This window comes from Pseudomonas defluvii (assembly GCF_001695625.1).
GTDB lineage: Bacteria > Pseudomonadota > Gammaproteobacteria > Pseudomonadales > Pseudomonadaceae > Aquipseudomonas > Aquipseudomonas defluvii.
The window spans coordinates 1-54,729 of sequence record NZ_MBPN01000026.1 but is presented as its reverse complement, the minus strand read 5'-3'; the positions used below and the strand labels follow the sequence as shown (position 1 = coordinate 54,729).

Annotated in this window: 67 protein-coding genes and 1 tRNA gene (1 of these 68 only partly in view); 56 read left to right on the top strand and 12 right to left on the bottom strand. The window is 59.6% G+C overall.

Translation table 11 applies throughout. The annotated features are described in order from the left end of the window. The 28 genes from rplD to bfr all read left to right on the top strand — a co-directional run. On the top strand, positions 1-449 hold the 3' portion of the coding sequence (gene rplD, locus EKA13_RS09880; protein WP_065759207.1) for a 50S ribosomal protein L4. Its footprint begins 154 nt before the window's first position; 449 of the gene's 603 nt are visible here — the last part of the coding sequence; the start codon falls outside the window, past its left edge; it ends in the stop codon at positions 447-449. Beyond that, on the top strand, positions 446-745 hold the full coding sequence (rplW, locus tag EKA13_RS09875; protein ID WP_065759206.1) for a 50S ribosomal protein L23: 300 nt from the start codon (positions 446-448) through the stop codon (positions 743-745). Before rplD ends, rplW begins: the two co-directional genes overlap by 4 nt. 14 nt (positions 746-759) lie before the next feature. Beyond that, on the top strand, positions 760-1,584 hold the full coding sequence (gene rplB / locus EKA13_RS09870; protein WP_065759205.1) for a 50S ribosomal protein L2: 825 nt from the start codon (positions 760-762) through the stop codon (positions 1,582-1,584). A 16-nt stretch (positions 1,585-1,600) separates the two neighbouring features. Continuing rightward, entirely contained in the window at positions 1,601-1,876 is a 276-nt protein-coding gene (gene rpsS / locus EKA13_RS09865; protein WP_002555486.1) for a 30S ribosomal protein S19, read from the top strand. Between the two features lie 11 nt (positions 1,877-1,887). After that, entirely contained in the window at positions 1,888-2,220 is a 333-nt protein-coding gene (rplV, locus tag EKA13_RS09860) for a 50S ribosomal protein L22 (protein WP_003103908.1), read from the top strand. Positions 2,221-2,233: 13 nt separating this feature from the next. Next, positions 2,234-2,920 (top strand): 30S ribosomal protein S3, encoded by a 687-nt coding sequence (rpsC, locus tag EKA13_RS09855; RefSeq protein WP_010220308.1) that lies wholly within the window; start codon positions 2,234-2,236, stop codon positions 2,918-2,920. A gap of 12 nt (positions 2,921-2,932) precedes the next feature. Then, a complete protein-coding gene (gene rplP, locus EKA13_RS09850) occupies positions 2,933-3,346 on the top strand; it encodes a 50S ribosomal protein L16 (RefSeq protein ID WP_003255479.1) in 414 nt (137 codons plus the stop codon). Then, on the top strand, positions 3,346-3,537 hold the full coding sequence (gene rpmC, locus EKA13_RS09845) for a 50S ribosomal protein L29 (RefSeq protein WP_065759204.1): 192 nt from the start codon (positions 3,346-3,348) through the stop codon (positions 3,535-3,537). Before rplP ends, rpmC begins: the two co-directional genes overlap by 1 nt. Positions 3,538-3,539: 2 nt before the next feature. Further along, complete coding sequence (gene rpsQ, locus EKA13_RS09840) at positions 3,540-3,806, top strand: 30S ribosomal protein S17 (RefSeq protein ID WP_008374160.1); 267 nt, start codon at positions 3,540-3,542, stop codon at positions 3,804-3,806. A gap of 23 nt (positions 3,807-3,829) precedes the next feature. After that, a complete protein-coding gene (rplN, locus tag EKA13_RS09835) occupies positions 3,830-4,198 on the top strand; it encodes a 50S ribosomal protein L14 (RefSeq protein WP_002555479.1) in 369 nt (122 codons plus the stop codon). 11 nt (positions 4,199-4,209) lie between these two features. Next, positions 4,210-4,524, top strand: coding sequence for a 50S ribosomal protein L24 (gene rplX, locus EKA13_RS09830; RefSeq protein ID WP_008374158.1), 315 nt, complete (start codon positions 4,210-4,212; stop codon positions 4,522-4,524). A gap of 20 nt (positions 4,525-4,544) precedes the next feature. Beyond that, positions 4,545-5,084, top strand: a complete 540-nt coding sequence (gene rplE / locus EKA13_RS09825; protein ID WP_009397500.1) for a 50S ribosomal protein L5 — start codon at positions 4,545-4,547, stop codon at positions 5,082-5,084. Positions 5,085-5,097: 13 nt separating this feature from the next. Next, a complete protein-coding gene (gene rpsN, locus EKA13_RS09820) occupies positions 5,098-5,403 on the top strand; it encodes a 30S ribosomal protein S14 (RefSeq protein WP_065759203.1) in 306 nt (101 codons plus the stop codon). Between the two features lie 206 nt (positions 5,404-5,609). Continuing rightward, on the top strand, positions 5,610-6,002 hold the full coding sequence (gene rpsH / locus EKA13_RS09815; protein ID WP_010220313.1) for a 30S ribosomal protein S8: 393 nt from the start codon (positions 5,610-5,612) through the stop codon (positions 6,000-6,002). A gap of 12 nt (positions 6,003-6,014) precedes the next feature. Next, positions 6,015-6,548, top strand: coding sequence for a 50S ribosomal protein L6 (gene rplF / locus EKA13_RS09810; RefSeq protein WP_065759202.1), 534 nt, complete (start codon positions 6,015-6,017; stop codon positions 6,546-6,548). 10 nt (positions 6,549-6,558) lie between these two features. Further along, entirely contained in the window at positions 6,559-6,909 is a 351-nt protein-coding gene (rplR, locus tag EKA13_RS09805) for a 50S ribosomal protein L18 (RefSeq protein ID WP_011531893.1), read from the top strand. Positions 6,910-6,912: 3 nt separating this feature from the next. After that, the gene (gene rpsE / locus EKA13_RS09800) at positions 6,913-7,413 is read left to right on the top strand and encodes a 30S ribosomal protein S5 (protein WP_065759201.1); all 501 of its coding nucleotides are present in this window, start codon (positions 6,913-6,915) and stop codon (positions 7,411-7,413) included. Between the two features lie 2 nt (positions 7,414-7,415). Then, entirely contained in the window at positions 7,416-7,592 is a 177-nt protein-coding gene (rpmD, locus tag EKA13_RS09795; protein ID WP_010220317.1) for a 50S ribosomal protein L30, read from the top strand. Between the two features lie 3 nt (positions 7,593-7,595). Next, a complete protein-coding gene (rplO, locus tag EKA13_RS09790; RefSeq protein WP_065759200.1) occupies positions 7,596-8,030 on the top strand; it encodes a 50S ribosomal protein L15 in 435 nt (144 codons plus the stop codon). Then, positions 8,031-9,362: a preprotein translocase subunit SecY gene (gene secY / locus EKA13_RS09785; protein WP_065759199.1), complete on the top strand. Its 1,332-nt coding sequence runs from the start codon at positions 8,031-8,033 to the stop codon at positions 9,360-9,362. 28 nt (positions 9,363-9,390) lie between these two features. Further along, positions 9,391-9,507 carry a 50S ribosomal protein L36 gene (gene rpmJ, locus EKA13_RS09780; RefSeq protein ID WP_002555468.1) on the top strand — a complete coding sequence of 39 codons (117 nt, stop codon included), beginning with the start codon at positions 9,391-9,393 and terminating at the stop codon, positions 9,505-9,507. 131 nt (positions 9,508-9,638) lie between these two features. Next, complete coding sequence (gene rpsM, locus EKA13_RS09775; protein WP_065759198.1) at positions 9,639-9,995, top strand: 30S ribosomal protein S13; 357 nt, start codon at positions 9,639-9,641, stop codon at positions 9,993-9,995. A gap of 30 nt (positions 9,996-10,025) precedes the next feature. Further along, the gene (gene rpsK, locus EKA13_RS09770; RefSeq protein WP_065759197.1) at positions 10,026-10,415 is read left to right on the top strand and encodes a 30S ribosomal protein S11; all 390 of its coding nucleotides are present in this window, start codon (positions 10,026-10,028) and stop codon (positions 10,413-10,415) included. A 15-nt stretch (positions 10,416-10,430) separates the two neighbouring features. Continuing rightward, a complete protein-coding gene (gene rpsD / locus EKA13_RS09765; protein WP_065759196.1) occupies positions 10,431-11,051 on the top strand; it encodes a 30S ribosomal protein S4 in 621 nt (206 codons plus the stop codon). Between the two features lie 22 nt (positions 11,052-11,073). Continuing rightward, positions 11,074-12,075 (top strand): DNA-directed RNA polymerase subunit alpha, encoded by a 1,002-nt coding sequence (locus tag EKA13_RS09760; RefSeq protein ID WP_017901544.1) that lies wholly within the window; start codon positions 11,074-11,076, stop codon positions 12,073-12,075. Positions 12,076-12,116: 41 nt separating this feature from the next. Continuing rightward, a complete protein-coding gene (rplQ, locus tag EKA13_RS09755; protein ID WP_065759195.1) occupies positions 12,117-12,503 on the top strand; it encodes a 50S ribosomal protein L17 in 387 nt (128 codons plus the stop codon). Positions 12,504-12,675: 172 nt separating this feature from the next. Beyond that, on the top strand, positions 12,676-14,124 hold the full coding sequence (locus EKA13_RS09750; RefSeq protein ID WP_065759194.1) for a catalase: 1,449 nt from the start codon (positions 12,676-12,678) through the stop codon (positions 14,122-14,124). 155 nt (positions 14,125-14,279) lie between these two features. After that, the gene (bfr, locus tag EKA13_RS09745) at positions 14,280-14,744 is read left to right on the top strand and encodes a bacterioferritin (RefSeq protein WP_065759193.1); all 465 of its coding nucleotides are present in this window, start codon (positions 14,280-14,282) and stop codon (positions 14,742-14,744) included. A gap of 58 nt (positions 14,745-14,802) precedes the next feature. Here bfr and uvrA read toward each other — a convergent pair whose 3' ends face one another. Continuing rightward, positions 14,803-17,637, bottom strand: a complete 2,835-nt coding sequence (gene uvrA / locus EKA13_RS09740; protein WP_065759192.1) for an excinuclease ABC subunit UvrA — start codon at positions 17,635-17,637, stop codon at positions 14,803-14,805. A gap of 129 nt (positions 17,638-17,766) precedes the next feature. On the opposite strand from uvrA, the gene EKA13_RS09735 reads away from it, so the two are divergent. From EKA13_RS09735 to EKA13_RS09680, 11 genes are all read left to right on the top strand, one after another. Continuing rightward, complete coding sequence (locus EKA13_RS09735; protein WP_065759191.1) at positions 17,767-19,161, top strand: MFS transporter; 1,395 nt, start codon at positions 17,767-17,769, stop codon at positions 19,159-19,161. 9 nt (positions 19,162-19,170) lie between these two features. Continuing rightward, entirely contained in the window at positions 19,171-19,680 is a 510-nt protein-coding gene (locus EKA13_RS09730; RefSeq protein ID WP_065759190.1) for a single-stranded DNA-binding protein, read from the top strand. Between the two features lie 383 nt (positions 19,681-20,063). After that, complete coding sequence (gene fdnG / locus EKA13_RS09720; RefSeq protein WP_141685663.1) at positions 20,064-23,129, top strand: formate dehydrogenase-N subunit alpha; 3,066 nt, start codon at positions 20,064-20,066, stop codon at positions 23,127-23,129. Further along, entirely contained in the window at positions 23,129-24,079 is a 951-nt protein-coding gene (fdxH, locus tag EKA13_RS09715) for a formate dehydrogenase subunit beta (RefSeq protein WP_065759187.1), read from the top strand. Before fdnG ends, fdxH begins: the two co-directional genes overlap by 1 nt. Further along, entirely contained in the window at positions 24,076-24,729 is a 654-nt protein-coding gene (locus tag EKA13_RS09710) for a formate dehydrogenase subunit gamma (RefSeq protein WP_065759186.1), read from the top strand. Before fdxH ends, EKA13_RS09710 begins: the two co-directional genes overlap by 4 nt. 4 nt (positions 24,730-24,733) lie before the next feature. Beyond that, positions 24,734-25,657, top strand: a complete 924-nt coding sequence (fdhE, locus tag EKA13_RS09705; protein ID WP_065759185.1) for a formate dehydrogenase accessory protein FdhE — start codon at positions 24,734-24,736, stop codon at positions 25,655-25,657. Between the two features lie 92 nt (positions 25,658-25,749). Continuing rightward, on the top strand, positions 25,750-27,180 hold the full coding sequence (gene selA, locus EKA13_RS09700) for an L-seryl-tRNA(Sec) selenium transferase (RefSeq protein WP_065759184.1): 1,431 nt from the start codon (positions 25,750-25,752) through the stop codon (positions 27,178-27,180). Continuing rightward, positions 27,177-29,099, top strand: a complete 1,923-nt coding sequence (gene selB / locus EKA13_RS09695) for a selenocysteine-specific translation elongation factor (RefSeq protein WP_065759183.1) — start codon at positions 27,177-27,179, stop codon at positions 29,097-29,099. Before selA ends, selB begins: the two co-directional genes overlap by 4 nt. 3 nt (positions 29,100-29,102) lie before the next feature. Continuing rightward, positions 29,103-29,198: transfer RNA gene (locus EKA13_RS09690), tRNA-Sec, on the top strand. 78 nt (positions 29,199-29,276) lie between these two features. Further along, positions 29,277-30,161 (top strand): sugar nucleotide-binding protein, encoded by an 885-nt coding sequence (locus EKA13_RS09685; RefSeq protein WP_065759182.1) that lies wholly within the window; start codon positions 29,277-29,279, stop codon positions 30,159-30,161. Continuing rightward, positions 30,154-31,083 (top strand): NAD-dependent epimerase/dehydratase family protein, encoded by a 930-nt coding sequence (locus tag EKA13_RS09680; RefSeq protein ID WP_065759181.1) that lies wholly within the window; start codon positions 30,154-30,156, stop codon positions 31,081-31,083. The genes EKA13_RS09685 and EKA13_RS09680 overlap by 8 nt, the downstream gene beginning before the upstream one ends. A gap of 48 nt (positions 31,084-31,131) precedes the next feature. Here EKA13_RS09680 and EKA13_RS09675 read toward each other — a convergent pair whose 3' ends face one another. The 5 genes from EKA13_RS09675 to EKA13_RS09655 all read right to left on the bottom strand — a co-directional run bounded on the left by EKA13_RS09675 (position 31,132) and on the right by EKA13_RS09655 (position 35,003). Next, entirely contained in the window at positions 31,132-31,809 is a 678-nt protein-coding gene (locus tag EKA13_RS09675; RefSeq protein WP_065759180.1) for an OmpW/AlkL family protein, read from the bottom strand. Between the two features lie 109 nt (positions 31,810-31,918). Next, a complete protein-coding gene (locus EKA13_RS09670; RefSeq protein ID WP_065759179.1) occupies positions 31,919-32,431 on the bottom strand; it encodes a DUF3299 domain-containing protein in 513 nt (170 codons plus the stop codon). A gap of 11 nt (positions 32,432-32,442) precedes the next feature. After that, complete coding sequence (locus EKA13_RS09665; RefSeq protein ID WP_065759178.1) at positions 32,443-33,708, bottom strand: ABC transporter permease; 1,266 nt, start codon at positions 33,706-33,708, stop codon at positions 32,443-32,445. Beyond that, positions 33,708-34,427 (bottom strand): ABC transporter ATP-binding protein, encoded by a 720-nt coding sequence (locus EKA13_RS09660; protein ID WP_065759177.1) that lies wholly within the window; start codon positions 34,425-34,427, stop codon positions 33,708-33,710. The genes EKA13_RS09665 and EKA13_RS09660 overlap by 1 nt, the downstream gene beginning before the upstream one ends. Then, on the bottom strand, positions 34,428-35,003 hold the full coding sequence (locus EKA13_RS09655) for a DUF2796 domain-containing protein (protein WP_065759176.1): 576 nt from the start codon (positions 35,001-35,003) through the stop codon (positions 34,428-34,430). 130 nt (positions 35,004-35,133) lie between these two features. Between EKA13_RS09655 and EKA13_RS09650 the strand changes: the two genes are divergently transcribed. Further along, positions 35,134-35,478: a hypothetical protein gene (locus EKA13_RS09650; protein WP_065759175.1), complete on the top strand. Its 345-nt coding sequence runs from the start codon at positions 35,134-35,136 to the stop codon at positions 35,476-35,478. 44 nt (positions 35,479-35,522) lie between these two features. On the opposite strand, the gene trxA is transcribed toward EKA13_RS09650, so the two are convergent. The 3 genes from trxA to EKA13_RS09635 are packed head-to-tail and all read right to left on the bottom strand — an operon-like array spanning position 35,523 to position 37,532. Then, positions 35,523-36,392 carry a thioredoxin gene (gene trxA, locus EKA13_RS09645; RefSeq protein ID WP_065759174.1) on the bottom strand — a complete coding sequence of 290 codons (870 nt, stop codon included), beginning with the start codon at positions 36,390-36,392 and terminating at the stop codon, positions 35,523-35,525. A gap of 31 nt (positions 36,393-36,423) precedes the next feature. Beyond that, complete coding sequence (locus EKA13_RS09640; protein ID WP_065759173.1) at positions 36,424-37,089, bottom strand: class I SAM-dependent methyltransferase; 666 nt, start codon at positions 37,087-37,089, stop codon at positions 36,424-36,426. Further along, on the bottom strand, positions 37,086-37,532 hold the full coding sequence (locus EKA13_RS09635; RefSeq protein WP_065759172.1) for a YbaY family lipoprotein: 447 nt from the start codon (positions 37,530-37,532) through the stop codon (positions 37,086-37,088). Before EKA13_RS09635 ends, EKA13_RS09640 begins: the two co-directional genes overlap by 4 nt. Before the next feature lie 106 nt (positions 37,533-37,638). Here EKA13_RS09635 and nrdR point away from each other — a divergent pair, with 106 nt between their 5' ends. The 11 genes from nrdR (at position 37,639) to EKA13_RS09580 (ending at position 45,513) form a co-directional block, all read left to right on the top strand. Further along, a complete protein-coding gene (gene nrdR, locus EKA13_RS09630; RefSeq protein ID WP_065759210.1) occupies positions 37,639-38,103 on the top strand; it encodes a transcriptional regulator NrdR in 465 nt (154 codons plus the stop codon). A 2-nt stretch (positions 38,104-38,105) separates the two neighbouring features. Further along, positions 38,106-39,236: a bifunctional diaminohydroxyphosphoribosylaminopyrimidine deaminase/5-amino-6-(5-phosphoribosylamino)uracil reductase RibD gene (gene ribD, locus EKA13_RS09625; protein ID WP_065759171.1), complete on the top strand. Its 1,131-nt coding sequence runs from the start codon at positions 38,106-38,108 to the stop codon at positions 39,234-39,236. Between the two features lie 43 nt (positions 39,237-39,279). Continuing rightward, the gene (locus EKA13_RS09620; protein ID WP_065759170.1) at positions 39,280-39,945 is read left to right on the top strand and encodes a riboflavin synthase; all 666 of its coding nucleotides are present in this window, start codon (positions 39,280-39,282) and stop codon (positions 39,943-39,945) included. A gap of 18 nt (positions 39,946-39,963) precedes the next feature. After that, the gene (gene ribBA, locus EKA13_RS09615; RefSeq protein WP_065759169.1) at positions 39,964-41,055 is read left to right on the top strand and encodes a bifunctional 3,4-dihydroxy-2-butanone-4-phosphate synthase/GTP cyclohydrolase II; all 1,092 of its coding nucleotides are present in this window, start codon (positions 39,964-39,966) and stop codon (positions 41,053-41,055) included. Between the two features lie 89 nt (positions 41,056-41,144). Then, positions 41,145-41,621: a 6,7-dimethyl-8-ribityllumazine synthase gene (gene ribH, locus EKA13_RS09610; protein WP_065759168.1), complete on the top strand. Its 477-nt coding sequence runs from the start codon at positions 41,145-41,147 to the stop codon at positions 41,619-41,621. Then, a complete protein-coding gene (gene nusB / locus EKA13_RS09605) occupies positions 41,618-42,118 on the top strand; it encodes a transcription antitermination factor NusB (protein WP_065759167.1) in 501 nt (166 codons plus the stop codon). The genes ribH and nusB overlap by 4 nt, the downstream gene beginning before the upstream one ends. Before the next feature lie 18 nt (positions 42,119-42,136). Further along, positions 42,137-43,096, top strand: coding sequence for a thiamine-phosphate kinase (gene thiL, locus EKA13_RS09600; RefSeq protein ID WP_065759166.1), 960 nt, complete (start codon positions 42,137-42,139; stop codon positions 43,094-43,096). Between the two features lie 9 nt (positions 43,097-43,105). Then, positions 43,106-43,603 (top strand): phosphatidylglycerophosphatase A family protein, encoded by a 498-nt coding sequence (locus EKA13_RS09595; protein WP_065759165.1) that lies wholly within the window; start codon positions 43,106-43,108, stop codon positions 43,601-43,603. Positions 43,604-43,615: 12 nt separating this feature from the next. Further along, entirely contained in the window at positions 43,616-44,347 is a 732-nt protein-coding gene (locus tag EKA13_RS09590) for a substrate-binding periplasmic protein (protein ID WP_065759164.1), read from the top strand. A gap of 132 nt (positions 44,348-44,479) precedes the next feature. Continuing rightward, on the top strand, positions 44,480-45,097 hold the full coding sequence (ribA, locus tag EKA13_RS09585; protein WP_065759163.1) for a GTP cyclohydrolase II: 618 nt from the start codon (positions 44,480-44,482) through the stop codon (positions 45,095-45,097). Continuing rightward, positions 45,094-45,513, top strand: coding sequence for an MFS transporter (locus tag EKA13_RS09580; RefSeq protein WP_065759162.1), 420 nt, complete (start codon positions 45,094-45,096; stop codon positions 45,511-45,513). The genes ribA and EKA13_RS09580 overlap by 4 nt, the downstream gene beginning before the upstream one ends. Before the next feature lie 63 nt (positions 45,514-45,576). Here EKA13_RS09580 and dxs read toward each other — a convergent pair whose 3' ends face one another. The 3 genes from dxs to EKA13_RS09565 all read right to left on the bottom strand — a co-directional run bounded on the left by dxs (position 45,577) and on the right by EKA13_RS09565 (position 48,768). Continuing rightward, complete coding sequence (gene dxs, locus EKA13_RS09575) at positions 45,577-47,475, bottom strand: 1-deoxy-D-xylulose-5-phosphate synthase (RefSeq protein ID WP_065759161.1); 1,899 nt, start codon at positions 47,473-47,475, stop codon at positions 45,577-45,579. Between the two features lie 166 nt (positions 47,476-47,641). Further along, positions 47,642-48,529 (bottom strand): (2E,6E)-farnesyl diphosphate synthase, encoded by an 888-nt coding sequence (ispA, locus tag EKA13_RS09570; protein ID WP_065759160.1) that lies wholly within the window; start codon positions 48,527-48,529, stop codon positions 47,642-47,644. Beyond that, a complete protein-coding gene (locus EKA13_RS09565; protein ID WP_065759159.1) occupies positions 48,526-48,768 on the bottom strand; it encodes an exodeoxyribonuclease VII small subunit in 243 nt (80 codons plus the stop codon). The genes ispA and EKA13_RS09565 overlap by 4 nt, the downstream gene beginning before the upstream one ends. 242 nt (positions 48,769-49,010) lie before the next feature. Here EKA13_RS09565 and EKA13_RS09560 point away from each other — a divergent pair, with 242 nt between their 5' ends. From EKA13_RS09560 to EKA13_RS09540, 5 genes are all read left to right on the top strand, one after another. Then, complete coding sequence (locus EKA13_RS09560; protein WP_065759209.1) at positions 49,011-50,414, top strand: MBOAT family O-acyltransferase; 1,404 nt, start codon at positions 49,011-49,013, stop codon at positions 50,412-50,414. Beyond that, positions 50,401-51,513, top strand: coding sequence for an SGNH/GDSL hydrolase family protein (locus EKA13_RS09555; RefSeq protein WP_065759158.1), 1,113 nt, complete (start codon positions 50,401-50,403; stop codon positions 51,511-51,513). The genes EKA13_RS09560 and EKA13_RS09555 overlap by 14 nt, the downstream gene beginning before the upstream one ends. 1 nt (position 51,514) lies before the next feature. Continuing rightward, entirely contained in the window at positions 51,515-52,723 is a 1,209-nt protein-coding gene (locus EKA13_RS09550; protein ID WP_065759157.1) for an SGNH/GDSL hydrolase family protein, read from the top strand. A 100-nt stretch (positions 52,724-52,823) separates the two neighbouring features. Next, entirely contained in the window at positions 52,824-54,038 is a 1,215-nt protein-coding gene (locus EKA13_RS09545) for an RtcB family protein (RefSeq protein WP_100250130.1), read from the top strand. 61 nt (positions 54,039-54,099) lie between these two features. Continuing rightward, positions 54,100-54,567, top strand: coding sequence for an FAD/FMN-containing dehydrogenase (locus tag EKA13_RS09540; RefSeq protein ID WP_065759156.1), 468 nt, complete (start codon positions 54,100-54,102; stop codon positions 54,565-54,567). Positions 54,568-54,729 lie beyond the last annotated feature (162 nt).

The following is a 54,729-nucleotide window of genomic DNA, read 5'->3' as shown; positions in this document are numbered from 1 at the left end:
CTGGTGGCGGTAAGCGCCCATGGCGTCAGAAAGGTACTGGCCGTGCTCGTGCCGGTACTATCCGTAGCCCAATCTGGCGTGGCGGCGGTACCACTTTCGCAGCTCGTCCTCAGGATCACTCGCAGAAGCTCAACAAGAAGATGTACCGCGCAGCACTGCGCTCCATCCTCGCTGAGCTGGTGCGTACCGACCGTCTGGTCGTGGTTCAGGACTTCGCTGTTGAAGCACCGAAAACCAAAGACCTGCTGAACAAGCTGAACGGTATGGGTCTGACCGACGTACTGATCGTTTCTGAGGCTGTTGATCAGAATCTGTACCTGGCTGCTCGCAACCTGCCGCACGTCGATGTACGTGACGTACAAGGTTCCGATCCGGTCAGTCTGATCGCATACGACAAAGTGTTGATCACTGTGTCGGCCGTGAAGAAATTCGAGGAGCTGCTGGGATGAACCAGGAACGCGTATTTAAAGTTCTACTTGGCCCGCACGTTTCCGAGAAGGCCACGGTTCTGGCTGAGAAGAAAGGCCAGTTCGTATTCAAGGTTGCTACTGATGCAACCAAGCTGGAAATCAAGAAGGCTGTCGAAGGTCTGTTCGGTGTCAAGGTCGAGAACGTCACTACCGTGAACGTTCTGGGTAAGACCAAGCGCACCGCTCGTGGTCTGGGCAAGCGCAATGACTGGAAGAAGGCGATCGTATCCCTTCAGCCAGGCCAAGATCTCGATTTCAGCAGCAGTGCTGAGTAAGGAAGGGGTGCATCATGGCAATCGTTAAATGCAAACCGACTTCCCCTGGCCGCCGTTTCGTGGTCAAGGTGGTCAACCAGGAGCTGCATAAAGGCGCTCCTCACGCACCGCTGCTCGAGAAGAAATCGAAGACTGGTGGTCGTAACAACAATGGCCGCATCACTACTCGTCACGTAGGTGGTGGTCATAAGCAGCATTACCGTATGGTCGACTTCCGTCGCAACGACAAGGACGGCATCGCCGCCACTGTCGAGCGTATTGAATACGATCCAAACCGTACTGCTCACATCGCACTGCTGTGCTATGCAGACGGCGAGCGCCGCTACATCATCGCCCCTAAAGGCGTGAGTGCTGGCGACCAGCTGATCGCAGGTGCTCTGGCTCCAATCAAGCCAGGCAACTCCCTGCAGCTGCGTAACATCCCAGTGGGTAGCACCATTCACGGCATCGAACTGAAGCCGGGCAAAGGTGCACAAATCGCTCGTTCCGCTGGTGCTTCGGCTCAGCTGATCGCTCGCGAAGGTGTCTACGTGACCCTGCGTCTGCGCTCTGGTGAAATGCGTAAAGTCCTGGCTGAATGCCGTGCGACCCTGGGTGAAGTCTCGAACTCCGAGCACAGCCTGCGTTCGCTGGGTAAAGCTGGTGCTAAACGCTGGCGTGGCGTTCGCCCAACCGTTCGTGGTGTTGCCATGAACCCGGTTGACCACCCGCACGGTGGTGGTGAAGGTCGTACCTCCGGTGGTCGTCATCCGGTATCGCCATGGGGCTTCCCGACTAAGGGTGCTAAGACTCGTGGTAATAAGCGTACCGACAATATGATCGTCCGTCGTCGCAAGTAAATAGAGGGATACGACAGTGCCACGTTCTCTGAAAAAAGGTCCTTTTATTGATCTTCACCTACTGAAGAAGATCGAAGTGGCGGCGGAAAAGAACGATCGCAAACCAGTTAAAACCTGGTCGCGCCGTTCCATGATCCTGCCACAAATGGTCGGTTTGACCATCGCGGTACACAACGGTCGCCAACACGTCCCAGTTCTCGTGAACGAAGACATGGTCGGCCATAAACTGGGCGAGTTCGCCGGTACCCGCACCTACCGCGGGCACGTGGCTGACAAGAAAGCCAAGCGTTAAGGGGTAAGGAAATGGAAGTAGCCGCTAAGTTGTCGGGCGCTCGCATCTCCGCCCAGAAAGCCCGCTTGGTCGCCGACCAGATCCGCGGGAAGAAGGTGGGCGAAGCGCTCAACCTGTTGGCCTTCAGCAGCAAGAAAGCCGCTGAAATCATGAAGAAAGTCCTCGAGTCGGCCGTAGCCAACGCCGAGCATAACGAAGGCGCAGACGTTGATGACCTGAAGGTCTCCACCGTTTTCGTCAACGAAGGGCGTTCGCTGAAGCGTATCATGCCGCGTGCCAAAGGCCGCGCTGATCGCATCGTCAAGCGGTCTTGCCATATCACTGTCAAGGTTGCGGACAAGTAACGGAGTCGATCAGATGGGTCAGAAAGTACATCCCACTGGCATTCGCCTGGGAATCGTCAAGGAGCACACCTCCGTCTGGTATGCAGACGGTCGGACTTATGCGGACTATTTGCTCGCAGATCTGAACGTGCGTGAGTATCTCCAAGACAAACTAAAAAGCGCGTCCGTTAGCCGTATCGATATCCATCGTCCGGCCCAAACTGCACGCATCACCATCCACACCGCTCGTCCAGGTATCGTTATCGGGAAGAAAGGTGAGGATGTTGAAAAACTGCGTCAGGACCTGACCAAGCAAATGGGTGTGCCTGTGCACATCAATATCGAAGAGATCCGCAAGCCGGAACTCGACGGTATGCTGGTTGCTCAGAGCGTAGCTCAGCAGCTGGAGCGTCGTGTGATGTTCCGTCGCGCCATGAAGCGCGCTGTACAGAACGCCATGCGTATTGGTGCCAAAGGCATCAAAATCCAAGTGAGCGGTCGTCTCGGCGGTGCTGAAATCGCACGTACTGAATGGTATCGCGAAGGTCGTGTGCCACTGCACACCCTGCGTGCCGATATCGACTATGCCACCTACGAAGCTCACACCACTTATGGTGTGATCGGTGTCAAGGTTTGGATCTTCAAAGGCGAAGTTATCGGTGGTCGCCAAGAAGAACTGAAACCACAAGCACCAGCGCCTCGTAAAAAAGCTGCTAAGTAAGGGGTACGCCAAATGTTGCAACCAAAGCGTACAAAATTCCGCAAGCAGATGACCGGCCACAACCGTGGTCTGGCACTGCGCGGTAGCAAAGTCAGCTTCGGCGAATTTGCTCTGAAAGCTGTTGCTCGCGGTCGTCTCACCGCTCGCCAGATCGAGTCGGCACGTCGTGCTCTGACTCGTCACGTAAAACGTGGCGGCAAGATCTGGATCCGTGTATTCCCGGACAAGCCGATCTCCAAGAAGCCTCTCGAAGTGCGGATGGGTAAAGGTAAGGGTTCCGTGGAGTACTGGGTTGCCCAGATCCAGCCAGGCAAAGTCCTGTACGAGATCGAGGGTGTTTCTGAAGAGCTGGCGCGTGAGGCATTCGCCTTGGCGGCTGCAAAGCTGCCTCTCGCCACCTCCTTTGTTAAGCGGACGGTGATGTGATGAAAGCGAATGAACTTCGTGACAAATCAGCACAGCAACTGAACGAGCAACTGCTCGGCTTGCTGCGCGACCAGTTCAATCTGCGCATGCAGAAAGCAACTGGCCAGTTGGGGCAGTCGCACCTGCTCTCGCAAGTTAAGCGTGACATCGCTCGCGTGAAAACTGTGCTCAACCAGCAGGCAGGTAAGTGATCATGGCTGAAGCTGAAAAAACCGTCCGTACGCTGACTGGCCGTGTCGTCAGCGACAAAATGGACAAGACCATCACCGTACTGATCGAGCGTCGCGTTAAGCACCCGATCTACGGTAAATACGTTAAGCGTTCGACTAAGCTGCACGCGCACGACGAAACCAATCAGTGCCACATCGGCGACAAGGTCTCCATTCGCGAGACCCGTCCGCTGGCCAAGACCAAGTCCTGGGCACTGGTTGAAGTTCTCGAACGCGCTGTTGAAGTCTAAGGGCTAAGGGTCGGAGAAATTTTATGATTCAGACTCAATCCATGCTCGATGTGGCCGATAACAGCGGCGCTCGTCGCGTCATGTGCATCAAGGTGCTCGGCGGTTCCCACCGTCGTTACGCCGGTATCGGTGACATCATCAAAGTAACCGTCAAGGAAGCAATTCCTCGCGGTAAAGTGAAAAAGGGCCAGGTGATGACTGCTGTTGTAGTCCGCACCCGTCACGGCGTTCGCCGTGCCGATGGTTCGATTATCCGCTTTGATGGCAACGCTGCTGTTCTGTTGAACAACAAGCAAGAGCCAATCGGCACCCGTATCTTTGGGCCAGTGACCCGTGAACTTCGTACTGAGAAGTTCATGAAGATCGTCTCGCTCGCCCCAGAAGTGCTGTAAGGAGATCCGACATGCAAAAGATTCGTCGTGACGACGAGATCATCGTGATCGCCGGCAAAGACAAAGGTAAGCGCGGTAAGGTGCTGAAGGTGCTCGCTGACGACCGTCTGGTCGTTGGTGGGATCAACCTGGTGAAGCGTCATACCAAGCCTAACCCTATGTCGGGCGTACAAGGCGGTATCGTCGAGAAAGAAGCGCCACTGCACGCTTCCAACGTCGCCATTTTCAACGGCGAAACCAACAAGGCTGACCGCGTTGGTTTCAAAGTAGAAGAAGGCAAAAAAATTCGTGTCTTCAAGTCGACCCAAAAAGCGGTTGATGCTTGAACACTGCTAGGTAGAAGACCATGGCACGACTGAAAGAGATTTATCGGAAGGAAATCGCTCCCAAGCTTAAGGAAGAACTTAAGCTGGCGAACGTGATGGAAGTTCCGCGCGTTACCAAAATCACCCTGAACATGGGTCTGGGCGAAGCGATCGGCGACAAAAAAGTCATCGAGCACGCTGTTGCTGACCTGGAAAAGATCACCGGTCAAAAAGCCGTTGTGACTTTCGCACGGAAATCCATCGCGGGCTTCAAAGTCCGTGAGGGCTGGCCGATTGGCGTTAAAGTTACTCTGCGCCGCGATCGTATGTACGAATTCCTGGACCGCCTGCTGGCGATCTCCCTGCCTCGGGTTCGCGACTTCCGCGGCCTGAATGCCAAGTCCTTCGATGGTCGTGGCAACTACAGCATGGGCGTGAAAGAGCAGATCATCTTCCCGGAAATCGATTACGACAAGATCGATGCTCTCCGCGGTCTGGACATTACCCTGACCACTACTGCTCGTACGGATGACGAAGGTCGCGCCCTGCTGCGTGCTTTCAAATTCCCGTTCCGCAACTGATTGGAGTAGGAAAATGGCCAAGAAGAGCATGAAAAACCGCGAGCTGAAGCGTCAGCTCACGGTTGCTAAATACGCCAAGAAGCGTGCTGAGCTCAAAGCTACCATCGTTAATCTGAATGCAACTCCAGAAGAGCGTTGGGCAGCAGCTGTAGCTCTGCAGAAGCAGCCACGTGACGCAAGCGCCTCGCGCATGCGTAACCGCTGCCGCATCACCGGCCGTCCACACGGCGTTTACCGCAAGTTCGGCCTGGGCCGTAACAAGCTGCGTGAAGCAGCAATGCGCGGTGACGTCCCAGGTCTGGTTAAAGCCAGCTGGTAAGACGTGCCGACAGTGTCCTGGCGGAGGAGGAGCAATCTTCCGACCGCCGGTGACCTGGCAACGAAACAAGCCCCTTATGGGGCTTGTTTCGTTTCTGGGATGTGTCTAGAATGACCGGCTCACCTGAGCCCGGGTTTTTCCTGGGTCGTTCGGGTGTCTGTAGTAGCCGAAAGGCTAATTATTCTTGTATCAGGAGCGTCTAGCCCATGAGTATGCAGGACCCGTTAGCGGACATGCTAACTCGAATCCGTAATGCCCAGATGGCTGAAAAGTCCGTCGTAAGCATGCCTTCTTCTACCCTGAAGGTGGCTGTAGCCAAAGTTCTGAAAGACGAAGGTTACATCGCGGGTTACCAGGTCAGCAGCGAAGTTAAACCGTCGCTGTCCATCGAGCTGAAATACTTCGAAGGCCGTCCAGTCATCGAAGAAGTCAAGCGCGTAAGTCGTCCAGGCCTGCGTCAGTACAAGTCCGTCGAAGAACTGCCGAAAGTACGTGGCGGTCTGGGCGTGTCTATCGTCTCCACCAACAAAGGTGTGATGACTGATCGTGCTGCGCGCGCTGCCGGTGTCGGCGGCGAAGTTCTCTGCACTGTGTTCTAAGGGGGGATAAGCATGTCTCGCGTCGCTAAGAACCCCGTAAAGCTGCCAGCAGGCGTCGAAGTTAAGTTCGCCGGCCAACAGCTTTCGGTGAAGGGTGCCAAGGGCACTCTCGAACTGAATGTTCACTCGTCCGTAGAAGTCGTCGAAGAAGCCGGTGAGCTGCGTTTCGCTGCTCGCAATGGCGATCAACAGACTCGCGCCATGGCCGGTACTACCCGTGCTCTGGTTAACAACATGGTCCAGGGCGTAAGCCAAGGCTTCGAGCGTAAGCTCCAGCTGGTCGGTGTTGGTTACAAGGCTCAGGCCAAAGGCGAAGTGCTGTCCCTGGCTCTCGGTTTCTCCCACCCGGTTGATTATCAGCTGCCGCAAGGCGTCACTGCTGAGACCCCAAGCCAGACCGATATCCTGATCAAGGGCATCGATAAGCAACTGGTTGGTCAAGTGGCCGCTGAAATTCGCGATTTCCGTCCGCCAGAGCCTTACAAAGGTAAGGGTGTGCGTTACGCGGATGAAGTCGTCCGTCGTAAAGAAGCCAAGAAGAAGTAGGGCCTAGCAAATGACCGACAAAAAAGTTACTCGACTGCGTCGCGCTCGCAAAGCACGTCTGAAAATGCACGAGCTCGAAGCCGTGCGTCTCTGCGTGTTCCGCTCTTCGCAGCACATCTACGCCCAGGTCATTTCGGCCGACGGCAGCAAAGTCCTGGCCAGCGCCTCGACTTTGGACAAAGAACTGCGTGATGGCGCCACTGGCAACATCGACGCGGCCACTAAGGTTGGCAAGCTGGTTGCCGAGCGTGCGAAAGCCGCTGGCGTTTCTCAAGTTGCTTTCGACCGTTCTGGCTTCAAGTACCACGGCCGTGTCAAGGCACTGGCTGATGCTGCTCGTGAAGGCGGGCTGGAGTTCTAAGTTATGTCAAATAACGACCAAAAGCGCGACGAAGGCTACATCGAGAAGCTGGTTCAAGTTAACCGCGTAGCTAAAACCGTAAAAGGCGGCCGTATCTTCACTTTCACCGCGTTGACCGTGGTTGGTGATGGTAAAGGTCGTGTTGGCTTCGGCCGTGGCAAGTCGCGTGAAGTGCCTGCTGCGATCCAGAAGGCAATGGAAGCTGCTCGTCGCAACATGATTCAAGTGGACCTGAACGGCACCACTCTGCAGTACGCTACCAAGGCCGCCCACGGCGCCTCGAAGGTTTACATGCAGCCTGCCTCTAACGGTACCGGTATCATCGCTGGCGGCGCAATGCGTGCTGTCCTGGAAGTTGCTGGTGTTCAGAACGTTCTGGCCAAGTGCTACGGTTCGACCAACCCAGTGAACGTGGTTCATGCCACTTTCAAGGGTCTGAAAGCCATGCAATCTCCTGAGTCCATTGCCGCCAAGCGTGGCAAGAGTGTTGAGGAGATCATCTGATCATGGCTACCGTTAAAGTAACGTTGATCAAAAGTACCGCTGGCCGTCTGCCTAACCACAAACTGTGTGTTAAAGGCCTGGGTCTGCGTCGCATCGGTCACACTGTAGAAGTCCTGGATACTCCCGAGAACCGCGGGATGATCAACAAGGCTTACTACATGCTGCGCGTCGAGGGTTAATCGATGAAACTCAATGATCTGAGTCCAGCGCCGGGTTCCCGTCGCGAGAAGCATCGTCCGGGTCGTGGTATCGGTAGCGGTTTGGGTAAGACTGGTGGCCGTGGCCACAAAGGTCAGACCTCCCGTTCCGGTGGCACCATCGCTCCAGGCTTTGAAGGCGGTCAACAGCCGCTGCATCGTCGTCTGCCGAAGTTCGGCTTCGTTTCGCTGAAAGCCATGGACCGCGCAGAAGTGCGTCTGTCCGAGCTGGCTAAAGTGGAAGGCGACGTCGTCACCGTGCAATCCCTGAAGGATGCCAACGTGATTAACCAAAACGTACAGCGCGTGAAAATCATGCTGTCCGGTGAAGTTACTCGCGCAGTCACCATCAAGGGCGTCGCTGCCACCAAAGGTGCGCGTGCGGCTATCGAAGCAGCTGGCGGCAAGTTCGAGGAATAAATGGCTAAGCAAGGTGCTCTCTCTTCGCTCGGCAAGGGCGGGATGTCTGAACTCTGGGCTCGTCTGCGTTTTCTGTTCCTGGCGATTATCGTCTATCGGATCGGCGCACACATCCCTGTTCCAGGTATCAATCCGGACCGGCTGGCGGAACTGTTTCGACAGAATGAGGGGACCATTCTTAGCTTGTTCAACATGTTTTCCGGCGGCGCGCTGGAGCGGATGAGCATCTTTGCATTGGGGATCATGCCGTACATTTCGGCATCGATCATCATGCAGCTGATGACCACCGTCAGCCCGCAGCTGGAGCAGTTGAAGAAGGAAGGTGAATCTGGCCGTCGCAAGATTAGCCAGTACACCCGCTACGGCACCGTCGTTCTGGCGCTGGTTCAAGCTATTGGCATGTCTATTGGCTTGGCCGGTCAGGGCGTAGCGTTTTCTGCTGATTTTGGCTTCCATTTCGTTGCGGTCTCCACTTTTGTGGCGGGCGCGATGTTCATGATGTGGCTGGGTGAGCAGATCACGGAGCGCGGTGTCGGCAACGGTATCTCGATGTTGATCTTCGCGGGTATCGTTGCCGGTCTTCCGAGAGCAATCGGGCAGTCTTTCGAGTCTGCGCGTACGGGTGATATCAACATTATCGCCCTGATCGTTATCGGTCTTCTGGCAGTAGCGATCATCGGTTTTGTGGTGTTCATTGAGCGTGGTCAGCGTCGTATCGCCGTTCATTACGCCAAGCGTCAGCAGGGCCGTAAGGTCTTTGCTGCGCAGACCAGCCACCTGCCGTTGAAGGTGAACATGGCCGGGGTTATCCCAGCCATTTTCGCGAGCAGCATCTTGCTGTTCCCGGCTTCGCTGGGTGCCTGGTTCGGTCAGTCCGAAGGTATGGGCTGGCTGCAGGACATCTCGGAGTCGATCGCTCCTGGTCATCCATTGAATATTCTGCTGTTTAGTGCAGGGATCATTTTCTTCTGCTTCTTCTATACGGCGTTGATGTTCAATCCGAAAGACGTAGCGGAAAACCTGAAGAAGTCCGGTGCCTTTATTCCGGGCATCCGTCCAGGCGAGCAGTCGGCGCGCTACATTGATGGCGTTCTGACCCGTTTGACCATGTTCGGTGCTCTTTATATGACGGCCGTCTGCCTTCTGCCCCAGTTCCTGGTGGTGGCTGCAAACGTTCCGTTCTACCTTGGCGGGACCTCGTTGCTGATTGTGGTAGTGGTTGTGATGGACTTCATGTCCCAAGTACAATCGCACCTCGTTTCGCACCAGTACGAATCCCTGATGAAGAAAGCCAACCTGAAAGGCTACGGTGGCAGCGGTCTGCTGCGTTGATAGTCCCTTAAGGTTCGAGGAGTTGGTGATGAAAGTTCGTGCATCGGTGAAAAAGCTGTGCCGTAACTGCAAAATTATTCGCCGCGAAGGTGTCGTTCGAGTAATTTGCAGCGCGGAACCACGTCACAAACAGCGCCAAGGCTGAGTGTGATCTGTGCTTCAAGCCCAGCAGCTAGTGCGCTGCTGGGTTGATTATTTGTTTCTACAGCGATATTATCTCGCGCCCTATTTCTTGGCTTCCGGGGCGTAGGTAGCTGTCAATTGGAGTCCCACTGAATGGCCCGTATTGCAGGCGTCAACATTCCAGATAACAAGCACACTGTTATCTCGCTGACCTACATCTATGGTGTTGGTCGCACTACTGCACAGAAAATCTGTGCAGAGACTGGGGTCAACCCAGCCGCAAAGATCAAAGATCTGAGCGACGAGCAGATTGAACAGCTGCGTAGCGAAGTTGCGAAGTTCACCACCGAAGGTGATCTGCGTCGCGACATCAACATGAAAATCAAGCGGTTGATGGACCTGGGCTGCTACCGCGGTCTGCGTCATCGTCGGGGTCTGCCAGTACGCGGTCAGCGTACCAAGACCAACGCGCGTACCCGTAAAGGTCCGCGTAAGCCGATCCGCAAGTAATCGCACCAGCGAATCGACAGGAAAATAGACATGGCAAAACCTGCTGCTCGTCCTCGTAAAAAAGTCAAAAAGACAGTGGTTGATGGGATCGCCCACATCCACGCGTCTTTCAACAACACCATCGTGACCATCACCGATCGTCAAGGTAACGCACTGTCGTGGGCTACCTCCGGCGGTTCGGGTTTCCGTGGTTCGCGCAAATCCACCCCGTTCGCGGCCCAAGTTGCTGCAGAGCGTGCTGGTCAAGCTGCGCTGGAGTACGGTCTGAAAAACCTCGACGTTAACGTCAAGGGTCCAGGTCCAGGTCGTGAGTCCGCTGTTCGTGCTTTGAACAGCTGTGGCTATAAGATCGCCAGCATCACCGACGTGACGCCAATCCCGCACAACGGGTGCCGTCCGCCGAAGAAGCGCCGCGTGTAATCAGGAGACAGATAAATGGCACGTTACATTGGTCCAAAATGCAAACTGTCTCGTCGTGAAGGCACTGATCTGTTCCTGAAGAGCGGCGTTCGCGCTCTGGAATCGAAGTGCAACATCGAAGCAGCCCCAGGTATTCACGGTCAGCGTCGTGGTCGTCAGTCCGACTACGGCACCCAGCTGCGTGAGAAGCAAAAAGTCCGTCGTATCTACGGCGTTCTCGAGCGTCAGTTCAGCGGTTACTACAAGGAAGCAGCCTCCAAGAAGGGTGCTACCGGCGAGAACCTGCTGCAACTGCTCGAGTGCCGTCTGGACAACGTCGTTTATCGTATGGGCTTTGGCGCTACTCGTGCCGAATCCCGTCAGCTGGTTTCGCATAAAGCGATCAGCATCAACGGCAAGACTGTAAACGTTCCGTCCTACCAAGTTCGTCCGGGTGACGTGGTCGCAGTTCGCGAGAAATCGTTGAACCAGCTGCGCATTGTTCAAGCCCTTGAACTGTGCGCCCAGCGTGGCCGCGTTGAGTGGGTAGAAGTAGATGCTGCTAAAAAATCCGGTGTTTTCAAGAACGTCCCGGCTCGCAGCGACCTGTCTGCCGACATCAACGAAAACCTGATTGTCGAGCTCTACTCCAAGTAAGGGCTAGAAAATAGGTGCATCCATGCAGATTTCGGTAAATGAGTTTCTGACGCCCCGCCACATTGATGTGCAGGTCGTCAGTCCAACCCGCGCCAAGATCACGCTCGAGCCTCTCGAGCGTGGCTTCGGCCATACCCTGGGCAACGCGCTGCGTCGCATCCTGTTGTCCTCTATGCCTGGCTGTGCAGTAGTCGAGGCCGAAATTGACGGCGTACTCCATGAGTACTCGGCAATTGAAGGTGTACAGGAAGATGTTATTGAGATCCTGTTGAACCTGAAAGGCCTGGCTATCAAACTGCATGGTCGTGACGAAGTTACGCTGACCTTGTCGAAAAAGGGTTCGGGGGTGGTTACCGCTGCCGATATTCAGCTGGATCATGATGTCGAGATCGTTAACCCCGATCACGTAATCGCTAACCTGGCGTCTAACGGCGCTTTGAACATGAAGCTCACCGTAGCTCGTGGTCGTGGTTATGAGCCGGCCGATTCGCGTCAGAGCGATGAAGACGAGAGCCGCAGCATTGGTCGCTTGCAGCTTGACGCTTCGTTCAGCCCGGTTCGCCGTATCGCCTACGTGGTGGAAAACGCCCGTGTCGAGCAGCGTACCAACCTGGATAAGCTGGTTATCGATCTGGAAACCAACGGTACTCTGGATCCTGAAGAGGCAATCCGTCGTGCAGCAACCATTCTGCAACAGCAGTTGGCTGCGTTCGTCGACCTCAAAGGTGACAGTGAGCCTGTGGTAGTGGAGCAGGAAGACGAGATCGATCCGATCCTGCTTCGCCCGGTTGACGATCTGGAATTGACCGTACGTTCGGCCAACTGCCTGAAGGCGGAGAACATCTACTACATCGGTGATCTGATTCAGCGCACCGAAGTAGAGCTGTTGAAAACTCCGAACTTGGGTAAGAAGTCCCTGACTGAAATCAAGGACGTTCTGGCTTCCCGTGGTCTGTCCCTCGGCATGCGCCTCGACAACTGGCCGCCTGCAAGTCTTAAGAAAGACGACAAGGCGACTGCCTGATCGTCGTAATCACCGAACGTAAGTTTGGTAAGGAATGAACCATGCGTCATCGTAAAAGTGGTCGTCACCTGAGCCGCACCAGCGCGCACCGCAAAGCCATGTTCCAAAACATGGCGGTGTCGCTGTTCGAGCACGAGCTGATCAAAACTACCCTGCCTAAAGCCAAGGAACTGCGCCGCGTTGCCGAGCCGCTGATCACCCTGGCCAAGGAAGACAGCGTAGCTAACCGTCGTCTGGCCTTCGACCGTACTCGTTCGAAAGCCATCGTTGGTAAGCTGTTCAACGATCTGGGCAAGCGCTATGCCACCCGTCAGGGCGGCTACCTGCGTATCCTCAAGTGCGGTTTCCGCGCTGGCGATAACGCACCTATGGCGTACGTCGAGCTGGTTGATCGTCCTGTCGGTGGCGTAGTAGAAGCTGCTGAGTAAGACGAACAGTCTGAAACAAGGAACCGGGCCTAGTGCCCGGTTTTTTGTTTTCATTGTGATTGAAATAAGCTATTGATCTTGATCAATTAATGAATTTGATCGTGTCGTCTTCATGCTCAATACTCCCTCTCAGCCGACTAGCCGGCAGCATTATTCTGAAAAGGGAGAGAGCATGAGCCAGAACAAGACACTGACCACCGCCAGCGGTGCTCCGGTTGCCGATAACCAGAACTCGCGTTCTGCCGGCCCACGTGGTCCGCTGCTGCTGGAAGATTTTCACCTGATTGAAAAGCTCGCGCACTTCAACCGTGAGAACATTCCGGAGCGTCGTGTACATGCTAAAGGCTCGGGCGCTTATGGCACCTTCACCGTCACCCGGGATATCAGCCAATACACCAGTGCCAAACTGTTCGAGGCAGTAGGCAAGCAGACGCCAACGTTCCTGCGATTCTCTACGGTGGGCGGCGAGCGGGGCTCTGCCGATACCGAGCGCGATCCTCGTGGGTTTGCCGTGAAGTTCTACACCGAGGAAGGTAACTGGGACATTGTGGGCAACAACACGCCGGTTTTCTTCATTCGGGACCCGCTGAAGTTCCCCGACTTCATCCATACCCAGAAGCGCTTGCCACAAAGTAACCTGAAGAGCCCGCAGGCGATGTGGGACTTCTGGTCGCATTCGCCAGAGGCATTGCACCAGGTCACCATCCTGTTCTCTGATCGGGGCATTCCGGATGGCTACCGTCATATGCACGGCTTTGGTAGCCATACCTTCAGCCTGATCAACGCGGCTGGTGTGCGTCATTGGGTCAAGTGGCACTTCAAGACCAAGCAAGGTATCAAGAACCTGGCGCCGGCCGAGGCGACTCGCCTTGCTGGCACCGATCCGGATTACGCCCAGCGGGATCTGTTCGAGGCGATTGAACGAGGCGACTTCCCTAGATGGAGTGTCTGTATCCAGGTCATGACCGAGGATCAGGCCGCTGCGCACAGCGATAACCCATTCGATGTCACCAAGACCTGGTCGCAGAAGGCGTTCCCGCTGATTGAAGTGGGTGAGCTTGAGCTCAATCGTAACCCGCTGAACTACTTTGCCGAGGTTGAGCAGGCGGCTTTCGCGCCGAGCAATCAGGTGCCGGGTGTTGGCCTATCGCCAGACCGTATGCTGCAGGGGCGTGTGTTCGCTTATGCCGATGCTCACCGCTACCGTGTAGGGACCAACCATCAGCAGTTGCCTGTTAACGCTCCGAAGAGCCCTGTGAACAGTTACCAGCGTGATGGTGCGATGGCCCTGGGCAGTAATGGCGGAGCAGCACCGAACTATGAGCCAAACAGCTACAGCAATGCCCCCAAGCAGGCGCCTCAGTACGCCGAACCAGCGCTTGTACTCAATGGCGCTGCGGACCGTTACGATCATCGTGAGGATGGTGACTACTACAGCTATGCCGGTGCCCTGTTCCGTTTGATGAACAGTGAACAGAAAGCGCTGCTGATCAGTAATATCGCGGGCGCGATGAAGGGTGTGTCGCAGGATGTTGTTCAACGTCAGTTGCAGCACTTCCTCAAGGCTGATGCGGCCTACGGTGAAGGTGTTGCCAAGGCGTTGGGGGTCAAACTGGCATAAGTCGAAGTGATAAGCAGAACCGCCCGCATTAGGGCGGTTTTTCAATGCAATTGACTACTGTTTGCGCCCCTTTTTACCTGATTTTACGTTAATCGCAGTGACCTCTCCGTCATCCTGGTTCACACTGTCACTTTCACTTAGGGAGAAGCAGGGCGATGCAAGGTCACCCGGACGTAATCGACTACCTCAACACGTTGCTGACGGGAGAACTGGCGGCACGTGATCAGTATTTCATCCACTCGCGCATGTATGAAGACTGGGGCTTGAGCAAGCTCTACGAGCGTATCAACCATGAGATGGAAGAAGAGGCACAACACGCTGACGCCCTGATTCGCCGTATTCTCATGCTTGAAGGCACACCGCGTATGCGTCCTGACGATCTGGACATCGGTGCTACCGTGCCGGATATGTTCGCTGCCGATTTGCGCCTCGAGTACAAAGTCCGTGCAGCACTGTGCAAAGGCATCGAGTTGTGCGAGTTGCACAAGGACTACATCAGCCGCGATATCTTGCGTGCGCAACTGGCTGACACCGAGGAAGATCACACCTACTGGCTGGAGAAGCAGTTGGGCCTGATCAAGTCCATCGGCCTGGAAAACTACCTGCAATCGCAGATGTAGTTCGCGATGCTGCAAAAAAGCCCCTGCCGTTTGCGCGGCAGGGGCTTTTTCATGGGCGTCAGGCCCTGTCGCGCAGTAACAACGGTTTTAGGTAATGACCTGTGTGCGACTGCTCCATCTCCGAGACCTCTTCAGGTGTCCCGCAGGCGATGATCTGGCCTCCTCGGGAGCCACCCTCCGGGCCGAGATCGACCAGCCAGTCGGCCGTCTTAATCACATCCAGGTTGTGTTCGATCACTACCACGGTGTTGCCGTGGTCACGAAGCCTGTGCAGCACATCGAGCAACTGCTGAATATCGGCGAAGTGCAAACCGGTAGTCGGCTCATCGAGGATGTACAGCGTCTTGCCAGTATCGCGCTTGGACAGTTCGCGCGACAGCTTCACCCGCTGAGCCTCACCACCGGACAAGGTGGTCGCAGATTGCCCCAGCTTGATGTAGGAGAGCCCCACGTCCATCAGCGTCTGCAGCTTGCGCGCCAGCGCCGGTACTGCATCGAAGAACTCCCGCGCTTCCTCGATGGTCATCTCAAGAACTTCGTGGATGTTCTTGCCCTTGTATTTGATCTCCAGGGTTTCGCGGTTGTAGCGTTTGCTCTTGCAGACATCGCACGGCACATAGATGTCAGGTAGAAAGTGCATCTCGACTTTGATCAGGCCATCGCCCTGGCACGCTTCACAGCGTCCGCCCTTGACGTTGAAGGAGAAGCGTCCCGGGCCATAGCCGCGTGAGCGCGACTCCGGCACGCCGGAGAACAGTTCGCGAATCGGTGTGAACAGGCCGGTATAGGTGGCCGGGTTGGAGCGCGGCGTGCGACCGATCGGGCTTTGGTCGATGTCTACGACCTTGTCCAGGTGTTGCAGGCCATCACAGCTGCTATGCGGTGCCGCTTCAAGGCTGGTCGCACCATTAAGGGCGGTCGCGGCCAGGGGGAACAGCGTGTTGTTGATCAGGGTTGACTTGCCTGAGCCGGAAACGCCGGTCACGCAGGTCAGCAGGCCAATCGGAATCTCCAGGTCAACGTTCTGCAGGTTGTTGCCACGCGCGCCCTTGAGCTTCAATGAGCGCTTCTTGTCACGCGGCGTGCGGGTGGCCGGTACGGCAATTTTGACCCGGCCCGAGAGGTATTTACCGGTCAGCGAGTCAGGGTGTGCCATTACCTCGGCAGGCGTGCCTTCGGCGACGATTTGTCCACCGTGTACGCCAGCGCCAGGACCAATATCCACTACATAGTCAGCCAGACGAATGGCGTCCTCGTCATGCTCCACCACGATCACGGTGTTGCCGATATCGCGCAGATGGTTGAGGGTCGCCAGGAGGCGGTCATTGTCCCGTTGATGCAGGCCGATGGACGGCTCGTCGAGGATATACATCACCCCGACCAACCCGGCACCGATCTGGCTGGCTAGCCGAATACGCTGTGCTTCGCCGCCCGACAGGGTGTCGGCACTACGGTCTAGCGTCAGGTAATCCAGGCCCACGTTCACCAGGAACTGCAGGCGCTCACAGATTTCCTTGAGGATCTTGTCGGCGATTTCACCGCGTCGCCCGGTCAGTTTCAGGCCGCCGAAGTACTCGCTGGCATCGCCGATTGGCAGGCTGGTAACGGCTGGCAGGGTTTTCTCGCCAACCCATACGTGCCGTGCTTCGCGTCGCAACCGTGTGCCGCGGCAGTCAGGGCAGGGCTGAGTGCTGAGGAACTTGGCCAACTCTTCGCGGACGGTGGCCGATTCGGTTTCCCGGTAGCGACGCTCCAGGTTCGGCACGATGCCTTCGAAGGGGTGTGACCGCTTGACGATATCGCCGCGGTCGTTGAGGTACTTGAAGTCGACATTCTGGTTGCCGCTGCCGTGCAGAATGACCTTCTGCTGGTCGGCTGGCAGCTCGCCGAATGGCACCTCGAGACTGAACCCATAGTGCGCGGCCAAGGAGCCAAGCATCTGGAAGTAATAGACGTTACGTCGGTCCCAGCCGCGTATCGCGCCCTCTGCCAAGGTCAGTTCATTGTTGACCAGGCGTTTGACATCGAAGAACTGTTTCACGCCGAGGCCGTCGCAGGTTGGACACGCGCCGGCGGGGTTGTTGAAGGAAAACAGCTTAGGTTCCAGTTCGCTGATGGCATGGCCGCAGATCGGGCAGGCGAAGCGGGCGGAGAAGATCAGCTCTTCGCCTGGCTCTTCATCCATTGGCGCAACCAGGGCGATGCCATCGGCCAGCTTTAGAGCCGTTTCGAAGGACTCCGCCAGGCGTTGCTGCAGGTCCTCACGCACCTTGAAGCGATCGACCACCACTTCGATGGTGTGCTTCTTCTGTTTGTCCAGCTTGGGCAGTTCGTCGAGCTCGAACAGCTTGCCGTTGACCCGGGCGCGGACAAAGCCCTGAGCGCGCAACTCCTCGAAGATCGCCAGGTGTTCGCCCTTGCGCTCTCGAATCACCGGCGCCAGCAGCATCAGCTTGCTGCCTTCAGGCTGCGCCAACACCAGGTCGACCATCTGGCTGACGGTCTGTGCTTCCAGCGGAATGTCGTGGTCCGGGCAGCGTGGCGTACCAACACGTGCGTAAAGCAGGCGCAGGTAGTCGTAGATTTCGGTGATGGTGCCGACAGTCGAGCGTGGGTTGTGCGAGGTCGACTTCTGCTCGATGGAAATCGCTGGCGACAGGCCTTCAATGGTGTCGACGTCAGGCTTTTCCATCATCGAGAGGAACTGCCGGGCATAGGCCGACAGCGATTCGACATAACGGCGCTGGCCTTCGGCATAGAGGGTGTCGAACGCCAACGACGACTTTCCGGAGCCAGACAGGCCGGTGATGACGATCAGTTTGTCCCGGGGCAGGGTCAGGTCGATGTTCTTAAGGTTGTGGGTTCGTGCCCCACGAATCAGGATCTTGTCCACTGCGGCCTCGCTTGGCGGGCATAAACCGGTGAGTATAAGGCTGCATGCCAGCACGCGGCAAAGCGTCACGTATATGCTGACAATCGATCGGGCTGGTAGAATCGCCGCCGGTTCACACGAGGTTTATCCATGCACGATCCCCACAGCGAACGCATGAGTGGTAGCGAGACTCGCGCCGCAAGCGGCCTGGCACTGGTGTTCGCATTCCGTATGCTAGGCATGTTCATGGTGTTGCCGGTTCTGGCGACCTATGGCATGGACCTGGCCGGCGCCACGCCGGCACTGATTGGCCTGGCCATTGGTGCCTATGGCCTGACCCAGGCATTCCTGCAGATCCCGTTCGGGATCATTTCCGATCGGATTGGTCGGCGTCCGGTTATTTATCTGGGCCTGGTCATCTTTGCCCTGGGGAGTGTGTTGGCGGCCAACGCCGACAGCATTTGGGGCGTGATTGCCGGGCGCGTACTGCAAGGCGCCGGTGCTATTTCGGCGGCAGTCATGGCGCTGCTGTCGGATTTGACCCGCGAGCAACATCGAACCAAGGCCATGGCCATGATTGGCATGAGTATCGGTTTGTCCTTTGCGGTGGCCATGGTGGTAGGGCCCCTGCTGACGCGGGCCTTTGGCTTGTCGGGGTTGTTTCTGGCCACAGCGGCGATGGCGCTTGTCGGCATCGCGCTGATCGCGTTCGTCGTTCCAGCCTCCCACGGCGCCTTGCAGCACCGTGAGTCGGGTGTGGCGAAACAGGCCCTTGGCCCGACCTTGCGGCACCCTGATCTGTTGCGTCTGGATGTCGGTATCTTTGTTCTGCACGCCATCCTGATGGCCAGTTTCGTGGCCTTGCCATTGGCGCTCGTCGAGCGTGGCGGCTTGCCGAAGGAGGAGCACTGGTGGGTGTACCTGACGGCCCTGCTCATTTCATTCTTCGCAATGATTCCGTTCATCATCTACGGCGAAAAAAAGCGCAAGATGAAGCGTGTGTTGCTCGGGGCTGTGAGTGTATTGATGCTCACTGAACTATTCTTCTGGGTATCGGCAGACAACTTGCAAGAACTGGTGATCGGCACCGTGATATTCTTCACCGCCTTCAACCTGTTGGAGGCGTCGTTGCCTTCGCTGGTAAGCAAGGTGTCGCCTGCCGGTGGCAAGGGAACTGCAATGGGGGTTTACTCCACCAGTCAGTTCCTGGGTGCCGCGCTAGGGGGAATTATCGGTGGCTGGTTGTTCCAGCACGGTGGCTTGAGCATGGTCTTCCTCGGATGTGCGTTGCTCTGTGCCCTGTGGTGGGTGGTTGCGGTAGGCATGCGTGAGCCGCCGTACGTGACCAGCCTGCGCATGCCGCTGTCGGCCGAGGCCGTCCGTGAAGCGGGGCTGACCGAGCGGCTTATGGCCGTCCCGGGTGTGACCGACGCAGTGGTGGTGGCAGATGAAGCCGCCATCTATATCAAACTGGATACGAAAATTTTGGATCGTTCGACCCTGGAGCGCCTGGTCAATCCGGCATCCGCGGCGTGCGAAGCCTAGGAGAACGTTATGGCCCGTGGGGTTAACAAAGTCATATTGGTCGGTACTTGCGGCCAGGATCCCGAAGTCCGCTACCTGCCCAACGGTAACGCCGTGACCAACCTGAGCCTGGCGACCAGCGAGCAGTGGACCGACAAGCAAACCGGTCAGAAGGTCGAGCGCACCGAGTGGCACCGCGTATCGATGTTCGGCAAGGTTGCCGAGATCGCTGGCGAATACCTGCGTAAGGGTTCCCAGGTCTACATCGAGGGCAAGCTGCAAACCCGCGAGTGGGAAAAAGACGGCATCAAGCGTTACACCACCGAGATCATCGTCGACATGCAGGGCACCATGCAGCTGCTCGGCGGTCGTCCGCAGAACCAGGACGGTGCTCCGCAGGGTGGTGGTAACAACTACAACCAGGCCCCGCGTCAGCAGGCGCCACGCCCACAGCAGGCACCACAGCGTCCAGCTCCGCAGCAGCCAGCACCACAGCCGGCTCCGGACTTCGACAGCTTTGATGATGATATTCCGTTCTAATGGATAGACGTTGAATGCAATGGCTTCACAAGGCGTGGTGTGGTCCGGCGCCTTATAGGCCAAGCAGTACGTTTTAAAATGGAAAAGCCCTGATCTTCATGAGGAGATCAGGGCTTTTTTGTCTGTGAAGGCGAGCAATGCGCTTTACACGAAGGACGGCTTTTTCAAAAAGCACAGGGATGTTCAATGGTTCGCCAAAGAACTGAGAGATGCTCATTCGGGCGTTCGTCTGCTTAGGATCGGCACCGACGATCCGGTTTCACTACGCTGTGGGCAATCTTGACTAAAGTATCAACTGGCGATGGCCATAACGTCGCCACTGTGATCGCTCAAGAGATGCCTGGCATTTCTCCAGGCGTCCCAAACCTGATCAGGAGTGCACGATGGACCTCAACCGTCGTCAGTTCTTCAAGGTCGCCGCTATTGGCCTTGGAGGCTCAAGCCTGGCTGCGCTGGGAATGGCCCCGACCCCGGCCTTCGCCGAGCAGGTGCGCCACTTCAAGCTGGCCCACGCCCACGAGACCCGCAACACTTGCCCTTACTGTTCTGTCGGCTGCGGCCTGATCATGTACAGCCAGGGCGATGCAGCCAAGAATGTCGCGCAGAACATCATCCATATCGAAGGCGACGCCGATCACCCGGTCAATCGCGGCACGTTGTGCCCCAAAGGCGCGGGCTTGCTCGACTTTATCCACAGCCCTAGCCGGTTGCAGTACCCACAGGTGCGCAAGCCGGGCAGCAGTGAGTGGACGCGAATCTCCTGGGATGATGCACTGGATCGCATTACCGACCTGATGAAGGCCGACCGTGACGCCAACTTTGTGCAGAAGAATGCGCAGGGGCAGACGGTCAACCGCTGGCTGACGGTGGGTTTCCTCGCCGCGTCCGCTTCGTCCAACGAAGCCGGTTACATGACCCATAAGGTCGTTCGCAGTTTCGGCATGCTGGGGTTCGATAACCAGGCACGTGTCTGACATGGCCCGACGGTGGCAAGTCTTGCCCCGACGTATGGCCGTGGAGCCATGACCAACCACTGGACCGATATCGCCAACGCGAATCTGATTCTGGTGATGGGCGGTAATACTGCTGAAGCCCACCCTTGTGGCTTCAAGTGGGTGACCGAAGCCAAGGCGCACAACCAGGCTCGTTTGATCGTGGTCGATCCACGGTTCACCCGTACTGCCTCAGTAGCGGATTACTATGCTCCAATTCGCACGGGCAGTGATATTGCCTTCATGGGCGGGTTGATCAATTACCTGTTGACTGAGGACAAGATTCAGCACGAGTACGTGCGTAACTACACCGATGTTTCGTTCATCGTAAAAGCCGGCTTCGCTTTCGAGGACGGGCTGTTTTCAGGTTACGACGCAGCCAAACGCACTTATACCGACAAGTCCGGCTGGGGCTATGAGATCGGTGAGGATGGCTTTGCCAAGGTCGACCCAACGCTGCAGAACCCACGTTGTGTCTACCAATTGATGAAGCAGCACTACAGCCGTTATACCCCGGCCTTGGCTAGCCAGATTTGCGGCATGCCGGAAGACAGCATGCGCAAGATCTGGGAAGAGATCGCCACCTGCTCGCAGCCGGGCAAAACCATGACGATCCTCTATGCCCTGGGCTGGACACAGCACTCGATTGGCTCGCAGATCATTCGCAGTGCGGCCATGGTGCAGTTGCTGTTGGGTAACGTCGGCATGCCTGGCGGCGGTGTCAACGCCTTGCGTGGGCATTCCAATATCCAGGGGCTGACAGACCTGGGCCTGTTGTCCAATCTGTTGCCCGGCTACCTGACCCTGCCGTCCGATGCCGAGCAGGATTACGACGCCTACATCGCCAAGCGAGCGCTCAAGCCTTTGCGTCCCGGGCAGATGTCTTATTGGCAGAACTACGGCAAGTTCCATGTCAGCTTGATGAAAGCTTGGTACGGAGCCAATGCGACAGCGGAAAACCACTGGGGTTATGACTGGCTGCCCAAGCTGGATGTTCCCGGCTACGACGTACTGAAGATGTTCGACATGATGGCCAAGGGGCAGGTCAATGGCTATTTCTGCCAGGGCTTCAACCCGATTGCTGCGCTGCCGGACAAGAACCGTGTAATGGCGTCGCTGGCCAAGCTCAAATGGCTGGTGGTAATGGACCCGTTGGCCACCGAGACATCTGAGTTCTGGCGCAATGTGGGGCCGTACAACGACGTTGAAACCGCCAATATCCAGACCGAGGTCATCCGCCTGCCGACCACCTGCTTTGCCGAGGAGGACGGCTCGTTGGTCAACAGCAGCCGCTGGCTGCAATGGCACTGGAAGGGGGCCGAAGGCCCGGGTCAGTCACGCACCGACGTGAAGATCATGAGCGAACTGTTCCTGCGTTTGCGCGAGCGCTACCAGCGCGAGGGCGGAGCCTGGGCAGAGCCGATACTCAAGCTCAACTGGCCTTACAAGGTAGCGGATGAGCCGTCGCCGGAAGAAATCGCCAAGGAGGTCAACGGCTATGTCACCGCCGACTTCACCGACGCCAGTGGTATGACGTTCAAGGCGGGGCAACAACTGTCTGGGTTCTCCCAGCTCAGGGACGACGGTAGCACCGCCTCGGGCTGCTGGATCTTCTGCGGCAGCTGGACCGAGCAAGGCAACCAGATGGCCCGGCGTGACAATAGCGATCCCTATGGCATGAAGCAGAACCTGGGGTGGGCATGGGCCTGGCCGATGAACCGAAGGATTCTGTACAACCGCGCCTCGGCTGATCTGCAAGGCAAGCCCTGGGCACCGAACAAGCGACTGGTCTGGTGGAACGGCAAGACCTGGGGCGGTACCGACGTGCCGGACTACAAAGCGGATGTCGCTCCAGAGGCGGGGATGAACCCGTTCATCATGAACCCCGAAGGGGTAGCGCGCTTCTTCGCGCTGGACAAGATGGCCGAAGGCCCGTTCCCCGAGCACTACGAACCGTTCGAGACGCCAATTGGCATCAACCCGCTGCACCCGGGCAACAAGCAGGCGACCAGCAACCCGGCCGGACGCGTGTTCGATTCGGTCTGGGACTCGCTGGGGCAGGCCAAGGACTTCCCCTATGCCGCCACCAGCTACCGATTGACCGAGCACTTCCATTTCTGGACCAAACATTGCCCGATCAACGCCGTGACGCAGCCAGAGCAGTTCGTTGAAATTGGCGAAGCACTGGCCAAGGAGAAGGGCATTGTCGCAGGGGATCGGGTTCGGGTGACCTGCAAGCGAGGGCATATCGAGGCGGTGGCCGTAGTGACCAAGCGGATCCGTCCACTGCAGGTCAACAACCAGACCGTGCATCAAATCGGCATTCCCTTGCACTGGGGCTTCACCGGCGCCACCCGTCACGGCTACCTGACCAATACCTTGGTGCCGTACCTAGGTGACGGTAATACCCAGACCCCGGAATCCAAGTCGTTCCTGGTCAACCTGGAGAAAATCTGATGGCCAGCCAAGACATTATTGCCCGTTCAGCCACCACCACCTTACCGCCTTCGGTGCGCCAGCAAGAGGAGGTGGCGAAGCTGATCGACACGTCCAAGTGCATCGGCTGCAAGGCTTGCCAGGTGGCGTGCTCGGAATGGAACGAGTTGCGTGACGACGTTGGGCATAGCCTCGGCACCTATGACAATCCTCAGGACCTGAGCGCCGAAACCTGGACCCTGATGCGTTTCACGGAACATGAGAATACGGTGGGTAACCTGGAGTGGTTGATTCGCAAGGACGGTTGCATGCACTGCGCCGATCCGGGTTGCCTGAAGGCCTGTCCTAGCCCGGGGGCGATCATCCAGCACGCCAATGGCATCGTCGACTTCAATCAGGATCACTGTATCGGCTGTGGTTACTGCATCACGGGCTGCCCGTTCAATATTCCGCGGATCTCACAGAAGGACCACAAGGCCTACAAGTGCACCCTGTGTTCGGATCGGGTCGCCGTCGGGCTGGAGCCGGCTTGCGTCAAAACCTGCCCAACCGGTGCGATTGTCTTTGGTAGCAAGGCGGACATGAAGGAGCATGCTGCCGAACGCATCGTCGATCTCAAGTCGCGCGGTTTCGAACAGGCTGGCTTGTACGATCCGGACGGTGTTGGTGGTACTCATGTGATGTACGTGCTGCACCATGCCGATCAGCCTCAGCTCTACGCTGGCCTGCCGAATCAACCGGTGATCAGCCCCTTGGTTGGCTTGTGGAAGGGCATCAGCAAGCCGTTGGCGTTGCTGGCCATGGGCGCGGCAGTGTTGGCGGGGTTCTTCCACTATGTGCGTATTGGCCCGCAGCGGATCGAGGACGATGAGCATCCGGCTGGCAAGGACCCCAGCGTGCATGAGGTTGACCCGGCAGTGCATGTCTTCGACCCGAACAAGCCCGGGGCACAAGGGGAGGATCGGCCATGAAAGACAAACCGATCCTGCGTTACACCGCGAATGAGCGCAGCAACCACTGGGCGGTGGCCATTCTGTTCTTCATGGCGGCGTTGTCCGGGCTGGCGCTGTTTCATCCTGCATTGTTCTGGCTCAGCCATCTGTTTGGTGGCGGGCCCTGGACGCGGATATTGCACCCTTTTATGGGGGTGCTGATGTTTGTGTTGTTCCTGGGTCTGGTAATACGTTTCTGGCGGGCGAACATGCTCACGGCGAATGATCGACTCTGGCTCCGGCGGGTCGACCGGGTGATGCGCAATGAAGAGCAGGGCGTGCCGCCTGTGGGTAAGTACAACGCCGGGCAGAAGCTACTGTTCTGGACGTTGCTGCTTTGCATGCTGGTGTTGCTGCTCAGCGGTGTGGTGATTTGGCGCGCCTACTTCAGCCAGTATTTCGGCATTGGCAGTATTCGTCTGGCGACACTGCTGCATGCATTGGCTGCATTCGTGCTGGTATTGAGCATCATCGTGCATATCTATGCCGGTATCTGGATCAAGGGCTCGAACGGTGCCATGGTGCATGGTTGGGTGAGCCGTGCCTGGGCGAAAAAGCACCATGGGCTATGGTTTCGGGACGTGACCGGTGAAGATCGGTCGGACAGCCACATCGGCAAGAAGGGGTGACGGCTTGAGCAGGATACTTGAACCGGGCCATATCGAGGCGGCAGCGAGTGCCCCGCCGTTCATCCATTTGCCTCCTGCGAACCTGTTTGACCTGCGCCGTGTGCGTCTTGAGCACATGGCTGCAGGGCATCCTCTGGCTGATTATCTGCGCTTTGCTGCCAGCCTTTGTCAGCTCCAGCAAGGCTTGCTGGATCAGCCTCCGGGCATCTGCGCGCCAGACCCTGAGCGCATCCGCCTGTGTCTTGAGCACGGTCTACCACCTCTAGCCGCAGACAGCCTGGTGCGCGAAGCCGATTGGCAGCCGTACCTGGAGGCATTGCTGCAGCAGTATCAGGCCTCTTCGGAACCTGTGCGTGCGGCACTGGCACAGTTGCGCGCTGCCAGCCCCGGGCAGCGCAAGGTGTGGGCATTGGCCTTGCTCGGCGGGCAGTACGCTGGGCTGCCGGCGGCCTTGGTGCCCTTTCTCGGTGCTGCGCTGCAAGTGGCCTGGAGCCACTGGTTATTGAGTTTGCCGGAAGATCTACTCGGGCCCGGTGATAACCTCAGGCAATGCCCGGCCTGTGGCTCGCCGGCCATGGCCGGGGTGATTCGCCACCGGGGCAAATTCAATGGGTTGCGTTATCTGGTCTGTTCCTTGTGTGCCTGCGAGTGGCATGTGGTACGGGTAAAATGCATCTACTGCGAACAGAGCAAGGGGCTGCGTTACTACAGTTTCGAGGATGACCGCCACCCTGCCGGCCAGGCACCGCTGCGTGCCGAGTGCTGCGCGGGGTGTAACAGTTATTTGAAACTGGTCTATCTGGAGCATGACGCTGAAGCGGAAGCCTTGAGTGCCGACCTGGCCAGCCTGGCCCTTGATTTGCGTCTGGATCAGGAGGGGTATCAGCGCCTGGCACCGAACCTGCTGCTGGCGCCAGGAGGGGACTGAGCCCAGCGGCTACACTCAGGGTTCCCGGCTCCCTTCGTCGGCAGAGTCGACCGCTGCCGTTCGTCGAGAGCGCGATGACCGGAGAGTCTTTGATGCCTTCCAGTTTAGCCCCGCTGCCCGCGCGCCTTCCTTCCGTCGATAGCCTGTTGCGTAGCCCGGCCTGCCAGCCGTTGGCGGAGCGCTATGGGCGCGAGGCGTTACTCAGTGTTCTACGGCACGTACTCGATGACCTGCGAGAACCCGCTCGGCTGGGGCAGTTGGAGGCCATTGAGCTGATACCCGAGGTGCTGGCTGGCAGGGTGGGTGAGCGTTTGGCGGTGCAGCATCAAAGCCAGGTACGTCGGGTGTTCAACCTGACCGGTACGGTGTTGCACACCAACCTGGGGCGAGCACTGCTGCCGGAAGAAGCCATTCATGCAGTGCAGCAGGCTGCGCGCTATCCACTGAACCTGGAGTTTGACCTGGAGAGCGGCAAGCGCGGCGACCGCGATGACTTGATCGAGGACCTGATCCTTGAGCTGACTGGTGCTGAAGCCGTCACGGTGGTGAACAACAATGCAGCAGCGGTGTTGCTGGCACTCAACAGTCTGGGGGCGCGCAAGGAGGGGATCATCTCACGCGGTGAGTTGATCGAGATCGGTGGCGCCTTTCGGATACCCGACATCATGGCGCGTGCTGGCGTAAAACTGCATGAAGTGGGCACAACCAACCGCACGCATACGCGTGACTATGAAGCCGCCATCGGCCCGCGCAGCGGCCTGTTGATGCGCGTGCATTGCAGTAATTACAGCATCCAGGGGTTCACCCATCAGGTACCGACCCAAGCGCTGGCGGAACTGGCCCACCGGCATGGTCTGCCGCTGTTGGAGGACCTGGGCAGTGGAAGCCTTCTGGACCTGACGCGCTGGGGGCTGCCCGCCGAGCCGACGGTTCGCCAGGCCTTGGTTGACGGGGCCGATATCGTCACCTTCAGCGGCGACAAACTGCTGGGTGGGCCTCAGGCGGGCTTGATCGTAGGCCGCAAGGCGTTGATTGCACGGATCAAGAAAAACCCGCTCAAGCGTGCCCTGCGTGTGGATAAGTTGACTCTCGCTGCACTGGAAGCTGTGCTGGGCTTGTACCGCAACCCTGAGCGCCTGGCTGAGCGCTTGCCCAGCCTTCGCCTGCTGACCCGCCCTCAGGCCGACATTCTGGCGCAAGCCGAGCGTCTGGCACCGGTGCTGGCGCACGCGCTGGGTGAGTTGTGGACGGTCAGTGTGGAGCCCGCACTCGGCATGATTGGCAGCGGCAGTCAGCCTGTGGCCCGCTTGCCCAGCGCCGCCCTGTGTGTGCGCGCACAAGCGTCCAAGCGTTTGCGCGGGCGTCACTTGCTCGCGCTGGAGGCGGCCTTGCGCGCCTTGCCGATACCCGTGCTTGGGCGCATTGATGACGATGCGCTGTGGATGGACCTGCGCCAGTTGGATGACGAAGCAGGCTGGCTTGAGCAGTTGCCGCAACTGCGGCCGGGAGCGATGGCAAGGTGATTGTCGGAACGGCCGGGCATATCGATCATGGCAAGACTGCGCTGCTGGAAGCATTGACCGGGCAGGCAGGTGATCGTCGCCGGGAGGAGCGCGAACGCGGTATCACCATCGACCTGGGGTATCGCTATGCGTCGTTGCAGGCGGGGGCCGAACAGACCGGTTTTATTGATGTACCTGGGCATGAGCGGTTTATCCACAATATGCTCGCCGGGGCGCACGGCATTGACCTTGTGTTGTTGGTCGTAGCGGCCGACGACGGGGTGATGCCGCAGACCCGTGAGCATCTGGCGATTGTCGAGCTGCTGGGTATCCCCAGGGCGCTGGTGGTCATCAGCAAGTGTGACCGCGTCGAGCCTGCCAGGGTGCAGGAGGTGCAGCGCGAGGTGCGCACCTTGCTGGCGCCAGGGCCTTATGCGGGCGCAGCTCAATTCGTGGTGTCGAGTGTGTCTGGTAGCGGTATCGAAGCACTGCGTCAGGCGCTGTTGAACGCGCAGCGTGACGTTCAACGGCGCAGCAGTGCAGGAGGTTTTCGCCTGGCCATCGACCGCGCATTCAGCGTCGCTGGCGCAGGTATTGTGGTGACCGGCACGGCATTGGCCGGACATGTGCAGGTGGGTGACACGTTGCTGTTGGGCAGGGCCGGCAAACCGGTGCGCGTGCGTGGCCTGCATGCCCAGAACCAGGCCGCAGTCGAAGCATGGGCCGGGCAGCGGGTGGCCTTGAACATCAGTGCCGAGCGCCTGGGGGTCGAGCAGATTCACCGAGGTAATTGGCTACTGGCCGAGTGGTTGTATGCCACGACTCAGCGTGTGGATATCGAGTTGCAGTTGCTGGGCAGCGAAACACGCCAGTTTGAGCATTTCAGTTCGGTGCATGTGCACCTTGGCACCCAGGATGTTACTGCCAGGGTCGCTCTGTTGCAGGGGGAATACCTGGCGCCTAGTGGGCGCATGTTCGCGCAACTGCTGCTCAACGCCCCATTGCACGCCGTGCATGGCGATCACCTTGTGCTGCGCGACCAGCGCGCTCAGCGCACCCTAGGTGGCGGTAAGGTGCTGGACCCCTTTGCCCCGGCCAGGCAGCGTCGCAGCCCGGCGCGGCTGGCGCAGTTGCACGCGCTGGCCGAGGCCGAGAGCCTGGAGCAGGCGCTGCCGGCCCTGCTTGCGCAGGGTGCGACCGGGCTTGACCCGCAACAACTGGAGCGTCAGTTCAATCGCCTGCGCAGCAGTTGGCGTTTACCTGAGGACGTCAGTGTTGTTGCCACGCGCCAGGGCGCACGGTTGTTCGCGACAGCCCATTGGCAGGCGCTCAAGCAGGAGGTGCTGGTGCAATTGGCCCGGTTTCATACGCTGGAGCCGGATCAACTAGGCCCTGACCGTGACCGCTTGCGACGTTTCGTGGCGTTGCCGTTGGAGCGCCCGGTGTTCATCAGCTTGATTGAGGAACTGCTGGCCGCCGGGTTACTTGCCAGCAGTGGGCCTTGGTTGCACCTGCCGGAACACCAGGCGCGTCTGAGCGACGCGGACATGGCGTTGTGGGAGCAGTTGCAGCCGTACGTGCAGGCGTCCGGTTTCGACCCGCCTTGGGTGCGTGACCTGGCCCGTGCAACCCACAGCGAGGAGGCCGCGGTACGGCTGCTGTTACGCAAGATGGCGCGCTTGGGGCAGGTTCATCAGGTGGTGCGCGACCTGTTTTACCCGGACGCCACAGTGCGACAAATGGCGGCTATGCTCATGCAGGTGGCTACCGAGGACCTGAGTGTGCAGGTGGTGCGTTTTCGCGATGTGCTGGGGATCGGCCGTAAACGCAGTATTCAGATTCTCGAGTATTTCGACCGTGTCGGCTTGACCCGCCGTCTCGGCGACCAGCGTCGCATACGGCAGGACAATGCGCTGGCCCACGTACCCCGCGACGTATGACAAGGAAGGCAATCGCGCCCGGTGGCGCGGCCGGGCTTCAAACCCGGTTGGGGACGGCAGCCGTTCCCGGGCAGGTTCGACTCCCGCTGCCTTCCGCCAACCCGCAGGTTGGACATCCCCCGCAGGAAGCCGCAAAATATCCGCTTTCCCCTATTTCTGACCGGACCTGCTGACTCTATGCGAATGCGCCTGATGCTGTTGGGTGGTGGAAGTGCCCTCGGGCAAGCGCTGATTCGCCTTGGAGCCGAGGAAGACATCGGCTTTCTGGCGCCGCGTCCGCCGGATAAGGGGTGGGACGCTGCCAGCCTGACCCAGTTACTGGATGACACCCGCCCCGATGCGTTGGTGAATCTGGCTTATTATTTCGACTGGTTTCAGGCCGAGTCGGTCAGCGAGCAACGACTGGCACAGCAGGAGCGCTCGGTAGAGCGTCTGGCTGAGCTGTGCCAGCACCACGGCATTATCCTGGTACAGCCTTCCAGCTATCGCGTGTTCGATGGCTCTCGGGCCACGGCCTACAGTGAGAAGGACGAGCCAGTGCCGTTGGGCCTGCGCGGGCAAGCGCTCTGGCGGATCGAGCAGAGCGTCCGCGCCACCTGCCCGCAGCATGTACTGCTGCGCTTTGGCTGGTTGCTCGACGAAAGCCTGGACGGCGTTCTTGGGCGCTTCCTGACGCGCGCCGAACAGGCTCAGGAGTTACTGCTGGCGGACGACCGGCGTGGAAACCCGACGCCGGTCGATGATGCCGCACGGGTCATTCTCTCCGTGCTCAAGCAGCTGGATTGCGCGGCCCCACTGTGGGGCACTTACCATTACGCGGGCAATGAGGCGACTACGCCGCTCGCGCTAGGCCAGGCGATCCTCAGTGAGGCCTCGCAGCTTCACAAGCTTGCTGTCGAAGCACCGACTGCACAGGCGCACGCGGCACGCCCGGATGCGGCTGAAGAGCCACAGCACGCGGTACTGGCCTGCAAGAAAATTCTGCACACCTTCGGTATCAAGCCGCGCGCCTGGCGTGCTGGCCTGCCGACACTACTGGATCGATTCTACCGACATGGCTGATGCACCTATTCTGATTACCGGCGGCGCAGGCTTCATCGGCTCTCACTTGAGCGACGCGCTGTTGGCAAACGGCTACGCGGTGCGGGTACTGGATGACCTGTCCACCGGCAAGCGCAGCAACCTGCAGTTGCAGCACCCCAAGCTGCAACTGATCGAAGGCGATGTCGCTGACGCGGCGCTGGTCGCCCAGGCGGCGGCAGGGTGCCAGGCGGTGGTTCACCTGGCTGCGGTGGCCTCGGTCCAGGCGTCGGTCGAAGACCCGGTGAAAACTCACCAGAGCAATTTCATCGGCACCCTGAATGTGTGCGAGGCCATGCGCCTGGCCGGCATTCGGCGGGTGCTCTTTGCCTCCAGTGCAGCCGTGTATGGCAACAACGGTGAAGGCGAATCGATCAGTGAGGAGACGCCCAAGGCGCCCCTCACGCCTTATGCTGTGGATAAGTTGGCCAGTGAACACTACCTGGACTTCTACCGCCGTCAGCATGGCCTGGAGCCCGTAGTGTTTCGCTTCTTCAATATTTTCGGTCCGCGCCAGGACCCTTCATCGCCGTATTCGGGCGTGATCAGCATCTTCAGCGAGCGGGCGCTCAGCGGGCAGCCCATTACTGTGTTTGGTGATGGCGAGCAGACCCGCGACTTCGTCTATGTCGGTGATCTGGTGAGTGTGATGCTGCAGGCGCTGACGCTGGATCAGGTGGAAGAGGGTGCAGTGAACGTCGGCTTGAATCAGGCCACCTCGTTGAACCAACTGTTGGCTGCCCTGAAAACGGTGGTCGGCAGCTTGCCTGCGATCACTCATGGGCCTGCGCGTTCTGGCGATATCCGCCATTCGCGTGCAGACAATACCCGTCTGCTGCAGCGCTTCCGCTTTCCCGAACCTACGCCAATGGCCGAAGGCCTTGCCCGGCTTCTGGGGCGCTGAAACAAAAAAACGGCGATTTAATCGCCGTTTTTTGATTAAGGCCAAGCCTTAGAACTTGTAGCCGACGCCGACCATGTAGACCCATGGATCGACATCCACGTCGACCTTGGTCTTGCCTACGGTCAGCGCGCTCGGGCCATCAATGCTGGCCTCGGTGTCGATGTCGATATACCAGACCGCAGCGTTGACCAGGAAGTTGTCGGTCAGCATGTAGTCCATGCCCAGTTGGCCAGCCAGGCCCACCGAGTCCTTCAGTTTCAGGTTGCTGAAGCCCTGGGCCTTGCGGTTGCTGCTCAGGTCTTCATCGAAGAACATGGTGTAGTTCAGGCCGATACCGGCATACGGCTGGAACTTGGAGCTCGCGTCAAGCGGGTAGTACTGCAGCGACAGGGTCGGTGGCAGTTGCTTGATGTCGCCCAGTTTGCCGTCCAGGCCTGCGCCCTTGACGCTAACGGTGTGCTGGAATGGCGTCGCTGCCAGCAGTTCCAGGCCAACGTGGTCGGTCAGCATGTAGGCGAAGGTCAAGCCCAGTTGGGTATCGCTGTCCAGCGTCGCTTTGGTGCCGGGAACCTTGTTGCCGTCCAGCTTGAGGTTGCCGCTGTCTTCGTTAGGAGCGGTGGTGATAGCGCCAGCACGCATAATAAACTCACCCGCCTTGTGGGCGTGGGCAACAGGGGCTGTAAGCGCCAGGGCAATCAGCGAGGCGCCAAGCAAGGACTTGTTCATGGAAGCTCCCAAAGGACATTTAGAATGTAATGTGCCAATGGTAAAGAGCCAGCAGCGGGGAGAATTTGACTCAGCTCAATGAAACCGCGATAGCGCTCCAGAGCGGCTGTTATTGTAGTTCATAGGCGTAGATTTTCTCGGCGTCCATCTGATAACCCGCTTCAGCCAGCTCACTGCTCGACGACTGGACACGCATCGGGCCTTCGATCCAGTACGGCTGGTAAAGCTCCTCGACCTTGATGCCGAGCTCACTGACCACATGCACGATCTGGTTGGACGGGGGCGGAGGCACATGAATGCACGCGCCGTAGTAAGGCACCAGAAGGAACTCAGTCGTACGCCCCTCCTCGTTGACCTCCAGCGGTACGATGTAGCCAGGTAGCTTGACCTGCTGACCGTCCAGCGCCTGGACGACCGGCGCATCCGGTGCTTGCTGGTGCGCTGCCGGGGCACTCTCTGCCGCCAGCGCATTGCCCAGTTGTGACAGGTCATGCAAGGGTGCCATCTGCGGCTCGATCACCGGTGCGCCAGGAGGGATCAGCTGTGGCCATTCCAGGGTGCGGGGTTCGCCCGCCCACAGCGGTGTGGCAACCAGTAGCAACAAGAACAAGGCGCGGGCCATGGGTATTGGTCTCATAAGTGAATCGACAGACCGTCCGCCAGTGACTGCCGATAGGCACGCCAAGCGGGCACGCTGCCCATCAATAGCGCGGCGCCCAGGATGATTGCCAGCAATGTCCATTCGTGGCTGCTGGGCCAGGCCAGTGGCAGGTACAGGCCATAGTTGGCTTGCACATACCCTTGGGCCAGGGCGATACCCAGGTAAAGCAGGGACAGGCCTGCGAGTATGCCTGCAACCGACAACGCAAAGGCTTCCAGTACCAGCAGGCCGGCGATGTGCCAAGGGCGGGCACCCACCGAGCGCAGTATGGCCATTTCCCGGCGTCGTTCGTTCAGGCTGGTGAGAATGGCGGTCAGCATGCCTATCAGGCCGGTCAGCACGACAAACAGGGATACCACGAACAGCGCCTGCTCGGCAGTGCTCATCAGGCTCCACAGTTCCTGCAGGGCGACGCCTGGCAGAATGGCCTGCAGTGGTTCATTGCGGTACTCGCTGATCTCGCGTTGCAGAGCAAAGGTGGCGATTTTGTTGTTCAGGCCGAGCATGAACGCGGTAATGGCACTGGGCGTCAGGTCCATGTTGCGCGCCTGATCGGCGCTGACACGACCGGCCCCGCGTGCGGGAACACCGTTGTGCCAGTCAACGTGGATCGCCTCCATGCCGCCCAGGCTGATGTGCAGTGTGCGGTCTACCGGTGTGCCGGTCCGCTGCAGAATACCGACTACCGTGAACGGCTTGTCGTCATGTTTGACCAGGCTGATTGCCGCCACGCCGTGAGCCAGTACCAGCTTGTCGCCCAGGGTGTAATGCAGGGCCTGCGCGACTTCGGCGCCCAGTACCACTTCAAACGGGTCATCGGTAAAGGCGCGGCCTTGAGCCAGTTGCAAGGATTGCTTGTGGCCATACTGGTAGTGCTCAAAGTAGGCTTCGGAAGTGCCCATCACGCGGTAGCCACGGTGCGAGTCACCCAAGGAAATCGGAATCGCCCATTTCACCCGCGGGTCACTGGCGTAATGCTCATAGCTGTCCCAGCGAATGTTGTTGGTGGCATTGCCAATGCGAAACACCGAATACAGCAGCAGGTTCACCGAGCCGGAGCGTGCGCCGACGATCAGGTCGGTGCCACTGATGGTGCTGGCGAAGCTGGCGCGGGCTTCAGTGCGTACGCGTTCCACTGCCAGCAGCAGGCATACAGACAAAGCAATGGCGAAGGCGGTCAGGAAGGCAGTGAAGCGTCGATTGGCCAGGCTGGCCAGTGCAAGGCGTAGCAGGTACATCAGGCCTCCAGGTCATTGGCCGGACGGGCCGCGCGGTTGAGTTCTGACAGTGACAGGTGGCGGTCGAACAAGGGCGCCAGGCTCTGGTCATGGCTGACAAACAGCAAACTGGAGCCGGCCGCTCTGCACTCTGCGAACAGCAAGCGGATAAACGCCTCACGACTGTCAGCATCGAGGGCTGAGGTTGGCTCGTCGGCGATCACCAGCTCAGGTTGGCCAATCAATGCGCGGGCTGCGGCGACGCGTTGCTGCTGGCCAATCGATAGGCTGTCGGCACGACGCATCAACAAGGCGGGGTCTTTCAGGCCCAGATGAGCCAGCAGGCTGGCGGCAGCCTGATCGACGCTGCCGTAGCGCTCACAGGCCTTGGCTGCGCGAACCTTGGAGAAGCGGCAGGGCAGTTCGACGTTTTCGCGGACCGAGAGAAACGGCAGCAGGTTGAACTGCTGGAAGATGTAGCCGGTATGGTCAACGCGAAAGCGATCGCGAGCGCCTTGCTTGAGCGTGCTCAGCGTCTGACCGAGCAGGCGAATGCTGCCGTGGTCAGGTTGCTGCACGCCACCAAGCAGGCCGAGCAGGGTGGTTTTTCCGCTACCACTGGGGCCTTTGAGGAATAGCGATTCACCCGTATCCAAATGGAAGGCCGGGATATCCAGCAAGGGTGGATGGCCCGGCCAGGCGAACGCCAGGTCTGTCAACTCGATCAGTGGCTGGCGCATTCAGAACGCAACCATGGCCTTGTTCGGGGTTGCTTCCAGGCCTTTCTGGCCATTGGGGCCGATCAACTGCACCGTAATTTTCTGAGTGGCGGGGAAGGTTTTGAACAGTGGGCCCAAATCCAGGTTGGCCAGTTTGCCTGGCTGTTCACAGGTCAGTTGGTAATGGGCGTGGATCTCGCTGTGTTCGTCTTCGTGGGCGGCGTGGTGATCATCGGTGGCGTCATCGTCAGATGGGGTATCACCGAACAATGGGCTTTCCAGGGCTTCGTCGGTTTCCGTGCACTGCGCCGCATTGGCCAAGCCAAACAGCGTCAGCGGCTGCTCCAGTTGTTTGCGGACGGCCGCGACCTTGGCCTTGTCGGCCGCACTGATGGCCGCATGCTCAAAGCCCACGAGGTTCATGGCTGGGCTTTCCAGTTCCAGCTCAAGTGTCTTGTCATCGAGCACGACATTGAGATGCGCCACGCCATGCTCATGGGCGTCAAGGCTGCCATGGGCATGATCATGGTCTTTCTCGGCGTGTGCTGCCGTGAGTGGCAACAGGGCAAACGGCAAGGCGAGCAGCAGACGGCGCATGGAACGGTCTCCGTAGAGGTGGGGCTTGAATCGCAATGTTATAACAAGTTGTCGAGTGGTTGCCAGTGTGCTTGGCGGCAGCCTGTTGCCGTGGGAGCATGGGCTATCGGATGATCTGAAGGAGAGGCCTGTGCGTATTCGTGGACATATTGGTGACTGGCCGGTGGACCTGACACTCGAACTTGATCCGGCCGAGTGGGCGCAGTTGGGTGGGCATCCGGAACGTGCTCTGCCCGCGACTCCGCCTACCGAAGCCAGTGTGTCGAGCGTGCGTCCGGATGATGTGCAGTGGCAAGCGGCGCTGACCTTGTTGCGTCAGGCCGGGCAGCTCAATGGGCCGGCGTTGTTGGAAGGCTTGGCTGCGCTTGCTGGCAGTACGGCGGCCGGCAAGCGACTGCTGGTGCGCTTGCGCCACAGTGCACAGGTGAAGGTTGAAAGCGGGGCGGATGCGCCGGTGTATCGCTGGCTTGGATGAGCGTCCGGCGCCTGCCGCGTGTGCAGGCGCCAGCGATAGGCTGCTTAGTACAGCGCTGCAAACAGTTTGCGTCGATAGGTACCCACCAGCGGGTGATCATTGCCGAGCAGGTCGAACACCTGCAGCAATGTCTTGTGCGGCAGGCCACCGTCATAGCCACGGTTGCGCACGAACAGTTTCAGCAGTGCCTCTAGCGCCGCTTCGTATTGCTGGCGTGACAGTTGGTGAATCGCCAGCTGGTAAAGCGCTTCATCATCCTCTGCATTCTGCGCCAGGCGTGTCTTGAGGGTGGCGGCGTCAGGCAAGTCCACCACTTGCCGCAGGAAGGTCAACTGGGCTTTGGCGCCTGCCAGTGCGGCCTTGTGCTCATCGCTTTTCACGGCATCGAGGACGGTCTGGGCTTCGCCCAGCTCACCGCGTTCTGCCAGGCAGCGGGCGTAGAGAATCAGTGCACCGGCATTGCTGTTGTCTTCAGTGAGCAGTGCCTTGAGGGTGGTCTCGGCTTCACCAAAGCGCCCTTCAGAAAACAGTGCCTGAGCCAGCACCATAGGGTCGGCGGCTGGTGGCGGCATTTGAACATGAGGCTCGAGCAGCGCTCGGATTGCCGACTCGGGCTGGGCACCCGCGAAGCCATCAACCGGTTGACCATCCTTGAACAGCACTACGGTCGGCAGGCTGCGGATACCGAAGCGTGCAACGATATCCTGTTCGATGTCACAGTTGACCTTGGCCAGCAGCAGCTCGCCGTGGTAGCTCTCCGTGATTTGTGCAAGCAGCGGCATCAGCGCTTTGCACGGCGCACACCATTCGGCCCAGAAATCCACCAGCACCGGTTTGTGATGGGAGTTGGCGATCACCAGCTGATCGAAGTTGGCAGCGCTGGCGTCGAAAATGTACGGCGTTTCTTGACTCATCGCGACTCTCGCAAATCCTTGAATGGCAGCACTATAAAGGCTGTCGGCTGGCGTGGTACAGGCTGACCCGGCGGAATTCGTGAGGCTCGGCCAGGTCCGGCAGGGTCAGGGCTTCGAGGACGCCCAGTGATTGATACAGCGGGTGGCTGAAGTCGCGCACGCGGGAGTCGGCCACCAAGGCTTCACGGCCACGGCTGAGGAATTCGTCGAGCAGCGGCAGGTTGGCCCGGTCATAGAGTACGTCGGCGACCAGAATCAGGTCGAAGCGGTCGGCTTCGGCAAAAAAGTCCGTGGAGTAGTTCAGGTTCACCCCGTTCAGTTCGGCATTGGCCCGGCATGCGTCCAGCGCCAGAGGGTCGAGGTCGCAGGCCACCACTTCAAGGGCGCCGGCCTTGGCCGCTGCAATACCCGCAACGCCAGAGCCTGCGCCGAAGTCGAGCACGCGCTTGCCTTCAACCCACTCCGGTCGCTCACACAAAAAGCGCGCCATGGCCAGGCCGCTGGCCCAGCAAAAGCTCCAATATGGCGGCTCATGGAGGATGCGTCGGGTCTCTTCGGGGCTGAAGGCGCGGTCCATGTTGTCCGCATCGATCAGCCAGAGCCTCAGGTCACTGCCCGGCAGGTGGCTGGCGACCAGTCGCGCATCGCCGAGCAGTTCACTCAATGCCCCTTGCAGTGATGACGGTGCTGCCGTCATGGCGCCTTCTCAAAACGCAGCGGCCCAGTGGCCTGGGTGGTTGCCTGGGTAACCCGCAGTGCCGGCAAGTGCAGGATCAGTTGCCCTGACTGACTGGCCCGACCGCGCAGTTCAACACGTGCTCCACTGGGGAAGGCTTCCGGGTTGAAGCGTAAATGAAAGGGCAGTGCCTGACCGTTACCTGCGAGTGAGCTGCTGGCCAGCAAGCGCTGCGGACGACCGCGTTCGTCAATGACCAGCAACGCCAGCTCAACATCGGCGTTGGCCGGTATGCCCAGCAGGGTGCCGCTGAGTTCGCGCTGATAGGCCGGCAGAGGGCCGGGGGCCGCAGGTGACGTGCTGGTGGTTGGGGAGGTGTCTGTCTGCGTCTGTTTGGGCGCATCGCTACTGCAGGCGACGAGCAGGCCGACAAAACTGAGCAGAATGAGTGCTCGAAAGCGCATGAAGAGGTTCCTTGAGGACGTTTCCTCACTGGATGGTAAACCCTTTGGCTTGTCTTGCCAGTGAGATGCGCTACCATGGCCCTCCCTTTTTTTGTTGCCTGCCACCATGCACTGTCCCTTCTGCGGTGCCAACGACACCAAAGTCATCGACTCGCGACTGGTCGCCGAGGGTGAGCAAGTGCGCCGTCGGCGCGAATGCGTCGCCTGCGGTGAACGCTTTACCACCTTTGAAACCGCCGAATTGGTCCTGCCTCGCTTGATCAAGCAGGATGGCAGCCGACAGCCGTTCGATGAAGACAAGCTGCGCGCCGGTATGCAACGTGCGCTGGAGAAGCGCCCGGTCAGCGTCGAGCGACTGGAAGCGGCACTGGCGCATATCAAGCACAAGCTGCGGGCAACCGGCGAGCGTGAGGTCAAGTCGCTGGTCGTGGGCGAATTGGTGATGGCCGAGCTGCAGAAACTCGATGAGGTCGCCTACATCCGTTTCGCCTCGGTTTACCGACGCTTCCAGGACCTCGATGAATTCCGTGAAGAGATTGACCGTCTGGCCCGAGAGCCGGCTAAAGAGTGATCATGCCCACTGAACGCGCTGTGCTGGATGCTCACTACATGGCCCGCGCCCTGGAACTGGCGCGCAAGGGGCTGTACTCAACCCACCCTAATCCTCGCGTCGGCTGCGTGATTGTGCGTGATGGTCAGGTGGTGGGTGAAGGCTGGCATGTTCGTGCCGGTGAACCGCATGCTGAGGTTCATGCATTGCGCCAGGCAGGCGAATTGGCCCGTGGCGCCTGCGCCTATGTCACCCTTGAGCCTTGCAGCCATCATGGCCGCACACCGCCTTGTGCCGAGGCGCTGGTCAACGCCGGTGTGGCGCGGGTTGTTGCGGCCATGCAGGACCCCAATCCACAGGTTGCCGGTCAAGGCCTGAAGCGCTTGGCCGATGCCGGTATTGAGGTGTCCAGCGGAGTGCTTGAGGCCGAGGCACGCGCGTTGAACCCGGGCTTTCTCAAGCGTATGGAACATGGCCTGCCTTATGTGCGGGTCAAACTGGCGATGAGCCTTGATGGCCGCACCGCCATGGCCAGTGGCGAGAGCCAGTGGATTACCGGGCCTGCCGCACGCTCGGCCGTTCAACGTTTGCGTGCGCGTTCCAGTGTGGTGCTGACCAGCGCTGAAAGCGTGATCGCGGACAATGCCCGGATGACTGTGCGTGGCGAAGAACTGGGGCTGGATGCGGAAAATACCGCCTTGGCGCTGGCTCGCCCGCCGCTGCGGGTGCTGATCGATGGGCGTTTGCGCCTGCCGTTGGAGGCCGCGTTCTATCAGGCCGGTCCTGCGCTGGTGGCGACTGCCGCCGCGCACGATGAGCGCTATGCTCAGGCGGGCCTGGAGCTGCTGCGACTGCCCACTCAGGAGGGGCGGGTCGACTTGCGTGCATTGCTGCGTGAGCTGGCTGCCCGGGGCGTCAATGAGGTGCTGGTCGAGGCCGGCCCGGTGCTTGCTGGGGCATTTGCGCAGTCTGGGCTGGTGGACGAGTATCAACTGTTCATTGCCGGCAAGTTCCTCGGCTCCAGCGCCAGGCCGCTGCTTGATTGGCCGCTGGCCCGCATGAGCGAGGCGCCGGCGCTGAAAATCACTGAAATGCGAGCGGTTGGCGATGACTGGCGAGTCACCGCGATCCCTGTGCCGACGTCCGGCGTATAATTTTCGGCTTGCGCCACGCGCGGCCCGTTCTCGAGGAGGACTCATGTTCACAGGCATTATCGAATCTATCGGCAGCATTCGCTCGTTGACCCCAAAAGGTGGCGATGTGCGGGTTTATGTCGAAACCGGCAAGCTGGACCTGGGCGATGTGAAACTTGGCGACAGCATTGCGGTGAATGGTGTCTGCCTGACGGCAGTCGAGCTGCCTGGCGACGGCTTCTGGGCCGATGTCAGCCGCGAAACCCTGGACTGCACTGCCTTCTCCGACCTCAAGAGCGGCAGCCGGGTCAACCTGGAAAAAGCCCTGACGCCGACCACCCGATTGGGCGGTCATCTGGTCAGCGGCCACGTCGACGGTGTCGGCGAAATCATATCGCGTAGCGATAACGCTCGCGCCATCCAGTTCCGTGTTCGTGCGCCAAAGGAACTGGCCAAGTACGTTGCGCACAAGGGGTCGATTACCGTCGACGGCACCAGCCTGACGGTGAACGCCGTCGATGGCGCCGAGTTCGAGCTGACAATCGTGCCCCACACCCTGGCCGAAACCATCATGGCCGACTACCGCGCTGGTCGTCGGGTCAACCTTGAGGTCGACCTGCTGGCCCGCTACCTGGAGCGTCTGTTGCTCGGCGACAAAGCCGCCGAGTCGACCAAGGGCAGCGGTATCACTGAAAGTTTCCTGGCCGCCAACGGCTACCTGAAATCCTGAATGAGAAGGGGGTGCCGCGTGGCGCTCAACAGCATCGAAGAACTGGTTGAAGACATCCGCCAGGGCAAAATGGTCATCCTGATGGATGACGAAGATCGCGAGAACGAAGGCGACCTGATCATGGCCGCCGAGGCCTGCAAGGCTGAGCACATCAACTTCATGGCCAAGCATGCCAGGGGCCTGATCTGCATGCCGATGTCGCGCGAGCGCTGTGAACTGCTCAAGTTGCCGTTGATGGCACCGCGCAACGGTTCGGGCTTTGGCACCAAGTTCACGGTCTCGATCGAGGCTGCCGAAGGTGTCACTACCGGTATCTCCGCTGCTGACCGTGCGCGTACCGTTCAGGCTGCCGCCGCGCGTGATGCCAAGGCCGAAGACATCGTCAGCCCAGGCCATATCTTCCCGCTGATGGCGCAAGCCGGCGGTACGCTGGCCCGCGCAGGCCATACCGAGGCTGCGTGTGATCTGGCGCGCATGGCCGGTTTTGAGCCAAGTGGCGTGATCTGCGAGGTCATGAATGACGACGGCACCATGTCCCGTCGCCCGGAGCTGGAAGCGTTTGCCGCCGAGCACGGCATCAAGATCGGCACCATCGCCGACCTGATTCACTACCGGATGATCCACGAACGTACCATTCAGCGGATTTCCGAGCAGCCGCTGGACAGCGAATTGGGCCAATTCAACCTGGTTACCTACCGTGACTCGGTCGAGGGTGATGTGCACCTGGCACTGACCCTGGGCAATATCTGCGCAGAAGAACCGACCCTGGTTCGGGTTCACAACATGGACCCGCTGCGTGACCTGCTGATGGTCAAGCAGCCCGGCCGCTGGAGCCTGCGTGCCGCAATGAGCGCGGTGGCAGAGGCGGGCAGTGGTGTTGTGTTGTTGCTCGGCCACCCGTTGGACGGTGACGTGCTGTTGGCGCATATCCGTGAGACCGCCGACAGCGCTCAGGTGAAAACCCCGACAACCTACAGCACCGTCGGTGCGGGTTCGCAGATTCTCCGTGACCTCGGCGTACGCAAAATGCGCCTGATGAGTTCGCCGATGAAATTTAATGCGATATCCGGATTCGATCTGGAAGTTGTAGAATACGTGCCCTCCGAATAAAGCAGGCGTTTATTGCACTGCGTGTTCGTGACCAAACCTCCCACAGGCCGCGTCGGTGCGGCCTGGCTCTTTAAGATGAGAATCCCGGAATGACTCTGAAGACCATTGAAGGTACCTTCATCGCCCCCAAAGGTCGCTATGCTTTGGTGGTTGGCCGCTTCAACAGCTTCGTCGTCGAAAGCCTGGTGAGCGGTGCCGTTGATGCCCTGGTTCGCCATGGCGTCAGCGAAAGCGACATCACCATCATCCGTGCCCCGGGTGCGTTCGAGATCCCGCTGGTTGCACAGAAAGTCGCCCAGCAAAGTGAATACGCGGCCATCATCGCCCTGGGCGCGGTGATCCGTGGCGGCACTCCGCATTTCGAATACGTGGCAGGCGAGTGCACCAAGGGCCTGGCCCAGGTGTCCATGGAGTTCGGCGTACCGGTGTCCTTCGGTGTATTGACTGTCGATTCGATCGAACAGGCCATCGAGCGCTCCGGCACCAAGGCCGGCAACAAGGGCGCTGAAGCAGCCCTGTCCGCCCTGGAAATGGTCAGCCTGCTGGCGCAGTTGGAGGCCAAGTGATTAGCGACGAAAGCGATCGTTTCAACCCGCGCGATCCAAAACCTGCGGATGCTGGCAAACCATCGAAAAGCGCCAAGCGTCGCGAAGCCCGTCAGCTCGCGACCCAGGCCCTGTATCAGTGGCACATGGCCAAGCAGTCGCTGAACGAGATCGAAGCGCAGTTCCGGGTCGATAACGATTTCAGCGATGTCGACGGCGCCTACTTCCGGGAGATCCTGCACGGGGTTCCGGTCATGAAGGAAGAGATCGACAAGGCCCTGGCTCCGTGCCTCGACCTGCCACTGGAAGAACTCGACCCGGTAGAGCTGGCTGTACTGCGGCTGTCGACCTGGGAGTTCATCAAGCGGGTCGACGTGCCGTTTCGCGTTGTGATCAACGAAGGTGTTGAGCTGGCCAAGGTCTTCGGTGCCACCGATGGCCACAAGTTCGTCAACGGTGTGCTCGACAAGCTGGCTCCACGGCTTCGTGAAGCCGAAGTACGGGCATACAAGCGCTGATCTCGGCGCTGCTGGCCAATGGGTGAGTTCGAGCTGATCCGTCACTACTTCGCCGCCGCACCGTGTGCGCAAGGTGGCGAAGGAGTTGCCTTGGGCATCGGTGACGACTGTGCCCTGCTGGCCTTGCCAGCGGGCGAACAGTTGGCGGTGTCTACCGACACGCTGGTTGTCGGTGTGCATTTCCCGCACAACAGTGACCCGTTCCTGCTCGGCCAGCGTTCGCTGGCCGTTGCCGCCAGTGACCTGGCGGCGATGGGCGCTACCCCCCTCGCGTTTACCCTTGCCCTGACCCTGCCGGACACGTCGGCGGACTGGTTGCGCGCTTACGCAGAAGGCCTCAATCAGATGGCCAGGCAGTGCAACCTGAGCCTGGTCGGTGGCGATACCACCCGTGGCCCCTTGAGCCTGACCATGACCGTGTTTGGCCGGGTGCCTGCCGGGCAGGCGCTGACCCGCGCCGGTGCGCAACCAGGCGACCTGGTGTGTGTGGGGGGTGAACTGGGCAACGCTGCTGGCGCGCTGCCGCTGGTGCTTGCGGAACGTCAAGCCGAGCCGTCGCTGGCGGCACCGCTGCTGGCGCACTACTGGTCGCCAGCACCGCAGTTGGCACTCGGCCAGGCGTTACGCGGCAAGGCGTCCTCGGCGCTGGATATCTCCGACGGCTTGCTGGCTGACTGTGGGCATATCGCCAAAGCCTCTGGCGTGGCGCTGCATTTGCAGGTGGACTCGCTACCGATGAGCCAGGCATTACGCGGCTTTTTGGGGCTGGAGGGTGCGCGTCACGCCGCATTGACCGGTGGCGACGATTATGTGCTGGCCTTCACGCTTCCCGATGCCGAACTCCCGGGGCTGCTGGCCGCCGGCTGGCCGATTCACGTGGTTGGCAGGGTCGAGGTTGGCTCCGGTGTCAGCCTGTACGATCGGGAAGGGCGCAACATCACCCCGGCTGTTCGGGGCTATCAACACTTTAGCGATTAGGGAGACACCGTGACCGATCACCGTAATCAGGTGAAGCCTGTTCCGCCTTCGGTCTGGAGCAACCCTTGGCATTTCATGGCATTCGGCTTCGGCTCGGGTACTTTGCCGAAGGCGCCGGGGACCTGGGGGTCTCTGGTTGCCTTGCCGTTCATGCCCTTGTGGCAAATGCTGCCAGACTGGGGTTACTGGCTGATGCTGGGCCTGACCATGCTGTTTGGTTTCTGGCTGTGCGGCAAGGTTGCCAGCGATTTACGTGTGCACGACCATGAGGGTATCGTCTGGGACGAGATGGTGGGGATGTGGATTACCCTGTGGCTGGTGCCGCAAGGCTGGCAATGGTTGTTGGTCGGGTTCTTGGTATTCCGCTTCTTTGACATACTCAAGCCCTGGCCGATCAGTTGGCTTGATCGGCATGTGCATGGAGGTGTCGGCATCATGATCGACGATGTGCTTGCCGGTGTATTCGCCTGGCTGACGATGCAAGGGCTAGTATGGAGCTTTACCTAAGGAGATAGGGCGATGCAAGGATGCCGATGGTTGCTACTGGTCCTGCTTTTGGCAGGAGGTGTGACGTGGGCAGCAGAGCCCTTGCCGAAAAAGCCTTTGCACGCTCGTTTGGCCAGCGAGGTGTGGCTCGACTACACCAATGCCGACGGCACAGGCCTGGCCTGGGAGCTGCTGCGCAAGGTTTTTGAGCCCGTAGGTGTCAAGGTCAAGACGGCGAGCGTGCCTTACAGTCGCGCCATCGGCTTGGTAAAGCGTGGCGAAGCAGATGCCTGGGTCGGCTCTTATCATGAGGAAAGCGCCGATAATATCTACCCGCGCTGGCACTTTGACCAAGACCATATCTATGCCCTGGGGTTGGCCAGTCGGCCGGTACCTACCCAGGAAACGCTGGGTCAGTTCCAATTGGCTTGGGTGCGTGGTTACGATTTCAACAGTTACCTGCCCTATGTTGACCGTTACCGCGAGGTTCAGCGGCGTGAGGGCATTCTGCCGATGCTTGAGTATGGTCGCGTCGATTTCTACATCGATGCCCTGACCGAGGTCGACTATGTGTTGTCGCAGGCGCAGAATCCGTCGGCATTTCGGCGTACCCACCTGGCTGAACTGCCGTTGTACCTGGCATTTGCCAAAACCCCGGAAGGCCGTGCCCTCAAGGAAATTTTCGATCAGCGCATGGATGAGCTGGTGCCAAGTGGCCAGTTGCGCGAGATATTCACGCGCTGGAAGCAGCCGTATCCGTTCTAGGTTGCCCTCAGATCGGCAAGGCGCATCGAACTTTTCGATATGTCTGCACAAAAATTCAGCATAAGCACCGGTGCCACGCTGCTGTTACAATCCAGTCCACGTCAAATATTCACGTTATTTCAGGAGCACAAGGTGCCCGTCGTTTTCGTTGCTGCCTCCAAGCTGCCTACACCCTTTGCCACCTTCACCATGCATGGTTTTCTCGATGAGGCCACCGGTCGCGAGCACGTGGTGCTCAGTCTGGGTGATGTGGCCGACGGCGCGCCGGTACTGGGACGCCTGCACTCCGAGTGCCTGACGGGCGATGCGCTGTTCAGCCAGCGCTGCGATTGCGGTTCGCAGCTGGAAGCGGCGCTGCAGGCGATCGCCCATGAAGGGCGCGGTGTATTGCTGTACTTGCGTCAGGAAGGTCGCGGCATTGGTCTGTTGAACAAGATTCGCGCCTACGAGCTGCAGGATGGCGGTGCCGATACGGTTGAAGCCAATGAGCGTCTGGGTTTTGCTGCCGATCAGCGTGACTACGCCATGTGCCTGCCGATGCTTGAGCACCTGGGCGTGAAGTCGCTGCGCCTGATGACCAATAATCCGCGCAAGGTGAAAGCCCTCACTGCGATGGGTATCGCGGTGGCTGAGCGAGTGCCGTTGCATACCGGCCACAACCCGCACAATAAACACTACCTGGCCACCAAGGCCGGCAAGCTTGGCCACATGATGGGCAACGAGCATCAGGGTGAGGTTGGTCGGGCGTGACCCGGGCTCAGGTTCGTCGCCGTCTCAGCATTGCCTGGTGGCAGCATCTGCTGATCGCATTGGCGCCGTTGTTTGTCTTCAATTGGGCGTTCGGTGATCGTGAAGCGTTGCTGCCAATCCTCGCCATGCCGATGTTCATCGCCAGTGTTTCTTCGATGTTCCTCAGCCTGCCGCGCTTTGGCGCTTACAAGCACGGGCTGATTGCAATGGAGAAGGCGCTGAACAGCGAGGCGGAGCCTGCGGCCTGGATTGAGCTGGCGCGCGTACGTCGGGTGGCCATGCTCTATGCCTGCTTGCCGGCCTGGCTTGCTGCTGTGTCGGTATTCGTTGGCTTGGAGGCCGTGCCGCAGATTCTGTTGGCGGTCTCAAGCGTGGTCGTGCTCTACCTCTACCGTATTCCGCGTCAGCTCGGCTGATAGGTCGGCAGGCCTATTGTCGTCATGGCCGCTCCTTGCGGAGCCGACCATGACGATAGGGCGTCAGAGGCCCAACAACTGCAGGCGCTGACGTACTGCTGCTTCGATTCCCGCTGCATCCAGACCACATTCAGCAAGCATCTGTGCCGGTTTGGCGTGCTCGACATAAATGTCAGGCAGGCCCAGGTGCAGGATCGGCTTGATCAGGTTCTCGCGGGCCAGGAATTCACCGACAGCCGCACCGGCGCCGCCCATGATGGCGTTCTCTTCGATGGTCACCAGCAGCTCGTGCTGGCCAGCTATCTCGCGTGCCAACGCTTCATCCAGCGGTTTGACGAAACGCATGTCAACCACGGTGGCATCGAGCTGTTCGGCAACCTTTAGTGCTCCGGCCAACTGAACACCAAAGACCAGCAAGGCGACGGTGCGGCCTTGGCGGCGTACTACGCCCTTGCCGATTTCCAGGGGTTCAAGGTCGTTTTCAATCGGCGTATTCGGGCCGGTGCCGCGCGGGTAGCGCACCGCTGCCGGGCCGTTGTACAGGTGACCGGTGCTGAGCATTTTGCGCAGTTCGTTCTCGTCGCTCGGGGTCATCACCAGCATGCCGGGGATGCAGCGCAGGAACGACAGGTCAAAGCTGCCCGCATGGGTCGGGCCGTCTTCGCCGACCAGGCCGGCGCGGTCGATGGCAAACAAGACGTCGAGGTTCTGTACCGCAACGTCATGGATCAGTTGATCATAGGCGCGCTGCAGGAAGGTCGAGTAGATCGCCACCACGGGCTTGGCGCCTTCGCACGCCATGCCGGCGGCGAGGGTGACAGCGTGTTGCTCGGCGATGGCCACATCGAAGTAGCGCGCTGGGAAACGTTCGCTGAAGGCCACCAGGTCCGAGCCTTCCTTCATGGCTGGGGTGATGCCAACCAGGCGTGGGTCAGCCGCAGCCATGTCGCACAGCCACTGGCCGAATACCGCCGAATACTTCGGCCCGCTGGCTTTCTTCGGCGCAGCAGCCGGTGCATCGACCGGCTCAAGCTTGGTAATTGCGTGATAACCGATCGGGTCGACTTCGGCCGGCCTGAAGCCTTTGCCTTTCTTGGTGACCACATGCAGGAACTGTGGCCCCTTGAGGTCGCGCATGTTGCGCAGGGTGGCAATCAGGGTCGGCAGGTCGTGGCCGTCAATCGGGCCGATATAGTTCCAGCCGAGTTCCTCGAACAGGGTGCCGGGTACCAGCATGCCCTTGGCATACTCTTCGGTGCGGCGAGCGATTTCCCAGGCGCCGGGCAGGCGCGAAAGCACTTTTTTACTGCCTTCGCGCATGCTGGCGTAGGTGCGGCTGGAGAGAATCTTGGCCAGGTAGTTGGACAGGCCACCGACATTGCGTGAAATCGACATGTCGTTGTCGTTGAGAATCACCAGCATGTCAGCGTTGACTTCCTGCGCATGGTTGAGCGCTTCGAAAGCCATGCCGGCGGTCAGTGCACCGTCGCCGATCACCGCAATGGACTTGCGCGCCTCGTTCTGCAGGCGAGCGGCGATGGCCATGCCCAGTGCGGCACTGATCGAGGTGCTTGAGTGGCCGACGCCAAAGGTGTCGTACTCGCTCTCGGAACGACGTGGGAAGGCCGCAATACCGTCCTTCTGGCGCAGGGTATTCATGCGCTTGCGTCGACCCGTGAGGATCTTGTGCGGGTAGGCCTGATGGCCCACGTCCCACACCAGCCGGTCATCCGGGGTGTCGAAGACGTAGTGCAGGGCGATCGTCAGTTCGATGACGCCCAGGCCGGCACCGAAATGCCCGCCGGTCTGGCCAACGGTATAGAGCAGCTCCTGGCGCAGTTCGTCGGCCAGGCTCTCCAGATCGGCTTCAGCCAGCCGGCGCAGGCCAGCGGGCGTATCAGCACGGTCGAGCAGCGGCGTGACCGGGCGTTCGCGGGGAATCTCTTGAAACGTCGTGGGCATCAGGCGAATCATTATAGGTGTGAAGAGGCGGCAGTTTACCTTATTGCGGTGATGGCTGCCCATGGCATGGTGCTTCTGCGACACCTGTGCATCGTCTTTCGCGGGAGCCGGTCCTGCCAGCGATATGTCTTACCGCTGCCAAGGCCGGCGCCTACGTGAAGTGCACTCAGTTCTTGCGTTCTACGATGTAACGGGCCAGATCGCGCAGTGGTTCGGCCGCGCCGTCGAAGGCTTCCAGCGCCTGCAGTGCTTGATCGCGCAGTTCCAGCGCGTAGGCTTTGGCGGCATCCAGGCCGAGCAGCGCCGGATAGGTCGGCTTGTCGCGGGCGATATCCGCGCCTTGGCGTTTGCCGAGGGTGGCCGTGTCGCTTTCGACGTCGAGGATGTCATCCTGTACCTGAAATGCCAGGCCGATTGCCTGAGCGTAGCGTTGCAGGGCCTCCAGTTCGGTGTTGCCGGCACGGGCGCTGGCGAGAGCACCCAGGCGCACGCTGGCTTCGATCAGGGCGCCGGTCTTGTGCCGGTGCATGAATTCCAGCGCTTGCTGGTCAAGCTTCAGGCCCACTGAGCCCAGGTCGATGGCCTGGCCACCGACCATCCCGGCCGGGCCGGCAGCCAAGGCCAGCGTCTGGACCATGGTCAGGCGGTTGCTGTCGCTTTGCGGGCTCAGGCGCGGGTCGAGCAAGGCGCTGAAGGCCAGGCTTTGCAGGCCATCGCCTGCAAGGATCGCGCAGGCCTCGTCGAAGGCTTTATGGGTGGTTGGCTGGCCACGGCGCAGGTCGTCGTCGTCCATGGCCGGCAGGTCATCGTGAACCAGTGAGTAGGCATGGATCAGTTCAACCGCACAGGCCGCGCCGTTAGCCTGTTCGGCTGGCGCCCCCAAGGCTTCGCAGGCGGCATAAGCGAGCAGCGGGCGGACCCGTTTGCCACCGTTCATGACGCTATAGCGCATGGCGGCGTAGAGGCGGGTGAGTTCGGCCGAAGGGGCGACAAACAACTGTTCCAGCGCCGCATCGACACGGGCCTGGCAGGTGGCTTGGTAGCGGGCGATCATTCCGGCTGCTCTGCGCTGAAGGGTTCGGCGGCCAACTCACCATCGCGCTCGAGGAGGATCTGCACTTTCTGCTCGGCCTGTGCCAGGGCGCCCTGGCAGTCACGGGTCAGACGGATACCTTGCTCGAAGGCGGTCAGCGAGTCTTCCAGCGACAGTTCGCCGTTCTCCAGGCGTTCGACCAGGGCTTGCAGGTCGGCGAGGGATTGCTCGAAATCAACGGCGGCTTTTTTCCGGGCCATGGCGGCTGTCTCTGTGGCGGTTTAAACGGCGCGACACTAGCAGAGCGGGGCAGGGGGAGCAAATCAGTGCCGATGATCTTTCGTCGCATTCTGTTGCATAAAGCCTTTGTTCACTATCTTGCTTTTTCTGTGAGCCCGTCATTGTGAGGGGTTGTGGCTCTCTGCCATAATTGCTGCCGCTTTGCGCTACGGCGTTGCCCGGCAAGGCTCTCCCTTCCTGATGTCGCGTAATGGACTACGTTGTGAGCTTCCTTTCGATCGAGTTCGGCCTCTGCTTCATCCTGTTCTTTGCTATTTACTGGAGCCTGTGCTGGAGCGTTCGTTTGCAGAACGTCATGCTTCTGGCCGCCAGTTACGGCCTTGTTGCCAGCTTCAGTCTGAATTCTCTCTATATCCTGCTGGGGTATACAGCGCTGGTCTATCTGCTGGGGCTTCTGGGTGCGCGTTATCCGGGGCGACGCTTCAGTTACGGGCTGGTTGCGCTACTGGTGCTGGGGTGTTTCTACCTGTTCAAGTACCAGGAGTTCCTCGTCGGTGGCGTTCAGTCGGCGCTGGCCAGTGCCGGGCTTGATGTCTCGCTGCCTATTCTGGAAGTGCTGCTGCCTATCGGCCTGTCGTTCTACACCTTCCATTCGGTCAGCTACCTGGTGTCGATCAACCGGCGCGAGATGACGCCTGCGCCGGTGTTTGATCTGGCCCTTTACCTGGCGTTCTTCCCGAGCCTGATTGCCGGGCCGGTGAACCGTGCTTCGCACATGCTGCCGCAGATTCAGGCCGGGCAGATGCGTCAGGTGCTGGAGCCACAACGTGCATTGGGGCTGATTGCGTTGGCGGTGGTGAAGCTGTTCTTCTTCAGCGCCTGGCTGGCCAGTGAGTGGGTTGATCCGGTGTTCGAGACGCCCAGCAGCTATTCGGCCGAGCAGATCCTGCTCAGCGTCTACGGCTACAGCTTTCTGATCTACTTCAACTTCAGTGGCTATACCAACCTGGTGACCGGCATTGCCTTGTTGTTGGGGTTCCGTTTGCCGGAGAACTTCAATGCGCCCTATGCCGCGAACAACCTCAAGGAGTTCTGGGGCCGTTGGCATATCAGCCTGTCGACCTTTATCCGTGACTACGTGTACATCCCGTTGGGCGGCAACCGTCAGGGCGTCTGGCGCGGCAACCTGAACATGCTGCTGGCCATGCTGATCTCCGGGCTTTGGCATGGCGCGAGCATCAACTTCATTATCTGGGGGGCGCTGCACGGCCTGGGTTTGGCGTTGTACAAAGCCTCGACCTATTGGTTGCCGCAGCCGATGCGTTGGCCGGGGGCGGGTATCGCCGCACGCTTGCTGACCTTCCACTATGTGGCGTTTGCCTGGATTTTCTTCCGTTGCGCCAGCCTCGATGATGCCAAGGACATGCTCGCCGGTATTGCTGGCTTGCGTCTGGAGGCACTGTTCTCGCCTACGGGCGCCCTGTTGCTGGCCTGTGTGGTGTACATCGCTGTCTACCGGCAACTGATCGCGCTTCTGCGCCAGCTCTTCGCCGCCACCACGCGCCTGCCTTGGCAGTTGTACCCCGTTCCGCTGGGGGTATTCATTTCCTTGGTCATCTTTGCATCGCAGTCGGGCGTTCCGGGGTTCATCTATGCCAGTTTCTAGTGCCAGCAAGCTGTTCGAAACGCAGGTGGGCGCGGCCAAGGTGCTGTATGCCATTGTGGTGACCACCTTGCTGTTGTTCTGGTTCAACCAGGACTCAATCCGCCTTTACTGCGAGCAGAAGTACCACCAGGGCTGTGAACTGCCGCTACTGGGCCAGAGTGCTGCCTGGCGGATGGGCAGCAACCTGACTCAGGCCTTGGGCAGTGCCCGTGACAGTTTTATCGAAAGCCTGACCCAGCCTGCACCGCCAGCATTGATTGCACAGGCTCCCGTTAGCGAAACCGTGACGATGCCCGCCACGGTGCCTGTCGTGCCGGTGACGCTGGATGGCAAGCATGCGACCCCGGTGCATGCCGCTCCGGCACATGAGAGCGCCAAGCCGGTCAAGGTGGCGGCGACGCCATTGCCTGCGCCCATCCCGCAGCCAGTACAACCGATGCCGGTGACCCTGTCGGCGGGCGATGAAGTCTTTCTGGTCGGCGATTCGCTGATGCAAGGGGTGGCGCCGCACCTGGCCAATACCTTGCACAAGCGTTACCAGATCAAAAGCGTCAACCTCAGCAAGCAGAGTACCGGGCTTGCCTATCCGGGCTTTTTCAACTGGCCACAGACGGTGGCCAAGACCTTGCAAAGCCAGCCGAACATTCGCCTGATGGTGGTGTTCCTGGGGCCGAATGACCCTTGGGACATGCCGGTTGCCAAAGGTAAGCCGTTCCTGCGCTTTAAAACTGCCGAGTGGGAGGAGCAGTACCGTCAGCGTATTGATTCGATTCTTGAGCAGGCGCGTGCGCATGATGTGCAAGTGATCTGGGTTGGCCCGCCGAACATGCAGAAAACCAAGCTGTCCAGCGCCATGGCCTACCTGAGCACGCTCTATGAAACCCAGACCAGGCTCTACCAGCAGCATTATGTCTCTGCTAACGGCGTGTTGGGTTACAAGGCTGATGAGTTCTCCTACACCTTGCAGGATGACCAAGGCAAACGGGTCAAGACCCGGGTCGATGACGGCATTCACTTTACCCCCACCGGGCAGAAGCTCATTGCACAGCAAGTGCTGTCGATGATTACCTTCCCGGGTTTGACCGTGACGGAACACTGAAATGCGTCGATTGCACAACATCCTGGCCCTGGTGGCACTGATCTGCGCATTGCCGGGGTGTAGCCCGGTAGCGGCGGTCAATGGGCCGGCAGCACGTCCACTTCAGGTGCCTCAAAAGGCGGTTCAAGCCCCTGCCAACGGTAATCTGGCGCTGCTGGCGGGCAAGTTCCGCACTGCAAACCGCACCCCGATCAATATCGTGCAACTGGGTGACTCACACACCGCCGCCGACCTGTTCAGCGGGGAAATGCGGCGCCTGTTGCAGGCCCAGTATGGCGATGGCGGTATCGGCCTGGTTGCAGGCTCACCGGTACCGGGGACGCGCTATGAAACGGTGATCCTCAAGGCCGCCAAGCGCCAGTGGGAACTGGTTTCGGCACGGAACCAGCAAAGCACTCAGTTTCCCCTGGGCGGTTACCTGTCATTACCGCTGACGGCCAACGCAGCCGTACGCATCGAGGCGCGTGAGCCCACGGCCCAGCGTTACCGCGTGTCGGCCCTCTACACCTCAACGGCCAACACGACATTGCTCGCCCGCGACGGCACTACCCAGAACCGGCGCCTGCTGGCAGCAACCAATGGGCAGTGGCGCTTCAGCCCGGTGTTCAACAGTGTCAGCTTGCCGCTGGACCTCACCTTGAGCAACCGCAAGGACGTAGCGCTGGGTGGCTGGTTCATCCAGGGCCAGAAGAATGCCGGTGTGACCTATTCAGCTCTGGGGATCAACGGCGCGCGGCTGGATGTTGTGGATAAGTGGCAGCCCGGCTGGCAGGAGAGCTTCAAGGCTCTGCGCCCGGATCTGATCATTCTGGCGTACGGTACCAACGAAGCCTTCGACGACAAGCTCGACTTGAACCAGTACCGTGACCACCTGAACCAGACCCTGGCCGAGTTGCGCCGCAACATGCCGCGTGCCGCCATTCTGCTGGTCGGCCCACCAGACTCGATCAAACAGCGCAAAGCGCGTACGTGCGCCGCCCGTCAGCCGCAACCATTGGCCCAGATCATCCGTATTCAGCGCCAGGCCGCCAAGCAGTTCAACGGCCTGTTCTGGGATTGGCAGGCGTACATGGGCGGCCCTTGTTCTATCGTCAACTGGCAGGCTGAAGGCCTGGCCCGGAACGACCTGGTGCATTTATCCGCCGATGGTTACCGCAAAAGTGCCTCAGGCCTGTATGACTTCCTGCGTGGGCAGCTCGGGTTGCAGTGACGCCCTCGCTGACGATCGAATTTCGGTGTGCGGCGGGTGGGATAAGGTGTTGAATGGTGTGGTGCAGTCTGAGTAACCCGCCAGGCAACAGAGCAGCCAGATGAAAACCATGAACATCCTCGAAGTCGCCAACGGCAAACCGATCAAGCTCTGGACCCAGGGCGTGCCGGTGGAGGAGGAAGCGCGACAGCAATTGATCAACACCGCCAAACTGCCGTTCATCTTCAAGCACCTGGCGGTGATGCCGGATGTCCATCTGGGCAAAGGCTCGACCATTGGTAGTGTGATTCCCACGCGTGGCGCGATCATCCCGGCAGCGGTGGGCGTGGACATTGGCTGCGGGATGATCGCCGCACGCACTTCATTGCACGCCGCAGACCTTCCGGACAACCTCCATGGCCTGCGTACGGCCATCGAAAAGGCGGTACCGCACGGCAAGACCTTCGGCCGTCGCGATCAAGGCGCCTGGGACAGCGTACCCGGCGTGGCCGATCATGCCTGGCGCGCACTGGCTGGCCGATTCAAGGCCATCACTGACAAGTATCCGACGCTGGAACGCACCAACAACCGTCAGCACCTGGGAACCTTGGGCACGGGTAACCACTTCATCGAGGTATGCCTGGACGAGGCCAATCGTGTCTGGTTCATGCTGCACAGTGGGTCGCGTGGCGTGGGTAACGCCATCGGCAACCTGTTCATCGAGCTGGCCCAATCCGATATGCGCCAGCACATCGCCAATCTGCCGGATAAGGACCTGGCCTACTTCGAGGAAGGCAGCCGGCATTTCCACGACTACGTCGAAGCTGTGGAATGGGCCCAGGACTTTGCCCGACAGAACCGAGCGCTGATGATGCACGCGGTAATTGACGCTGCGCGTAAGGTGATCAACAAACCCTTCGAGGCCAACCTCGAAGCGGTGAACTGCCACCACAACTATGTGCAGAAAGAACAGCATTTCGGCCATGAAGTGCTGGTTACCCGCAAGGGCGCGGTGTCTGCGCAGAAAGGCCAGTTGGGGATTATTCCAGGGTCGATGGGCGCACGCAGCTTCATCGTTCGCGGCCTGGGTAACGAAGAAGCGTTCTGCTCCTGCAGCCATGGCGCGGGGCGTGTGATGAGCCGCACCCAGGCGAAGAAGCGCTTCACCATCCAGGACCAGGCGCGTGCCACCGCGCACGTCGAGTGCCGCAAAGATAAAGACGTGATCGACGAGATCCCCATGGCCTACAAGGACATCGACGCGGTCATGCAGGCCCAGCGTGATCTGGTGGAGGTGGTGCATACCCTGCGTCAAGTGGTGTGCGTGAAAGGCTAGGTGCATGCGCGGCGGTGTAGACTGCTGGCCTGGCTGTGCAACCACTACAACGAGGTGTGCTGTGAGATATCTGTCGATTCTGCTGTTGAGCGTATTGCCATTGTTGGCCCAGGCGGTCGAAGTCGGAGAGCGCCTGGCGCCTTGGACCCTGCTCGATCAGTTCGATCAGCCCTACAGCCTGGACGATCAAACCCGAACCCTGCTGGTAGCCCGTGGCATGGACGGCGCCAAACTGGTGAAAGAGGCCCTGCAAGACCGTCCCAAGGGTTACCTGGAAGCACGACATACTGTGTTCGTTGCCGACATCCAGCGCATGCCTGCACTGATCGCAAAAATGTTCGCCATCCCCGCCATGCGTGATTACAACTACCGGGTACTGCTCGACCGCGACGCACGCGTGGCAACTCGTTATGCCGGTGCCGAAGACAAGGTGCTGTGGCTGCAACTGGACAACGGCCGGTTGGTCGCGCAACAGGAATACGCCACGGCGGCTGCACTGCGTGAGGCGCTGGAGAAGGCGTCGCATTGATAGGTGTGATGCAGTAGGTGGATTTCGGGCATTAAAAAGCCGGCTTGTGGCCGGCTTCTCGGGGACGGTCTTGGCTTATTTTTGGTAAGCCGCAACCGCCTTCAAATCGTTGCGTCGGCGCGAGGGCCGAAGGTGGCTGGACGCGAATGTATTGCGTCGCCA

Coding starts and splice junctions, on each gene's coding strand:
- EKA13_RS09735 (WP_065759191.1), top strand. CDS start 17,767: ATGCACGATCCCCACAGCGAACGCATGAGTGGTAGCGAGACTCGCGCC.
- EKA13_RS09655 (WP_065759176.1), bottom strand. CDS start 35,003: ATGCGCCGTCTGCTGCTCGCCTTGCCGTTTGCCCTGTTGCCACTCACG.
- EKA13_RS09760 (WP_017901544.1), top strand. CDS start 11,074: ATGCAGATTTCGGTAAATGAGTTTCTGACGCCCCGCCACATTGATGTG.
- EKA13_RS09670 (WP_065759179.1), bottom strand. CDS start 32,431: ATGGCCCGCGCCTTGTTCTTGTTGCTACTGGTTGCCACACCGCTGTGG.
- rpmD (WP_010220317.1), top strand. CDS start 7,416: ATGGCTACCGTTAAAGTAACGTTGATCAAAAGTACCGCTGGCCGTCTG.
- EKA13_RS09710 (WP_065759186.1), top strand. CDS start 24,076: ATGAAAGACAAACCGATCCTGCGTTACACCGCGAATGAGCGCAGCAAC.
- rplP (WP_003255479.1), top strand. CDS start 2,933: ATGTTGCAACCAAAGCGTACAAAATTCCGCAAGCAGATGACCGGCCAC.
- EKA13_RS09635 (WP_065759172.1), bottom strand. CDS start 37,532: ATGCGCTTTCGAGCACTCATTCTGCTCAGTTTTGTCGGCCTGCTCGTC.
- thiL (WP_065759166.1), top strand. CDS start 42,137: ATGGGTGAGTTCGAGCTGATCCGTCACTACTTCGCCGCCGCACCGTGT.
- EKA13_RS09620 (WP_065759170.1), top strand. CDS start 39,280: ATGTTCACAGGCATTATCGAATCTATCGGCAGCATTCGCTCGTTGACC.
- selA (WP_065759184.1), top strand. CDS start 25,750: ATGCCTTCCAGTTTAGCCCCGCTGCCCGCGCGCCTTCCTTCCGTCGAT.
- EKA13_RS09665 (WP_065759178.1), bottom strand. CDS start 33,708: ATGTACCTGCTACGCCTTGCACTGGCCAGCCTGGCCAATCGACGCTTC.
- EKA13_RS09730 (WP_065759190.1), top strand. CDS start 19,171: ATGGCCCGTGGGGTTAACAAAGTCATATTGGTCGGTACTTGCGGCCAG.
- EKA13_RS09555 (WP_065759158.1), top strand. CDS start 50,401: ATGCCAGTTTCTAGTGCCAGCAAGCTGTTCGAAACGCAGGTGGGCGCG.
- EKA13_RS09680 (WP_065759181.1), top strand. CDS start 30,154: ATGGCTGATGCACCTATTCTGATTACCGGCGGCGCAGGCTTCATCGGC.
- rplQ (WP_065759195.1), top strand. CDS start 12,117: ATGCGTCATCGTAAAAGTGGTCGTCACCTGAGCCGCACCAGCGCGCAC.
- fdxH (WP_065759187.1), top strand. CDS start 23,129: ATGGCCAGCCAAGACATTATTGCCCGTTCAGCCACCACCACCTTACCG.
- rplB (WP_065759205.1), top strand. CDS start 760: ATGGCAATCGTTAAATGCAAACCGACTTCCCCTGGCCGCCGTTTCGTG.
- rpsQ (WP_008374160.1), top strand. CDS start 3,540: ATGGCTGAAGCTGAAAAAACCGTCCGTACGCTGACTGGCCGTGTCGTC.
- EKA13_RS09750 (WP_065759194.1), top strand. CDS start 12,676: ATGAGCCAGAACAAGACACTGACCACCGCCAGCGGTGCTCCGGTTGCC.
- rpsH (WP_010220313.1), top strand. CDS start 5,610: ATGAGTATGCAGGACCCGTTAGCGGACATGCTAACTCGAATCCGTAAT.
- rplW (WP_065759206.1), top strand. CDS start 446: ATGAACCAGGAACGCGTATTTAAAGTTCTACTTGGCCCGCACGTTTCC.
- EKA13_RS09640 (WP_065759173.1), bottom strand. CDS start 37,089: ATGACGGCAGCACCGTCATCACTGCAAGGGGCATTGAGTGAACTGCTC.
- rpsE (WP_065759201.1), top strand. CDS start 6,913: ATGTCAAATAACGACCAAAAGCGCGACGAAGGCTACATCGAGAAGCTG.
- secY (WP_065759199.1), top strand. CDS start 8,031: ATGGCTAAGCAAGGTGCTCTCTCTTCGCTCGGCAAGGGCGGGATGTCT.
- ribD (WP_065759171.1), top strand. CDS start 38,106: ATGCCCACTGAACGCGCTGTGCTGGATGCTCACTACATGGCCCGCGCC.
- rpsC (WP_010220308.1), top strand. CDS start 2,234: ATGGGTCAGAAAGTACATCCCACTGGCATTCGCCTGGGAATCGTCAAG.
- EKA13_RS09590 (WP_065759164.1), top strand. CDS start 43,616: ATGCAAGGATGCCGATGGTTGCTACTGGTCCTGCTTTTGGCAGGAGGT.
- rplR (WP_011531893.1), top strand. CDS start 6,559: ATGACCGACAAAAAAGTTACTCGACTGCGTCGCGCTCGCAAAGCACGT.
- nrdR (WP_065759210.1), top strand. CDS start 37,639: ATGCACTGTCCCTTCTGCGGTGCCAACGACACCAAAGTCATCGACTCG.
- rplF (WP_065759202.1), top strand. CDS start 6,015: ATGTCTCGCGTCGCTAAGAACCCCGTAAAGCTGCCAGCAGGCGTCGAA.
- rpsN (WP_065759203.1), top strand. CDS start 5,098: ATGGCCAAGAAGAGCATGAAAAACCGCGAGCTGAAGCGTCAGCTCACG.
- dxs (WP_065759161.1), bottom strand. CDS start 47,475: ATGCCCACGACGTTTCAAGAGATTCCCCGCGAACGCCCGGTCACGCCG.
- rpsK (WP_065759197.1), top strand. CDS start 10,026: ATGGCAAAACCTGCTGCTCGTCCTCGTAAAAAAGTCAAAAAGACAGTG.
- EKA13_RS09545 (WP_100250130.1), top strand. CDS start 52,824: ATGAAAACCATGAACATCCTCGAAGTCGCCAACGGCAAACCGATCAAG.
- ribH (WP_065759168.1), top strand. CDS start 41,145: ATGACTCTGAAGACCATTGAAGGTACCTTCATCGCCCCCAAAGGTCGC.
- EKA13_RS09565 (WP_065759159.1), bottom strand. CDS start 48,768: ATGGCCCGGAAAAAAGCCGCCGTTGATTTCGAGCAATCCCTCGCCGAC.
- EKA13_RS09550 (WP_065759157.1), top strand. CDS start 51,515: ATGCGTCGATTGCACAACATCCTGGCCCTGGTGGCACTGATCTGCGCA.
- bfr (WP_065759193.1), top strand. CDS start 14,280: ATGCAAGGTCACCCGGACGTAATCGACTACCTCAACACGTTGCTGACG.
- rpsD (WP_065759196.1), top strand. CDS start 10,431: ATGGCACGTTACATTGGTCCAAAATGCAAACTGTCTCGTCGTGAAGGC.
- rplE (WP_009397500.1), top strand. CDS start 4,545: ATGGCACGACTGAAAGAGATTTATCGGAAGGAAATCGCTCCCAAGCTT.
- rpmJ (WP_002555468.1), top strand. CDS start 9,391: ATGAAAGTTCGTGCATCGGTGAAAAAGCTGTGCCGTAACTGCAAAATT.
- EKA13_RS09685 (WP_065759182.1), top strand. CDS start 29,277: ATGCGAATGCGCCTGATGCTGTTGGGTGGTGGAAGTGCCCTCGGGCAA.
- rplN (WP_002555479.1), top strand. CDS start 3,830: ATGATTCAGACTCAATCCATGCTCGATGTGGCCGATAACAGCGGCGCT.
- rpmC (WP_065759204.1), top strand. CDS start 3,346: ATGAAAGCGAATGAACTTCGTGACAAATCAGCACAGCAACTGAACGAG.
- trxA (WP_065759174.1), bottom strand. CDS start 36,392: ATGAGTCAAGAAACGCCGTACATTTTCGACGCCAGCGCTGCCAACTTC.
- rpsM (WP_065759198.1), top strand. CDS start 9,639: ATGGCCCGTATTGCAGGCGTCAACATTCCAGATAACAAGCACACTGTT.
- EKA13_RS09660 (WP_065759177.1), bottom strand. CDS start 34,427: ATGCGCCAGCCACTGATCGAGTTGACAGACCTGGCGTTCGCCTGGCCG.
- EKA13_RS09675 (WP_065759180.1), bottom strand. CDS start 31,809: ATGAACAAGTCCTTGCTTGGCGCCTCGCTGATTGCCCTGGCGCTTACA.
- rplO (WP_065759200.1), top strand. CDS start 7,596: ATGAAACTCAATGATCTGAGTCCAGCGCCGGGTTCCCGTCGCGAGAAG.
- ispA (WP_065759160.1), bottom strand. CDS start 48,529: ATGATCGCCCGCTACCAAGCCACCTGCCAGGCCCGTGTCGATGCGGCG.
- rplX (WP_008374158.1), top strand. CDS start 4,210: ATGCAAAAGATTCGTCGTGACGACGAGATCATCGTGATCGCCGGCAAA.
- rplV (WP_003103908.1), top strand. CDS start 1,888: ATGGAAGTAGCCGCTAAGTTGTCGGGCGCTCGCATCTCCGCCCAGAAA.